The 51,811-nt window shown below is 44.3% G+C and carries 42 protein-coding genes (1 of these 42 running past the window's edge); 20 read left to right on the forward strand and 22 right to left on the reverse strand.

Going from position 1 to position 51,811, the window contains the following annotated elements:
* The 17 genes from rodA to ED312_RS11955 form a co-directional block, all read right to left on the reverse strand.
* Window positions 1–918: the 5' portion of a rod shape-determining protein RodA gene (rodA, locus tag ED312_RS11870; RefSeq protein WP_123216233.1), read on the reverse strand. It extends 387 nt beyond the left edge of the window; only the first 918 of its 1,305 coding nucleotides appear in the window; its start codon is at window positions 916–918; its stop codon lies off the left edge, out of view.
* Window positions 911–2,773: a penicillin-binding protein 2 gene (mrdA, locus tag ED312_RS11875; RefSeq protein ID WP_123216234.1), complete on the reverse strand. Its 1,863-nt coding sequence runs from the start codon at window positions 2,771–2,773 to the stop codon at window positions 911–913. The genes rodA and mrdA overlap by 8 nt, the downstream gene beginning before the upstream one ends.
* The gene (locus tag ED312_RS11880) at window positions 2,770–3,279 is read right to left on the reverse strand and encodes a rod shape-determining protein MreD (RefSeq protein ID WP_123216235.1); all 510 of its coding nucleotides are present in this window, start codon (window positions 3,277–3,279) and stop codon (window positions 2,770–2,772) included. The genes mrdA and ED312_RS11880 overlap by 4 nt, the downstream gene beginning before the upstream one ends.
* Window positions 3,272–4,102 carry a rod shape-determining protein MreC gene (mreC, locus tag ED312_RS11885; protein WP_123216236.1) on the reverse strand — a complete coding sequence of 277 codons (831 nt, stop codon included), beginning with the start codon at window positions 4,100–4,102 and terminating at the stop codon, window positions 3,272–3,274. Before mreC ends, ED312_RS11880 begins: the two co-directional genes overlap by 8 nt.
* 10 nt (window positions 4,103–4,112) lie before the next feature.
* Window positions 4,113–5,141, reverse strand: a complete 1,029-nt coding sequence (locus tag ED312_RS11890; protein ID WP_123216237.1) for a rod shape-determining protein — start codon at window positions 5,139–5,141, stop codon at window positions 4,113–4,115.
* Between the two features lie 184 nt (window positions 5,142–5,325).
* Window positions 5,326–6,852, reverse strand: coding sequence for a bifunctional phosphoribosylaminoimidazolecarboxamide formyltransferase/IMP cyclohydrolase (purH, locus tag ED312_RS11895; protein ID WP_123216238.1), 1,527 nt, complete (start codon window positions 6,850–6,852; stop codon window positions 5,326–5,328).
* 528 nt (window positions 6,853–7,380) lie between these two features.
* Entirely contained in the window at window positions 7,381–8,802 is a 1,422-nt protein-coding gene (locus ED312_RS11900) for a hypothetical protein (protein WP_123216239.1), read from the reverse strand.
* 183 nt (window positions 8,803–8,985) lie between these two features.
* Window positions 8,986–10,383 (reverse strand): hypothetical protein, encoded by a 1,398-nt coding sequence (locus ED312_RS11905; protein ID WP_123216240.1) that lies wholly within the window; start codon window positions 10,381–10,383, stop codon window positions 8,986–8,988.
* Entirely contained in the window at window positions 10,376–10,972 is a 597-nt protein-coding gene (locus ED312_RS11910) for a hypothetical protein (RefSeq protein ID WP_123216241.1), read from the reverse strand. Before ED312_RS11910 ends, ED312_RS11905 begins: the two co-directional genes overlap by 8 nt.
* 12 nt (window positions 10,973–10,984) lie before the next feature.
* A complete protein-coding gene (locus ED312_RS11915) occupies window positions 10,985–11,914 on the reverse strand; it encodes a hypothetical protein (protein ID WP_123216242.1) in 930 nt (309 codons plus the stop codon).
* A 41-nt stretch (window positions 11,915–11,955) separates the two neighbouring features.
* Entirely contained in the window at window positions 11,956–13,191 is a 1,236-nt protein-coding gene (locus ED312_RS11920; protein WP_123216243.1) for a PAAR-like protein, read from the reverse strand.
* A gap of 10 nt (window positions 13,192–13,201) precedes the next feature.
* Window positions 13,202–13,861, reverse strand: a complete 660-nt coding sequence (locus ED312_RS11925; RefSeq protein ID WP_123216244.1) for a hypothetical protein — start codon at window positions 13,859–13,861, stop codon at window positions 13,202–13,204.
* The gene (locus ED312_RS11930; RefSeq protein ID WP_123216245.1) at window positions 13,858–14,772 is read right to left on the reverse strand and encodes a hypothetical protein; all 915 of its coding nucleotides are present in this window, start codon (window positions 14,770–14,772) and stop codon (window positions 13,858–13,860) included. The genes ED312_RS11925 and ED312_RS11930 overlap by 4 nt, the downstream gene beginning before the upstream one ends.
* Window positions 14,773–14,787: 15 nt before the next feature.
* Window positions 14,788–16,620 carry a type VI secretion system Vgr family protein gene (locus ED312_RS11935; protein WP_123216246.1) on the reverse strand — a complete coding sequence of 611 codons (1,833 nt, stop codon included), beginning with the start codon at window positions 16,618–16,620 and terminating at the stop codon, window positions 14,788–14,790.
* 627 nt (window positions 16,621–17,247) lie between these two features.
* Entirely contained in the window at window positions 17,248–18,612 is a 1,365-nt protein-coding gene (locus tag ED312_RS11945; RefSeq protein WP_123216248.1) for a DUF5458 family protein, read from the reverse strand.
* Window positions 18,613–18,620: 8 nt separating this feature from the next.
* Complete coding sequence (locus ED312_RS11950; protein ID WP_123216249.1) at window positions 18,621–19,082, reverse strand: type VI secretion system contractile sheath small subunit; 462 nt, start codon at window positions 19,080–19,082, stop codon at window positions 18,621–18,623.
* Window positions 19,083–19,137: 55 nt separating this feature from the next.
* Window positions 19,138–20,178 carry a PKD domain-containing protein gene (locus ED312_RS11955; protein WP_123216250.1) on the reverse strand — a complete coding sequence of 347 codons (1,041 nt, stop codon included), beginning with the start codon at window positions 20,176–20,178 and terminating at the stop codon, window positions 19,138–19,140.
* A gap of 525 nt (window positions 20,179–20,703) precedes the next feature.
* On the opposite strand from ED312_RS11955, the gene ED312_RS11960 reads away from it, so the two are divergent.
* The 9 genes from ED312_RS11960 to ED312_RS12000 all read left to right on the forward strand — a co-directional run bounded on the left by ED312_RS11960 (window position 20,704) and on the right by ED312_RS12000 (window position 31,197).
* Window positions 20,704–21,360 (forward strand): C40 family peptidase, encoded by a 657-nt coding sequence (locus ED312_RS11960; RefSeq protein WP_123216251.1) that lies wholly within the window; start codon window positions 20,704–20,706, stop codon window positions 21,358–21,360.
* Between the two features lie 411 nt (window positions 21,361–21,771).
* Window positions 21,772–22,719, forward strand: coding sequence for a C40 family peptidase (locus ED312_RS24425; protein WP_123216252.1), 948 nt, complete (start codon window positions 21,772–21,774; stop codon window positions 22,717–22,719).
* A complete protein-coding gene (locus ED312_RS11970) occupies window positions 22,719–23,645 on the forward strand; it encodes a hypothetical protein (protein ID WP_123216253.1) in 927 nt (308 codons plus the stop codon). Before ED312_RS24425 ends, ED312_RS11970 begins: the two co-directional genes overlap by 1 nt.
* 3 nt (window positions 23,646–23,648) lie before the next feature.
* The gene (locus tag ED312_RS11975) at window positions 23,649–24,512 is read left to right on the forward strand and encodes a TssN family type VI secretion system protein (RefSeq protein ID WP_123216254.1); all 864 of its coding nucleotides are present in this window, start codon (window positions 23,649–23,651) and stop codon (window positions 24,510–24,512) included.
* A 44-nt stretch (window positions 24,513–24,556) separates the two neighbouring features.
* A complete protein-coding gene (locus tag ED312_RS11980) occupies window positions 24,557–25,753 on the forward strand; it encodes an SMP-30/gluconolactonase/LRE family protein (protein WP_123216255.1) in 1,197 nt (398 codons plus the stop codon).
* An 18-nt stretch (window positions 25,754–25,771) separates the two neighbouring features.
* The gene (gene tssO / locus ED312_RS11985) at window positions 25,772–26,287 is read left to right on the forward strand and encodes a type VI secretion system TssO (RefSeq protein WP_123216256.1); all 516 of its coding nucleotides are present in this window, start codon (window positions 25,772–25,774) and stop codon (window positions 26,285–26,287) included.
* 31 nt (window positions 26,288–26,318) lie between these two features.
* A complete protein-coding gene (locus ED312_RS11990) occupies window positions 26,319–28,802 on the forward strand; it encodes an AAA family ATPase (protein WP_123216257.1) in 2,484 nt (827 codons plus the stop codon).
* A 25-nt stretch (window positions 28,803–28,827) separates the two neighbouring features.
* Window positions 28,828–29,259, forward strand: coding sequence for a GPW/gp25 family protein (locus ED312_RS11995; RefSeq protein ID WP_123216258.1), 432 nt, complete (start codon window positions 28,828–28,830; stop codon window positions 29,257–29,259).
* Window positions 29,260–29,325: 66 nt separating this feature from the next.
* Window positions 29,326–31,197, forward strand: coding sequence for a type VI secretion system baseplate subunit TssF (locus ED312_RS12000; RefSeq protein WP_148044281.1), 1,872 nt, complete (start codon window positions 29,326–29,328; stop codon window positions 31,195–31,197).
* A 154-nt stretch (window positions 31,198–31,351) separates the two neighbouring features.
* On the opposite strand, the gene ED312_RS12005 is transcribed toward ED312_RS12000, so the two are convergent.
* From ED312_RS12005 to ED312_RS12015, 3 genes are read right to left on the reverse strand one after another with little or no spacing between them, the layout of a single operon-like run.
* Complete coding sequence (locus tag ED312_RS12005; RefSeq protein WP_123216260.1) at window positions 31,352–32,821, reverse strand: SusD/RagB family nutrient-binding outer membrane lipoprotein; 1,470 nt, start codon at window positions 32,819–32,821, stop codon at window positions 31,352–31,354.
* A gap of 10 nt (window positions 32,822–32,831) precedes the next feature.
* Window positions 32,832–35,966, reverse strand: a complete 3,135-nt coding sequence (locus ED312_RS12010; protein WP_123216261.1) for a SusC/RagA family TonB-linked outer membrane protein — start codon at window positions 35,964–35,966, stop codon at window positions 32,832–32,834.
* Window positions 35,967–35,993: 27 nt separating this feature from the next.
* Window positions 35,994–37,274, reverse strand: a complete 1,281-nt coding sequence (locus tag ED312_RS12015) for an alkaline phosphatase family protein (RefSeq protein WP_123216262.1) — start codon at window positions 37,272–37,274, stop codon at window positions 35,994–35,996.
* A 276-nt stretch (window positions 37,275–37,550) separates the two neighbouring features.
* Between ED312_RS12015 and ED312_RS12020 the strand changes: the two genes are divergently transcribed.
* On the forward strand, window positions 37,551–38,150 hold the full coding sequence (locus tag ED312_RS12020; protein ID WP_123216263.1) for a TetR family transcriptional regulator: 600 nt from the start codon (window positions 37,551–37,553) through the stop codon (window positions 38,148–38,150).
* 2 nt (window positions 38,151–38,152) lie between these two features.
* On the opposite strand, the gene ED312_RS12025 is transcribed toward ED312_RS12020, so the two are convergent.
* Complete coding sequence (locus ED312_RS12025) at window positions 38,153–38,398, reverse strand: CBU_0592 family membrane protein (RefSeq protein WP_123216264.1); 246 nt, start codon at window positions 38,396–38,398, stop codon at window positions 38,153–38,155.
* Between the two features lie 287 nt (window positions 38,399–38,685).
* Between ED312_RS12025 and gyrB the strand changes: the two genes are divergently transcribed.
* The 3 genes from gyrB to secDF all read left to right on the forward strand — a co-directional run bounded on the left by gyrB (window position 38,686) and on the right by secDF (window position 45,089).
* The gene (gene gyrB / locus ED312_RS12030) at window positions 38,686–40,626 is read left to right on the forward strand and encodes a DNA topoisomerase (ATP-hydrolyzing) subunit B (RefSeq protein WP_123216265.1); all 1,941 of its coding nucleotides are present in this window, start codon (window positions 38,686–38,688) and stop codon (window positions 40,624–40,626) included.
* A 180-nt stretch (window positions 40,627–40,806) separates the two neighbouring features.
* Entirely contained in the window at window positions 40,807–41,733 is a 927-nt protein-coding gene (gene mdh, locus ED312_RS12035) for a malate dehydrogenase (protein ID WP_123216266.1), read from the forward strand.
* Between the two features lie 356 nt (window positions 41,734–42,089).
* Complete coding sequence (secDF, locus tag ED312_RS12040) at window positions 42,090–45,089, forward strand: protein translocase subunit SecDF (protein WP_123216267.1); 3,000 nt, start codon at window positions 42,090–42,092, stop codon at window positions 45,087–45,089.
* Between the two features lie 119 nt (window positions 45,090–45,208).
* On the opposite strand, the gene ED312_RS12045 is transcribed toward secDF, so the two are convergent.
* Window positions 45,209–46,024 (reverse strand): 2,3,4,5-tetrahydropyridine-2,6-dicarboxylate N-succinyltransferase, encoded by an 816-nt coding sequence (locus tag ED312_RS12045; RefSeq protein ID WP_123216268.1) that lies wholly within the window; start codon window positions 46,022–46,024, stop codon window positions 45,209–45,211.
* 150 nt (window positions 46,025–46,174) lie between these two features.
* On the opposite strand from ED312_RS12045, the gene ruvX reads away from it, so the two are divergent.
* The 7 genes from ruvX (at window position 46,175) to ED312_RS12080 (ending at window position 51,152) form a co-directional block, all read left to right on the forward strand.
* Window positions 46,175–46,585, forward strand: coding sequence for a Holliday junction resolvase RuvX (ruvX, locus tag ED312_RS12050; RefSeq protein ID WP_123216269.1), 411 nt, complete (start codon window positions 46,175–46,177; stop codon window positions 46,583–46,585).
* Window positions 46,586–46,631: 46 nt separating this feature from the next.
* On the forward strand, window positions 46,632–47,222 hold the full coding sequence (gene def, locus ED312_RS12055) for a peptide deformylase (protein ID WP_123216270.1): 591 nt from the start codon (window positions 46,632–46,634) through the stop codon (window positions 47,220–47,222).
* A gap of 42 nt (window positions 47,223–47,264) precedes the next feature.
* Window positions 47,265–47,732 (forward strand): DUF5606 family protein, encoded by a 468-nt coding sequence (locus tag ED312_RS12060; RefSeq protein WP_123216271.1) that lies wholly within the window; start codon window positions 47,265–47,267, stop codon window positions 47,730–47,732.
* Window positions 47,733–47,872: 140 nt separating this feature from the next.
* Window positions 47,873–48,652 (forward strand): nucleoside triphosphate pyrophosphohydrolase, encoded by a 780-nt coding sequence (gene mazG / locus ED312_RS12065; RefSeq protein WP_123216272.1) that lies wholly within the window; start codon window positions 47,873–47,875, stop codon window positions 48,650–48,652.
* Between the two features lie 214 nt (window positions 48,653–48,866).
* On the forward strand, window positions 48,867–50,240 hold the full coding sequence (locus ED312_RS12070) for an MATE family efflux transporter (RefSeq protein WP_123216273.1): 1,374 nt from the start codon (window positions 48,867–48,869) through the stop codon (window positions 50,238–50,240).
* Between the two features lie 72 nt (window positions 50,241–50,312).
* Entirely contained in the window at window positions 50,313–50,537 is a 225-nt protein-coding gene (locus ED312_RS12075; RefSeq protein ID WP_123216274.1) for a hypothetical protein, read from the forward strand.
* A 36-nt stretch (window positions 50,538–50,573) separates the two neighbouring features.
* Window positions 50,574–51,152: a phosphatase PAP2 family protein gene (locus ED312_RS12080; RefSeq protein ID WP_123216275.1), complete on the forward strand. Its 579-nt coding sequence runs from the start codon at window positions 50,574–50,576 to the stop codon at window positions 51,150–51,152.
* Window positions 51,153–51,811: the final 659 nt, after the last annotated feature.

The following is a 51,811-nucleotide window of genomic DNA, read 5'->3' on the forward strand; positions in this document are numbered from 1 at the left end:
GAGGAACCCTTTTCCGGAGAAACCGCCGGAAGATATGGCAGATTCCGACTGGTACGTATTATATCCTATTGATTTTCTGATCTCCCTCAGCTTTTCAGGGTCATGTTCGAGTTTTAGCCACAGGTTTATCCGATCGCGATGATGTTGTTTAAAAACATTATCGAAAGTAAACCTCACGCTGGAGGTTATGACTATGGTAATGAGCAGGAGAGTAATGAACGGGAGGACGGAGACCATCTTCTTTTTTCTCTTTCTCCACAGGTAATACAGGGTGAGAAAAAGAAAAACTGCTACACACACACCTATAGCCCCGAAAACAAGCGTGGTTACAAATAGAGTAACGAGGCCCAGACCGGAAAGGAGGTATATGGATGGAAGTCCTTCACGGTACATTACAGGCAGAAAGGCGAGAAATACCATTGCACTACCCGGGTCAGGCTGCAAAAGGATAAAAAATATAGGGAGGACAATGATGAGGAAAGCCTTTAACTGGTATTTCAGGTATTTGATATTGGTCTGGGAATCACTCAGGTATTCGGCCAATGCCAGGGCGGTCCCCGTTTTGGCAAATTCGGCCGGTTGTATGCTCATGAATCCCAGATCGTACCATGCCGTCTGCCCGGCAATGGTCTTGCCGAAGATAAAAACCCCGGCGAGTGACCCTACGGAAAGCAAATAAATAATTCCGGAGAATTTTTGGTAGAACTTGGCATCTATGGCCAGGATAAGCGTTATGAATATACTGCTAAGCCCTATAAATGTAAGTTGTTTTCCGTAATATGTGGAAAAATCGAACACAGAGGAGCCGGTACCTTCGGTAATACTGCTGGAATAAATGTTGACCCAGCCTATGAACACCAGGAGAAAGTATAAAATTACGGTCAACCAGTCTATTTTACGTATAAAGGAATTATTCATTGATCCTAAAAGGTTTACCGCTGTATGGTTTAGCGTATTCTTCTTGCAAACTTGCTTCGAGCATGCGTTTTTCCAAATCTTTTCTTGTTACTTCTCCCTTGAGGTATTTTTCGATCATGATTGAGGCGATGGGGCCTGCGTATCTGGATCCCCAATATCCGTTTTCTACAAAGACCGCAATAGCTATTTTGGGGTTTTCCACCGGGGCAAAAGCAACAAAGATAGAATGGTCTGTCAGTTGCGTCCTTTTGCCGTCTATACGGGTGAAGTTCTCCGCCGTACCGGTTTTACCCGCTATTTCAATACCTGGTACCTGGAAGGACCTTGCCGTACCGTTTCTGTACACTTCGGCCATTCCTTCTATGACGGGGCCAAAGTATTTTGAATCTATGGTAGCATATTTTTTCTCCGTAAAATTTTTGTCCGATATGGGTTGGTTTTCCACCTTTTTCAGGATATGAGGGGTATAATAATGACCCTTATTGGCAATAACGGCGGTAATATTGGCAAGCTGAATAGGGGTGGTGAGTATTTCTCCCTGTCCGATGGCATTGGACAGGTTGGTGGTGGAATACCACCGGTGTTTGCCATACATACGGTTATAAATGTCGGCATTCGGTATCCGGCCGGCCTTGCCGATGGGCAGGTCATACCCCAGATAATCGCCGAGACCAAAGCTGTTCATGTGTTTTTCCCACGCTGTCATTCCCTCGGCTGAGGTCGGGTATTTGTCTATTATACGACGATATACATTGGCAAAATAACCGTTACAGGAGAGTGCCACCCCACGGACAAGGTCCCTGGAACCGCCTCCGCAATGGCAGCCCATGAGCCTCCTTCCCTTGTAATAATAACCGTTTTGGCAGGTCAACCGTGTAGAAGGATCTATCACACCTTCCTGCAGCGCAGCAAGGGCATTGAGGGCCTTAAAGGGCGAACCGGGGGGGTACATGGCCAGCAGGCTGCGGTCATAAAGCGGATTGGCAATGGAGTCGTAATACAACTGTGTGTAATTTTTGGAGCGCTGCCTTCCTACGAGCAGGGAAGGATCGTAACTCGGTGCGGTTACCAGGGCGAGAATCTCCCCGGTTGCCGGATCAAGCGCAACAATCCCCCCCCGTTTGTTGACCATCAGTTCTTCCCCGTAGGTCTGAAGGTCTATATCAATAGTTAGCTGTATGTCTTTACCCTGCTCCGGAAGGGTGTCGTAAGAGCCGTTTTTGTACGGGCCTATATCCCGGTTAAAACGGTCCTTCTGAATGTATTTTACTCCTTTTTTTCCACGAAGGACATCCTCGTAGTATTCTTCCACACCTTGTATGCCAATGAGTTCTCCCGATTGGTAGTTGGGATTGTTTCTCAGGTCGTATTCGCTTACTTCACGGATATATCCGAAGATATTGGCCCCGTGGTCTGTCTGGTAATGGCGCAGGGAACGCTTTTGAATATAAAATCCCTCGTATTTATGCATTTTTTCCTGGAGGGCGGCATATTCTTCCTTGGAAAGCTGCGGCACAAATACCGATGGAAGTCGGGGAGAATAGACATAGGCCTTATCGTACTTCCGGGTAAAATCTTCCTTGGTAATATTCAGTAAAGAACAGAATTCAAGAGTATCCAGCGGGGTGACTTCCCTGGGGATAATCATAACGTCATATGAGGGCTGGTTTGCGACCAGTAGTTTTCCGTTACGGTCATAGATATATCCGCGCTCGGGATAATCGAAAACCTGTTTTATGGCAGTGTCATTGAGCGGACTGTCCTTATTTCCCCATATTAACTGTAAATAGGAAAGCCTTCCTATGTAGATAAGGGCAACAAAGATAATAATGGATGAAAGTAATAGTTTTCTCATTGATTTTTAGTCCTGAACAACGGGATGAACAAAAAACAAAGTACCAGGGTAAAGGCTCCGGATAATAACGTTTTTTTCAAGGTTGTAAGTATATGTGTAAAGCTAAAAATCTCTAAGGAAAAAAGTATGATATGATGTGTTAAAATCATAATAAACAGGTACATGAACCGCTGTCCGAGATTGGTGTTGTTTATTTTCAGGGTTTGATACTCATAGGCACTTCCGAAAGAAAAGCGTAATACTACCGGCCGTATATAGGCAATGCAAAGCGATGAAGCCGCATGAATCCCGCCACTGTCACTGAAAATATCGACACACAGGCCTATAAGGAACGCGAGGAACAGGAAAAGAGCCCGGTTTTCATTTTTAAGGGGATAGAGCAGAATAAATAATACGTATATATAAGGATTTATATATCCAAGGAAATGGATATGGTTGCATATGAGTACCTGTACCAGTACCAATACTATAAACCTTATGCCGTTTGCCAACGTATTGTTATTCATTTACCGATTGCTCTAATTCAAGTATTTCTTCCTTATTGGTGTTTTCAATGACATACACATGGCCCAGGTTGGTCATATCATTAAAGAGTTGCACATTGATAATATAGTAATTCTCGGAAACATCCAGTGCAAAATCCTTTATGGTCCCTATAGGAATCCCTTTGGGAAATATGGTAGACATGCCTCCCGTGATTATCGTATCTCCCACTTTCAACGGTGCTATACGGGAAATATCAATGAGTTGAACGGTATTTTCCGATGTCCCGTCCCATTGTAGCGTACCGAAATGGTTCGTACTTTTAAGTTGGGCATTGATACGGGTAAGCGTATTTAAAACAGATTGTACCGTTGCGTAATGACGGGAGGTGTTATTGATAATCCCCACAATACCGTCCGAAGTGATAACTCCCATATCCTGTGCAATGCCATCACCTTCACCCTGGTCTATGGTGAGGTAATTTTTAGGGGAGTGGTAACTGTTTTTTATAACGGATGCATCCCGCACGATATAGCGGGGGTTTTCCGGAAGCAATGTGGAGTCGTTCGGAATGGAATCGGGATAGGGATGTGCCTTGTTGAACAGTAAAAGACGAAGTCGTTTGTTCTCTTCTACCAGTTGCCGGTTATACCCTTTTAGTCCGAAGTAACCCGATATGTTGCTTGCGGTCTCATAGATACCACCGGTAATCCAGTTGGCAGAATTGATGAACTTGCTTTTGTGGTAACTGTGCGACTGGATAGTCAGAAACAGGGAAAATGACAGCAAAACAAAGAAAAGAAAGAAGAACCTGTTCTTTAAAAAAAAATTAATTATGTTTTGCATAGCATTCTACCTATCTTACCAGGATACTTTTAAATCTTCCGATATTTTTCAGGGCTATTCCGGTACCTCTTACGACAGCACGAAGCGGGTCTTCGGCAATATATACGGGCAAATCCGTTTTCTGGGAGAGCCTTTTGTCCAGTCCTCTCAGCATAGAACCGCCTCCGGCCAGATATATTCCGGTATTATATATGTCCGCAGCAAGTTCGGGCGGGGTCTGCGATAATGTTTCCATTACGGCATCTTCAATACGAAGAATGGACTTGTCCAGCGCCTTGGCAATTTCCCGGTAAGAAACCTGTACCTGTTTTGGCTTTCCGGTCAGAAGGTCCCGTCCCTGCACGCTCATTTCTTCCGGCGGGGTTTCCAGGTCTTCGGTAGCGGAGCCAATTTGTATCTTGATGTTCTCTGCAGTTGCTTCACCTACATATAGGTTGTGCTGTGTACGCATGTAGTATACAATGTCATTGGTAAATACGTCCCCCGCTATTTTTACGGATTTATCACAGACAATACCACCGAGAGCTATTACTGCAATTTCGGTAGTACCCCCTCCTATATCCACGATCATATTCCCCTTGGGTTCCATAATGTCAATACCGATACCTATAGCGGCAGCCATAGGTTCGTGGATGAGGAAGACTTCTTTGCCGTTTACCCTTTCCGCAGATTCTTTTACCGCCCGCATTTCCACTTCGGTTATACCCGAGGGAATGCAGATAACCATGCGTAAGGCCGGTTGAAATAATTTGCGCTTCAATGCCGGAATGTTCTTAATGAACATGTTTATCATTTTTTCCGAAGCATCGAAGTCGGCAATGACGCCGTCTTTCAGCGGGCGTATGGTTTTGATATTTTCATGGGTTTTTCCCTGCATCAGGTTGGCCTCCTGACCTACAGCTATAATTTTTCCCGATATCCGGTCTCTGGCAACTATAGAGGGGCTGTCCACAACAACTTTGTCATTATGGATAATCAGCGTATTTGCCGTACCGAGGTCCATTGCGATTTCCTCTGTTAAAAAGTCAAAAAATCCCATGTATTCGAATTAATTAGTCAGTTCGTTCGTTTTAAAGCGGTTATTACCAAGCAGACACCATTCAAATGTAACAATACTTTGGCACATTTTGTCCCCTTAGACCTTATAAAGTATTCTGCGGGACCGGAATTGCCCGGAATGCATTCCGGGCAATCTTCGCTTTATAACGAATAACAGGGTGTAATTAGTGTTTAAAATGTCGTGTTCCTGTAAATACCATAGCTATTTCGTGCTCATTGCAATAGTCTATGCTCAGCTGGTCTTTTATAGATCCTCCCGGTTGTATCACAGCTTTTATACCGGCTTTGTCCGCTATTTCCACACAATCGGGAAACGGGAAAAAAGCATCACTGGCCATAACAGCTCCGTGGAGGTCAAATTCAAAAGATCCGGCTTTTTCAATGGCCTGCCTGAGGGCATCTACCCTGCTGGTCTGACCTGTGCCACTGGCACAAAGCTGGCGGTTCTTGGCCAGGACAATGGTGTTGGATTTGGTGTGTTTACATATTTTCGAAGCAAAGAGCAAATCTTCTAACTCTTTATCCGTGGGTTTATTGTTTGTCTGGTAAGTTAAATCTTCAAGCGTATCCGTTTTGGCATTTTTTTCCTGTACCAGGAGTCCGTTCAGGCAGGTTCTGACCTGCTTTTTCGCCAGTTCGGCATCTTTTTGGACGAGAATGATACGATTTTTTTTCTGTTTGAGTATCTCCAGGGCTTCTTCGGAATATGAGGGCGCTATAACCACCTCGCAGAAGAGGCTGCTGATTTCACTGGCAGTCTCCGTGTCTATTTCGGTATTGGCAATAAGAATACCGCCAAAGGCGGAAACAGGGTCTCCTGCAAGAGCATCTCGATAAGCTTCCTTTAATGTATTTCGGGTAGCCACACCACAGGCATTATTGTGTTTTAAAATAGCAAAAGTGGGGGCGTCTCCCTGAAACTCATCCATAAGGTTAACGGCGGCATCCACGTCCAGGAGGTTGTTATATGACAGTTCCTTGCCGTGGAGCTTGTCGAACATGGCATCCAGATCACCGAAGAAATAACCTTTCTGATGCGGGTTCTCTCCGTAACGGAGTTCCTGTCCTTTTGTTTCGCTGGCCTTGAAAACCAATTCTTCTTCATTAAAATAATTAAATATGGCCGTATCGTAGTGCGAAGAAACGTTAAATGCTTTTGCTGCAAAACGTTTACGATCTGCCAATGTGGTATTGCCGTTATCTTCGGAAATGACATTTAAAAAGTCGCCGTAGTCTTCCATAGATGCAACACAGAGCACATCCTTGAAATTTTTTGCGGCAGCCCGTATCAGGGAAATACCGCCTATGTCTATTTTTTCGATAATGTCCTGTTCAGAGGCACCGTTGGCTACGGTCTTTTCGAACGGGTAGAGGTCTACAATAACAATATCTATCTGGGGGATTTCGTAAGATGTCAGCTCTGTCTGGTCCGTTTCATTGTCCTGTCGGTTGAGTATACCGCCAAATACTTTAGGATGTAGTGTTTTAACCCTGCCTCCCAGAATAGAAGGGTAGCCGGTTACATCTTCTACGGGAACAACATTTACACCAAGGTCGCGGATAAATTTTTCCGTACCCCCGGTGGAATAAATGGTAATGCCGAGATCATTTAGTTTTTGAATAATGGGCTCCAGACCTTCTTTACTGAAAACAGAAATTAAAGCGGATGTAGCTTTTTTTGTGGTACTCATACTGCTGTGTTGTTAACTCTTGATGTATTTCGAAAAAATGATAGCCGGAATGTTCCGAATTTTTTATGGAATCCCTCTTTTATACCCGGGGTATGCCCGGTAAAAACCATAAAATAAGCAAAAAACATCCCGACCGGATGCCGGATTAAAACAAAACGGCTTAATTTGACTGCAAAAGTAGTTTTTTTGTGGCAATGATTTGATCGTCACAGGGAAAAATGTTTGAAAAGTACCGGGGAAAATGAATTTATGTAATGGTGGAGCCTGTGATTTATTCTCCTGCCTTTGGAGATAACAGGGCAGGACAGGTTTTGCCGTTCTCCGTTTCAGGCCCGAAACCCAATAGTTTAGTGCAGCATCTTAATGAAGCGAAAAAATCGCTCATTTTATCCGGACGGGGTTGCCGGTCTGTTACAGGGTACCGGGAGCAGTATCCGTTAATATAAGAACTGGTAATATAGTGTGTTACCTTATGCGGCAGGTATGTATGCCAAAACTTTTTTAATCTCCTCGCAAATACGACAGGGATCAATGTTGTTTTGCCATAATACTGATGCCGTTTGCCATGTCTTCCGCAGCTGCCTCAGCGGCTATTTGCAAAGTTCCTTCACTGACAGCGTTGGTGAAAAAGGGAAGAACCAATCCTACGATACTTACGCCGGCCATACCACCATGAGTCATGATATTGGTACGATTAGTGCTGGCACCGGACTGGTATTGCGAAAGCGCATTTTGCCTGTTTTGCATGCTCTGACTTTGCCGAAGGTTTTCCCTGGCGCTTTGATAGTTACTTCCCCGGTTCATTCCACGCCCGTTGCCGCTGTTATTGGTGAAGATACTTCGTACCTCATTTCCGTATTTTCCGCTCCGGGCATTGTCAAACACTTTCGCTGCTGCGGGATTATTATTTCTGGAAAATCCATTTTCCTTTCCTATTTGAATGGCCCGGTCTATTTCGGCAATCTGGGCGTTTAATCCTGCTATCATTCTTTCAGATCCCCTGACTCCCAGCAGGTTTCTTCGTTGTTCCGCCAGGTGTGTGCGGATTTTTTGAATACGGTCATAGGGAGTTTTCAGGTTCCAGCCGGGGGCTGTACCTTGGTCGTTCAGAGGAGTAAATTCTGTCAGTAATTCCTGTGCGGGCCCGGGTAAGGGTGCAGCGGGAGTTATAATATCTGCAAGACCGGGGCTTCCTCCTGTCATGTCATCGTAGTACGGGTTGGTATCATCTTCATATCCCTCGCGTATCATTAATGTCTGTATATCAGTTGCGGGCTGGTATATGGCAGCGGAAAACAGGGATCCCCACATCAGGGATTTTCCTATCCCTATAACACCCGAAGTGCCTCCTGTAAATCCTATGGTCATACCGCCGATGAAGGAGCCTACTCCGATCATGGTAATCTCCTTTTTGTTTTGGGAACTTATTTGTTCTGCAGCAGAAGCGGCCGCGGACTCACTGATGAACGGAAGAAGGAACCCTCCTTCCTTGCATTGTATCATGGATTGCTTGGTCACGGCGGCATGACCGTCGAAAGTAACGGAAGGATGCGGGTTTATCCAGGACGATTCCTGGTAGCCGATCATCTCACTGCAGGTGGGCTTGGGCTTGAACATCTGGAAAAGGCCGTAAGCGAGGCAGCCCAGGGCAATGGCGCCTCCGATGATCCATCCTGCTACAGGTACGGTAGCCACAGTGGCGGCAACAGCCAACCCGGCTACAACACCGGCGCCGAACGCCGCAGTACCCACACCACTGCTCCAGCCTGTTTTGCAGGAGAACTGCCCGTCCAGTTTTTTATCGACTTCGGTGAGCAAAGGTTTGCCCTTAGACTTGAAAAGTACGGTAAATTGCCCTCTTGCATCCGGATTGGTCAATAATTTTCCATAACCGCTTGCCGTATTGTGAGTGCATATGGTAAATACCTTTTCCGGTAAGTAGCTGCTCATGATAAATTTGGAGTTTACAGGATATTTGTCTCTTGGATCTGTTGAAAAGGATAGCTAAATCCTCAGTCACTCCAAATTTAGGTGACTAATGTTAAGTGAAATTTAGGGATGCGATAAGGAATTGTTGTGTAAATGTTAATTCGGAAAATATAACTACGTATATTTTTCTTAGCCGAAAGACTGTTAATGCTGTTGTGCCACGATGCTTATGCCATTGGAAATATCGGACATAGCTGCATCTGCTGCCAGAGATAATGTAGTCTCACTAAATCCGGTCGCGGCAAAGGGAATGACAAGTGAGGCGATATTGGCCCCTTTTAAGGCTTTATTGACACTTATAGTTTTGTTTTGTTGCCGGATATCCCGGTTGTGCTCTTGGATGGCCTGATTGTGCTGTTGGATGTTCTGGTTTTTGGAGTCAATGACTTTATTATAATTAGATTCCCGATTCATTCCCCTGCCATTGTTTGCGCTATTGGTAAAGGCTTGTTGTGCCTGGGGGCCATAATGGCCGTTCCTTGCCTTTTCAAACACTTTTGCAGCGTAGGGATTCTTGCCTTTGGCAAAAGAGCCTGTTTTATTTGCTTCAGCAATGGCTCTGTCTATCTCGGCAATATTGGCAGTAAGTCTGCTTATTTGCTGTTCGGCTCCCCGTATTCCCTGCAGACTGCTCCTTTGTCTTTCTAATTCGGCCCTTATGTCACGGAAATTCTCATAAACGGATACGGGGTTGTAAAAATCGTCCATGCTGTCAAAAGTAGACCCGTTTTCGTCCCCTGTGGGCAACCCCTGTACATTGAGAAGGCCCAACTCTCCCTGTTTAGACTCAACCATGGTTTCGTAGTAAGGATTTGAATCGTCATTATAGGCATCTCTTAATGCCCCTTTTTCCATTTTTTCCAAAGGTTGAAACAAAAGGTATGATCCTGCCACCCCCAATGCGGCCCCTGATAATGCCGTAGTGAAACCGGCAGTACCCAAAGTGAATCCCGCACCAAAACCACCAATGAAAGAGACCACTCCGATCAATCCGATCTCTGTCTTGTTCATATTGCCTATGGTCGAAGCAGCGGAAGCAGCGGCGGATTCACTGATAAAAGGCAATAAAAAACCTCCTTCTTTGCATTGCAGCATGGATTGTTTGGTAAGGGCGGGATGGTCATCAAAAGTCACAGATGGGTGTGGGTTTAACCAAAAGGATTGGTCGTAGCTTATCATTTCGCTGCAGGTGGGCTTGGGCTTGAACATTTGAAAGAGGCCTATCCCGATACATAAAAGGGCAATGGCGCCCCCAACGATCCATCCTGCTACTGGCACAGTGGCCACGGCGGCTGCTACTGCCAACCCGGCGCCAACGCCGACGCCGAAAGCAATAGTGCCCACACCGCTGCTCCAGCCTGTTTTGCAGGAGAACTGCCCGTCTAATTTTTTGTCCGCAAGGGTCAGGAGCGGGCGATCCTGTGATTTAAAGGAAACCGTGATCACTCCTCTGATATCAGGGTTGACCAATAATTTTCCGTACCCGTTAGCGGCATTGTGTGTACATACCGCAAAGACTTTTTCCGGCAAATAGCTACTCATCGTAATTCGGGTTTTTGTATTCTATATATTTTGTTCCCTGCCAGTTATGTGTCCATATAGAGAAGGGAACAGCGCCTTCTACAAACCTCAATTTCTTCTGGCAATGGAGGCAAAACGCATCCCACTGTTCCTTACTCTCCCTATTGACAGCAGATGTCAGGGTTATCTTGTGGTCCCTGAAAATGAGCTCTGCCTGAATATCGCCCTTTTTATTTGAAGGATGAAGGGTCCGGATAGACTTAAGGTCATTTGTAGGCTTTGTATATCCACCGTTATCGTTGTATGTGATCTTTATGATATTGGGGTCAATGGAGATTTGGATGCTCTTTTTCAGGTATTTTTTATGTATCAGTTTAACCCCGGCATAAAATACGGCTATTACAAGGAAGAGGCTATACGGGAATTGCAATATGCGTAATTCATCTCCGAGAATAACCTTAATACCAATGAATGATATGGCGATCAGGAGCCCGCACAATATATACCATTTTCCCACCTGGAGGGTCATTACTTTCTTGAGGATAAAGCTCCGGGTACGGTTGCTGGCCGTATTATTTACCTTGTCAGTGCCTATAGCTGTTGTATTCATGACGGACCGGGATTAAAGCTTACGAAGTGTAAATTGACAAAAACTCTCTACATTATCTTTTATGGATTCTACCCAGATCAGCTTAGCATCGGTCACCAGCCTGGTCACAGTATCGATCTCATAGGTCTGCCTGAATTCCAGTTTGTATTCCGTAAAGCTGTATTTGATTTGCGGTTTGTAATACTGATCGTATTTTTTGATAATATCTTCCAGTAACTCATCATTGGGCTTTGCAGAGCCTACTTTTCGCAGTTTCGTGATATCACTTTCTTCTTTTAAAATATCGCACCGGAAATCCATCGGGACGATGACTTCCGGCAATAAAATGGACCGGAACAAAAAATCTTCCTGTTGAACGGAGGTGTTGTCGTTGGATGTGAGTTGCCAGTCAAAAAGAATGGAGTAGAATAATTCCCTGCGATATTCTTCTTCCGAATCATAGGAGAGAGAAAACTGCCGGTCCCCCGACTTGATGATTTCCTCCAGGGCTTTTTCATTGTTGTCCCTCATACTTTCAATAAATTCGGTCTGGAATTCCCTGGAATTTTTAAAGGCCCTCCATTTTTCTGCCTGCTCTTCCTTGTTGAGGATACGGACGATCTTGCCGTTCTGGCCATAACTAAAGGAAACATCCTGGCGGATGGATTCCGTTTTAGTGATAAAGTCAAAAACCTTGTTCAATACGGGAGGGTTCATATTATAATAATGGTCCTCCAGCTTTACTTTGGCTGTCTTTTGGGCAGGGGAGACCTGAACGTAATATTGAAATTTCTGCTGGGAATTGCTGGTGAGATTACCGTCTATTTTGGTGGTGTTAACCTGTTCGCAGCGGTATTTTGCCAAAATATCCCGGGTGGGCGGTGTCACTTCCGGCCTTTCTTTTTCTGCTACCGGTTTCGGGTATTCTTTATCACCGGGATAGAAACTGTACTTGTCTGTCATGGTATTCTTATAGAGGTTTAATAATAATACATAAAGCAGGATTAAACTTGTGTGGCAATGATATTGCCGCCGCTTTGGGTATCTGCGGTTAAGGCTTCGGCCATAGTAATTCTGGCTTCTTCCGAGAAATATTTAGCGGCAAAGGGAGCAAAATACATAACCCCTGTAACACCACTACGTCCCATATCTTTGAGGTTGTTTGTCATATTTTGACGGTTTGCCGTGTTCATCTGGTTTCGCATGGTAGGATTTATCCGGCGGTTATTAAAATTGGTAATGGCCTGCCGGAGTTGGGGGTGTTTCCCTTCTTTTAATTCCGCCAATAGCTGTTTAGCTTCCGGATCTCTTAGTAATCGTTGCCGGCTCAACCCTTCTATATGGCTCAACCTGTTTTGCATCCGGGCATCCAGACCGGCCAATTGCCCACTTTTTATAGCTTGCTGCAATTCTATTGGGTCCAGAATGTTACTTAGATCACTGGGGTCATCCGGAATGCTGAAGGCATCCGTAAAAGTTCCGGACTCAACTTCGTTCATCCGGTCATATGCTTCATTTTCCGGAAGGGAATGGCTCCTGGTATAGTCGCTTTGAAGCCAGGTGGCACCTTGCATGAAAGCAATACCAAATACAAATCCGCCGGCCATTTTGGCACCACCCAGAAACTTCAGCCCCAGGGTAGAGGCACCGGCAACCCCGGAAACACCAAAAGGTAAAAACAGCCCGGTGACGAAAGAGGCAGCGGCATTGACGCCTATTTCCTTTTTGTTATTCGAAGCAATGGCCTCTGCCGCCTGTTGGGCAACTGCCGGATCGATAATAGGAGAGAGGATGCCTCCTTCGTTGCAGCTCAATATGGAAATTTGTGTAATGGCCGGATGCCCGTCCAGTTTTACACTGTGGTGTGTAAAATTCCATTGCCCCGCTTCCAGTCCGGGGGAACATTTGTGTTTTATTTGTGTAGCGTGGTAAGTTCCCGCAGCCGCGAAGCCGGCAGCTGCCACACCGGCAACTACCCAGCCTACCGGCCCGGATGCGATAAGGGCCGCACCAACTACAATCCCCGCAGCTATGGCAAAAAACGAAGCCATGGCATTTGCCGCATTTTTACAGGCAAACTGTTCATTGATGTTGAGGTCCTTTTCGGTGAGAAGAGGGGTGTCTTCCGATTTTTTTATGACGGAAACCTTGCCCCGGGTTATTATGAGTTCTTTGGGAGAAGAGTCCGTCTGAAGTGTGCAAACCACTTTTGTGTTTTCGGGGATGTAAGGGACACTCATTTTTATGTTTTTATAGTGATGTTATGATATATATGGGGAAGGAGATGCAAAAGACCAGCACAACAAAAAACAATATAACGGGCAGCATATATAATATTCGTATTCCGGTATCTCCAGGTTCCTTCTGTTCTTTACAGCGCGATTTCAAAAATTGTTTTACAATATCGTATTCATTCCGGAAGTTTTCCGGTTTTTGATAGTATTCTCCGATTTTTATTTGCTCTCTTCCCTTTTTTTTGTTTACTATGTCTTTGAATAGCTTAGGGACAATAAAAAATACACGTTTTTTTCCTTCCCGTGTAGCCCTTATGGCATATCCGAACCTTTTTTTATATCCGGATATAATGTTGTAATGGTCTATAGCCTTCGGGTCGAGCAACAGTCGTTTTACCTTGTCGTTTGTTGCCATATCATGGATGATAGCGGGGTTTTCGGTAATTACTAATTCATAAAAAAACAAATGTGGGTACCTGGCAGCAAAGGCGTAACTGACAAAAAATGCGAGAAATGTCCAGAAAAGCAGGACAAAAGGAATAAAAATATTGGTGTGTTCTACACTCCAATTGGCCAATAAAACACACAGGAGTGTGATCAAAGCAACGAATAAGAGCCCTTTTATCCTGTTCGCATGTAGTGTAATAGCTGTATTGGCGTCCCGGTCCGATATCATAGAGGTATTTGTTTAAGGTCGAATTGGGAGATCAATTCATAGTTGTTTTTAACGCTTTCGATCAGAATGGCGCGTGCCGAGGTGATGATCCCGGTTTTTCGGTCGATTTTTCTTCTTATGCGATATTCGTAATCGTATTCTGTAAAATTGTATTTTATGACAGGTTTATAAATTGCATCATATTGGCGTATCATTTCGTTCCGGTTGATCTTTTCTCTGTTCAGTTCCCCCACACTGCGGTATATCAATGCATCTTCTTCTTCCAGTGCTTTGGTATGTACTATGGGTACTTCGAGGCTGATATCATGGAATATCTGGGATAGAAAAAACAATGAGTCATTGGTGTTGGAGGGCCTGTAGTCTTTAAAAAGGACGTGATAAAACAAGTTTTTATCATATGATTTAAGCAATGAAGATTCTTTGGCAAATTCCTTGTCCCCGGCATTCAGAATATCCGCAGCGGCTTTTTCATTGACGTTTTTGATGTCCTGGTAAAAAAAGGTATGGATGAAATCTTCACGGAATGCTTTCCACCGTTGCTGTAATTCCCTGAAATTATTTATGGCGGTAAGGGTACCCATATCACTTATCTGAAAAGAAACATCTTCTTTGGCATATTCCAGGGGTTTCATTTCTTCCAGGGGTAGTTCAAAATCCTTTGGATCGGCCTGGAAAACATAGTCCTGCAGTTTACAGTATGCAGCACTTTCACGTTGTACATAATCGACAATATATTCTTTCCGGATGTCCGAATTAAATGTGGGGACTCCTCCTATTTTGGTGACGTTGACCTGTTTGCAACGATATCTCACGGGAAGATGCCCTTCCGGATATCCGTTGCCGGGTTCTTTCTCCTCAATAGGATCGGAAAATTCCTGATCTCCCGGATAGAAGCTATATTTGTCTGCCATAGCTGATTTGTCCGGTTAATTAATATCTACTTCGGTTCCTTTGATGATGACATTGCCCCCGTCAGGCTGAACGGTTACGTCACCCGTGGGGTCTATAGTAACCGCCGATCCGTCTATTTTTGTCTTCGTTTCTCCCGTAATGGTGTTGGTCTTGCTTTTTATGGTAATGTCATCTACTCCTGTGGCCTCAATGGTCTTGCTGTCTATGGTGATCATGTCTTCCGTGATCTCGATCTTGCTACTGCCAACCTTTAGTTTCACATTGGTATTTCCTTCTATGGTAATGTTCCCGGAACAATCCATAGTCACTTTAGAGCTGCCGCCCCCTACATTGAGCGTGATGTTGGAATTGGCATCTACATAGAGGTTTCCGGCGCCGTCGTAAAGGGAGGATGCCCCTCCGTTATCCGAGAAAAACATAGACCCGCTGTTGTCATCCATAATGATCTTATTGCCGTTGCGGCTTTGGATGGCCTTCAGATTATTACTCGGATCGGCATAACCGCTATTGGCATTTCCGTGTTGTACACACCCGGTTACATAAGGCATTTCCGCATTCCCGCTTTGGAAATCGACCATAACCGTTTCCCCGATCTCCGGAATGAAATGAAACCCTTTGCCCGAACCTCCGTTTGGTGTGGACAGGGGAATCCAGTCGGTGGTCTGTGCATTTTCTTTCTGCCAGGCCATTTGTACTTTGATGCGTCCGAGTCCCCGGGGATCGTTATTGTCCATAACCGTGGCAGGCTGGCTTTCGCACCTGGGGTAATTGCCCGGATCGGAATAGGGGGAAATGTTTACCACTGCGGGAACGCCTTTAAACGAATTCTCGTAGTCTCCGGTATCCGTACAGTGGTGTGTAGTGGCTATTATCCTGAACGAGCCCGTAACATTCCCGTTTTCGTCCAGTACCTTTACCAGTGCGCCCGGGCGTAATGCCGGGTTTTCGCTTCTGCCGTAAATAAACAGCATGTTGGCCACCTTTTTCCGGAAATTCAATTGCGCATAATGGTCCATGTCCGTCTGGCCATTCCCTTCGTTTACCAGAAAATTGTGTTGCACGATGGTCTCTTTGTCAAATACCTTCGCTGACGATTTTATCAGTTCTCCGGTAATACCGTTTACAGAGTTTTCCAGCGACCGGGTGGAGCTGTAATGTGAAGCACCTTCGGAAAGGTCGTTGCCGTGGTATTTGAAGCGCGTGGGCTGAAGGGTCATTTCCAGGTCAAATTCCACCAGGTTATAGCCGTAGTACAACTCGATCTCTTCCTGAGTGTCTTCCCGCCCTATAATAAGCTGCACACCGTTGTAGTAAAACCATTCTCCCTGCCGGGAGCACATGCGTTTTAAGAAATCGTAATCGCTTTCGTTGTATTGTGCGATATAGGGATAGTTCTGGTTTTGGGAAGGCTTTGTACTTATTTTGAGCATATCGCTGTCATAGAGCCTTGTCGTATTGTGTGCAATATGAATAAAGTCTTTTTTCAGATAAGAGAAAGATTCGGGGCCATTGTCCATGAGAATGGTGGGGCTGTATGCTATAAATTGGATGCGTTTTCCATCGTGTTCATCCGAATTTTTTGATTTTACCCTGGTCACTACCCCTTTGAAATAACCGGTGCTGGTAGAGAACATACCGTCAGTGGCCTGCATGGTAACCAGTATTTTTTCCCCGATCAGTTTCTGGTAGTTTCCATACAATTCCGGATTCTGAAGATAAATCTCATCTTCCCGGCATTCTATGGTAAGTTCGTGGTGGTCGTCGATATTCTGTGTAAGTTCCATACGAAGAAAACTGGTCATTCGCAGTTCTCCTATTTTTATACTGAGATCGGTTTGTAATGCCATGATAGTCTGATTTTAAGTTGTGTATTGTTTTTAATCAGTCCCGAACAATGTTCCAGGTGTATTTCCGCCGGGGCATTATTTCCTTCACCGGAGTGTATGTCACCGGAGAAGGAAGTCCCGGGGTTTCCGGGATACCAGGTATGATGTCGCAGATTTCTGACAGGGGCGGAAAGTCCATAGCACATTCAGAGGTTATATTGTTTTTTCTGTTTTCTTTACGGGGAGGGAAAAAAAAGTTGTTTTTATGTCAGATAGGTATGTCTGGATAACAGGTCAGGGCATATTTACCGGGCGTACTTTATTTTGCCGGTAAAGAACAGGCATATCGAAGATGTTGCGATAAAGGTCGTGCCGGATATCAGGGGGATACCCTGTTGTACCGGCCGGGGCGGAAGTTTTTGTTAAAAGTCTCATGTTGCGTAAACAGGTTTAAGGGTAAAAGAAATAAAACACCGAAATTTATAAAAATACGCATTAAAAGTAAGAAAAAGAGACTGTTATTCAAAGAAGAGGATGGAGATATTTGGCAGGAAAGTGTTTTTTTACGTTGAAGTAAAGATTAGGTAATATAAAAACGCCGGCACAAACCGGCGTTTTTACAGATAATATTATACAATCGCAGAAAGATTACTGTTCGGCGTATTCGGTATCCCATTCCGTACCGTCATCGCCTTTTTGTCCGTCCATTTTAATCAGGAAATTTTTGGCGGGAAAGTATGGTTTCAGGCGAATATCCAGGAAAATCCTGTCTTTCTGGTTAGGGTCCTGTTCGAACTTGGTAATGTCGAAATCTTCGATCAGTTTGTCCGGACCGGACACGCTATCCAGGAATTTGATCACCTGGTTGAGTATTTGTTTACGGGTTTTGGCATTGAAGTTCTCAAAAGCCCTTCGGTTAAGGAAATCCATCATTACCTTGGTCACATAATCGAATACGCGTACGACGGAGTATGTCTGCAATCCGAGGTTGTCTCCGTTAAACAGTGTTTTACCGGAGAAAGCCATTACTTTATTGTATTCGTTAACCATGGGAACAAGCCCGAGGTGTTCGAGATCGGCAATTTCACTTTTCTTAAGGTCGAATTTAACGCCGTCCACTTCATTGATGCCACCGAATTTTTTACCCGCAGTGATCTGTGACATCAGGGTGTTGTATATTTTTCCTGCCAAAGCGGTGGAAGGGGGGATATACAGGTGGTCTTCTTCGCCTATTTCCTCGTTTTTACCCCGTCCTACGAGCCAGTTACAGGTCATAATTACGTTAGACCGGTATATATCTCCTCCGGTAAGGTTGGCCATTTCGAACATTTCGATCACATCGTCCGGCTCGTCCAGGTGCTGGAAGTCGGTAACGAGCATTACTTTGTTGTTATGTGCTATTTTTGCCCATTTCTCCAGTACTTTGTTAGAGCCCAGATAACCGGGGACAACCAGAAGGGAATAATTATTTCTCAGGTCGAGACGATCGTAGTTGTTAACCAGTTCCTCTTCGATATGATCGATAAATCTTGTATTGTCCAGGTCCTTGAGCTGATCGAGTTCGGCATTTATAATGGCAACGTTCTTTACTTTGCTCTCTTCGGTATTTTTGAAGAACATGGCCAGGGTACGATAAGATTCTTCGAGCTCTTTGGTTTCGTTTACGGCCGATGCCAGGTTTTTCTTCAGCGTTTTTTCCGCCAGTTCGGCTTTTTCCTGGCAGTCGTTTACGAGGTCTACCAGGTTGTCCGATGATTTCAGGGATTCCGCCCACAATTTTAATACCCTTTTCAGATTCTGTCTCTCCGCCTTCTTTCCCGCTTCGTTGAGGAATATATTTCTTCTTGCTTTTCTGTCGGGGCTTAGATTCTGTACACCTTCAATAGCACTTTCCAGCAGGTCGAAACCTCCGAACTGGATAAACGATTCCAGTTTTTGCTCCAGACTTACTTTTTTACCTTCTTTTGCCTGCTCCTTTACTGCTGAAGGGGTTGTTTCTTTTTGGTTCTTCATGAGTAGATCTATTTATCGGTTTCTTCAATTTCCCGGACCAATGCCTCGATGGTTTCTATAATGGACTTTTTGGCTTCCGGATCCTGGAGTGCAAGCTTCAACACCTTATTGGTCTTCAGCTGTTTTATCATTTTATTGTATTGTTCTTTTTTCGTCTGCAGGTCGGTCAGGAATTCGCTTTGTTCGGTAATTCCCTTTGCAGAAAAATCGGAGACATTTTTAAATTTCAATTCTTCCCGCACGGTCATTCCCTGTTCGTCTTCAAAATTGACGTTCATTTTCGGAGCGAAATGTTCGAAAACGTCATCCATATTTTTAAGACCGGTCACTACTTCCGGGCGTACCGGAGTATTGGGGGTCAGTTTCTGGGCTATCAGGGTTTTGTTCTGAGGAATGTCAACAATGCTCTCTTCTCCTTCCGGCTTTACCTCATTTCCTCCTATTCCGTAACTGTTTGAAAGATTTGCCATAACGTTAATTTTAGTTAAATATAATAAAAATTACTTATCGAGTATATTTTTCTGATCAAAACAGGCCTTTTCGCTTATAATCCACGATGATAAGGCTTATACAGTTGTTTTCTTTGTTGCGCACCATGGATACGCTTTTTATTTTTATTTTTTTACCCCGGATACTGTTGTTCAGGTAATGAAGGGAAACGACCTTTTCATCCATCTGTACGGAGGGAAGGTGATCTTTACAGAAAAACCGGGTAAAGTTGTAGAAAGAAAGCTTGTCCTCGGCAATACCGGCGATCAGCCCTGCGAGTTTATCTTCATCAAGTTCAGGGACTTCTATCGTTTCTTCCGGTTTTTTACTTTTGTTCACAGTCGTGGCCTGTTTTTCGTTCAGTTCCGATGCGGGTGCTTCCGGTATGCGATCCAGGAAGTCATTCACCACACTGGTACTGGTTTCGCGCATGATCTCTGCCCTTGAAATAGGGGTGTTCTCCTTTTTAGCCGGCAACACGGTGACCTTGTGGAAACTCACATATTTGATATCGTCATTTACAAAAAGGGACACTGTCTTTTCCCCGGTCGTTTTATAGGTATATGAAGGATTTTTGTCAATAGCGTCTATTTTTTCTCCTTCGCCGAAGCGCCATTCCCAGGATTTGGCATGGGAAGTACTGTCTATAAATGAAACAGGCTCGTTTACATAAGCAATTTTAGGGGCGTAAAATCTCGGTAGTAAGGTGGAGTCGATAATGTCCTCCGCGGGCTTTATGTCCAGGAGCTTGGTGATATTACAGTTCTTGTTCACCCACAGATTCACCAGGTATTTCCCCGGTTCCTTATATTGATGTACTACTTTGGAACGGAACGAGGCTTCATTTCCATCGCCAAAATCCCATTTCCACTCATGAGCGTTTTCCGTATAATCCGAAAAAGTGATAATTTCCCCTACTTTATAGGCGGAAGCCTGTACTTTAATCTGTTCTACCTGGCAGGGTTCACTTTCATTGACCCGAAAGGCCAGTATGATGCCCGACAGTAAAAGGATGGCTACAAAAGATAGGATTACCCTGGAGTCAAAATGTGTTCGGATATGTGAGTTCCTGTTCATCTTAAAGCAGTTTTTTATTGTAATGGGAGCTGTTGGGAAACAATTGTCAGGGGATTATTTCCCTGCGTTTGTTTTTGTTTTTCAACACTTTCCAAAAATACACAATTTGCGATGGTTAAAAAATCCTTGAAAACAAGTATTTCAAAATAAAACAAAAATATTGTATTTTCGTACGGAAAAATGTGAGTGCAAGCTAATAAAAATAGGTAAAGCCCGTAACCTTGACAGGTTTAAACTATAATTTACTGTCATAAAATAACACATTTTTGATGTTATATTAAAGCGGGCTTAACTTTTGAGAATATTTCTGCCTTAATTTGCCACATAAAAAAACAATGGATTATATTTAAGGACAATATGTAGTTTTTTTCCCGTTTTTGCAGGGATATACCGTATTTTTCGCATCTGAGGGAGCGCAATATGAAATGTGAAAACATTTATCAGGATAATTTGACGTGTAATGAGAAACGGATATAAGTAACGTGAAATGAAAAATAACGATTGTCGGTAATAAAATCTGCCTGAATGAAAAATAGATATATACTTGTCAGCCTTGTATTGTTTTTTATCTGTAGCTGCGGAAGTAAAAAAAGCACGGTAAATATGATCACCGATCCGTATGTGAATGCGGAATTAGGTAAGAATCCGAAGGTGGACCAGATTAAGGTGATACGGGATATGGATATCGTTATAGAGGAAAAAGAAAAGAAACCCGACCTGATCTCTCCCGGAGACCGGGCCTATTTTGCCAAAGTGCTCGGTGTAAAACCATCGGAAATTACAAATCAGAAATTATACGCTTATATAAAGGAGTGGCAGGGAGTGCCTTACCTGTATGGGGGTGAGACCAAAAGAGGTATTGATTGCTCTGCGTTGATGCGCGATCTTTACAGGAAGGTATACGATGTGGAACTGCCTCGAACCGCTTCCGAGATTATGCTTAATGATGACCATGTAGAACGCTTCCGTTCTTTAAAATACCTTAAAGAAGGGGACCTGGTATTTTTCAGGTCCAGTAATGAAAAAATAATGACGCACGTAGGGATATATCTGAAAAACATGAAATTTCTGTCGGCTACGGAATCCCAGGGGGTTCAGATAACCAGCCTGAAAGATCCTTACTGGCGTAATACTTATAAACTGAGTGGCAGAATAAGACCCGGAGAAATTTCCATGCGATAAGCAGGGGAACGGATTTTTACCTGTCGGAATTTTGTTGTGGTGTGGGTTTTTTAAGATACTGTCCGGGTAACAATAGCAAGAATCGTATTCAGATATTTTTCTTTCCCGGTATTCACGGATTTGTTCCCCATTGAGAAGTTAATCTGAAAAACCCCTGTTTTCGGCGATGTCATACCAGGTGTATTTATTGTACTTTGGGTCCCTGAAATCTGTCTTTATCCATATACCGGTTAAAGCATCACAATGAGGCCGAAGTATGGGACAGATGTCATATGGAATCAGGGGCCGGCAGACAGGCCCTGTTCTTGAAATTGCTCCGTACGGAATGATTTCTTGGAATCTTTTAACGAAAGGTATGCCCGGAACTCCGGAAGCCGGAGTTTGTGCAGGTAATTACAAAATAAAGAGAACATGACAAGTGCTAGAATAGTGGTGTGTTTATGGCTGGTTGCACTGGGGGTTTCCTGTAAATCCCAACAGGCGATCATTCCTATTACCGATGAACTGGTAAAGATAGAATTCGGTGAACTGGAAGATATAGATGCCGAAGAGGATGATCCTGAGGAAGAAGAATCCGTAATGGAAATACAGCCTATTACAGACGATGATGTTCAGGCCGAATTGGGTGGGCCCCGGCACAGCCCTCCACCAAAGAAGGAAAGCCCCTCTCCCGTGGTTAATACTTCCGAAGCCGAAGCCGAACCGATCAATGCCGCACTACTTCTGGATAGCGGTCAGGTAGTCCTGTCTGACAGTGAATCTTCTATTATGCTTGACGAAGTGGAAGTCGTAGGGATATTACGAACCGAGCAGTTTGCACTGCCTCCCGTTTTGGCGGCCCCTCTGGGCTATCTGAGGAGTTATCGTCCGAAATCGGCGCCGCTGACAAGGGAAGTCAAGGTTCGCGATTATTCTCCTATTACCATAGAAGATAAAGTTTTTTTCGCCAAAGAATTAAGAATAAAAGCGATTGATGTCGATGATCCGAAGTTGTATTCCTACATAAAGAAGCGGCTTGGAGACCCGTACCAGAAAGACAGGGTGGACCATCTGACCCTGATGCAAAATCTTTACAGCAAGGTATATGAAATAGACTTTCCGCGAACTGCTTCCAAAGCCATTCTTACCAACTATACCGACGGGCAGATCCACTATACGAAAGATATGAAAGAAGGCGATTTGCTGTTCTTCCGGTTTAAGGACCACGGAAAGCCTTATACTCATGTGGGGATCTACCTGAAGAACAAGCGCTTTTTGACGGTAACACCTAAGGAAGGTGTGGAGATAGCCAATCTCAGGGATCGTATGTGGCGTGCCGGATATATCGGCAGGGGCAGAGTGAAAAACCTGAAACACTGATGAGCAGAGAAGATATTGTTTTTGAAGAACTGCAGGATATACCTTCATTTGATCTGAGGGCTGAGCTCCTGTTTGAGGTGCTCATGCACCGCAAAATACAGGAGAAAGACATAACCATAATACCGCAGGGTAATTTTTTTCGTAAGTTCAGTAAAGATGTTATGCAGGTGGAACTGGATATGAACCACGCGGACATGTGGCACTTTAAGGTTAGCCGCGACGGATTCTATGACATACTGCCAGAAGGAATAACGCACAATTACAGAACGCGTAACCGTAGCGAAGACCCCGTAGAAGAGTATAAGAAACGAAAGCGGGAGGAAAAGGAGGCACGGCATTTCTTTAATCCGCTGGAAAATGAATTTTTCCGCTTCCGGCATGAGATCGAAAAATACGAATCCGACTTTTTTCGCGATATTAATGCCTATGGCTTGGCCGATGTCATTCGTATGATCCTTGGCATATCTGAAAAAGTACCCGATGAACTTCTCGTGAAAATGTTTTTTCTGCTGATGCGGCAAAAGAATTTTGTGAGCCGGAATACGGAAGATGTGCGGAAGGGCCTGGAATCCATTATCGGAGAAAAAGTAAAAGTTATTACGAAAAATGTTAAATTGGAGCAGGTTTTTGACCCTTATGAGAAAACAGGTGACATGTTGCTGGGTATTAATACCACCCTGGAGAGCAAGGAAGAAATATATTTGAAGAAGTATCATTTTGTCATAGGTCCGCTTAAAGATTCGAAAAAACTGCTGGAATATGTCAATAAAGGGCAGATGGAAAGTTTTTTAGAGGCCTTTTTTCATTTATTTTTACCCTGCCAGGTACAGTTTTCATATCAGTTAATGTTAAATGAGGATGACCGGCTTTTCCGGCTGAATGAGACCTTGTACCAATCCCGCCTGGGAATATCAACTGTTATTTAGACCATGAGAAAGATTTTAGATTATATAGTCACCGGGGAGACCCTTACCGTACTTTTGATCACGCTTGCCGTTGCTTTTATACTGAGTATGATCTTCAGTGCCAAGGCGCCCAAATTCCGAAAGAAAAAATGGAAGTACTTTTTGTATGTACTTTGTATGGGAGTTGTTGTTATAGGCTTCGGAGCCGTTTTGTACAACCTGAAGTCCACAACACTTACTTCCCGTTTTGTTTCCTTTCAGGTATTGATGCTGTTGCTCGGAACGGGACACCTGATATTTTTTCACAAGGTATTTCAGCGGTTTGAGACCAGAAAGATATACCAGGAAATATTTTTTGCGTTTATAACCGCATTGTATATGGCCGTATTTATGATACTGGTGGTTTCCTATTTTGCAGAGTTCCAGTTTATCTATTATATGTCCGGCAGCCTGTTGCTCTTTATGGTACCTACCCTGGTGCTCATACTCTTTGAAACGTCCATTACCATTCCGGCAAGGCTTTATAAGCGCTGGTTTTATCCGCTTAATAACCGTTATCCCAACCCTCAGATCACCGAAATGCGCAATGTTATTTTGCTCAACCTGGTGTTTCACAAGAAGCCGAATGACCGGCATATCATCAATTTTAAGGTAAAAGCACCGAGAGCAATGGAGTTTGGCCGGTTGTTTTATTATTTTATCAACGATTATAATGACAAACATCCCAATAGCCAGATACTCTTTACGGATAATAAGAACGAACCCTACGGATGGTATTTTCATTCCAAACCCAAATGGTTCAGTTCTACGAACCACATAGACCCGGACGAATCCGTGGACAGTAATGATATGAAAGACGGTGATACCATAATTTGCCAGCGCATATAAAAAAGCATACAAAACAACCAGATAATTGTAAACGACAACTAATCATGGCAGAAAATATACGATACTTTCCGGTAAACTGGATCGATGGAATGAAGATCAATAAAAATCATTTTATCGAATTACAGGACAATGTGGAAGATTTGGTGCGCGATGCGCGGAACATGGGAGTTAACCAGCTGAAATACGGTTTGCTGTCTACCAGGTTCAAAGCGCCTTTCGAGTATTCGGTAATTATCGATGAACACAACGAACTCAATGTGTCCATCAAATTTTTGAAGGCCATCACCCCGGGGGGCGGCCGTATAGAGATTACCGATTATACCGGGGAGTTCTCGGAGAAGATTTCCCTGGAAAATTATGACTTTAAGGAGAACAACCGTTTTCTGCTGCTCAACGTAGACCCTTATAACCGGGTGCCTACAGGTACACAGAATATGGACGAAATACCACCGCGGTTCCCTCATGCCATGCCCAAGTATTACCTGACAACCGTTGCGGAGGCTGAGGTTACCCAGAATAATATTGGCCCGCTTCAGTTTCCCATAGGTAAATTTTCTTCCAGGGGAAGCGTTTTTGAAACGGTGGATACCTACATCCCGCCGTGTATTACGGTAAACAGCCATCCTTCCCTGGTGAAACTTTTCGAAGCATACGATGCCTTTTTCAAGCAAATGGAATTCTATGCGGTGCAGATATCGCAGAAAATACGGTTCCGGAGGCTTAGCGGAGATGAAAACCTGATTGCCGATATTGTATTTGCAACGCTCGAAAAAATACTGGGATATGTCGGTCAAAGCATAAACCAGAACCGGTGGAACGGATTTTATTCGTCCCCGATGGAAGTCCTTGACAAGGTAGTCAGTCTCGCCCGTATTATGAAGAACAGTTTCGATTCCTTCTCGGGAGACGGGAAGGAGATGGTCTTCAATTACTTTTCCGAATGGACTACCGAATTGGGCAGCGGAGATTACGAAAAACTGTTCTCGGAAACAATCAATCTCAAATACAAAGGGTATGATATGGAGCCCTGTGTAAAGGGCGTTATGGAATTTATAGAAAAAACCGACCACCTGTTTTCCATACTCAATCAGTTGGATTACATCGGAAGGAAGAAAGATTCCGGTATATTTGTGAACGAGAATATTGTAAAGACCGAAAGGACATCCGGTATTTTCTTTAAACAGGAAGACGATAAGAATGCGGATAATCAGGACGGTTCCACATCATTTCTGGCAGATTGATTTAATTTATTTTAAACTATGGAAGTACTCAATAAGAAAGAGCGGGTCTCCGCATTTTTATTATTTCTCCTCATGCTGATCGTTACGGTTGGGATACTGGTTTTTGCCGTATTTTTCAACTATAAGTTACCCTGGAGGGAAAACGAAGCTTTAAAGCAGGAAAACGACAAGATAATGAATGAATTTCGTTATCAGGATACATTTTCCGCCAGGATAAACGGACTCACCGCAAGTATAGACTCCCTGGATCGTTCCGGAGATGGTTTTCAGTTCCTGGAACAGACTATCGGCCTTGAGTTGGCCAAACTTAAAGAAAGCGTCCCGGCCGATAAGGAGGCGTATAAACAGACCCTGTTATACAACAATGTAATCCTCAACCTTAAGGATTTGGTGACCACCAAGAGGCGGTTGCAGTTACTTCGCAAATCGGAAGATCAGATCGATGACCTGCAAAAACAGGTTGGGGAATACGAGGAGATCATCAACGATCTGAAAAAGGAGCTGGAGCTCTGTAAACAGTTGAACAGAAACTAAATATTCACATAGTCACAAATCCATATACCCGATGTTTACAGCAAACGGCACCGAGGCCATCCGTATAGCAAAACAACTGGCAAAGGAAAACCTCCATCCTGTATATGCTCCTGCCCATTTCCTTAAGGCGATGCTCAACCGCCGGTTTTCATTTATACGGGAACTGGATGCTGTGGGGGTCGATGTTTTTTACATGGATGAATGGGCGGATATCCGAATGGAAGAATATGCCAAAACCACCCGGCCGGGAGAAGACCCGGCTCCTGATGCTGCTATGGAAACCGTTTTTACAGAGGCGGAAGAGATTGCTAAAAACGCGGGGAGGGAAGAGGTAGGTTTTATTGCCATTCTCATGGCACTTATAACACCCGGAGTAGGTTTTTCCCATGATGAACTCAAATCTATGCCGGTAACTTCTGCTGAGATCGCTGTAAAGATGGGATACGGGAATCAGGCTAAGAATAAAGCCGCGAAAGATGAGGCATCCGCATCTCCGTTGTCGGCCTCTTACGGACTGGAAAGTGCTATGCCATCCGTACAGGGAGCCCTGGAAAAGTATTGTACGGATAAGATACATGCCTATCGCAAAGGAGAAGAAATTCCTGTAGTAGGCCGGGACGAAGAATTGAAGGCCATAACCGAAATTCTGAACCGGAAATTAAAGCCGCATGTGATTGTTACCGGTGAGGCCGGAGTGGGGAAAACCGCTTTAATAGAAGGTTTTTGCGGAAAGATAGCGGATAATCATATTATAACGCCGCTTCAGGAGGCTACCGTAATGGAAGTGAACACAGGCGTGCTTTTTGCCGGGGCTTCATATAAAGGTGAAGTGGAAGACCGGTTACAGAAAATATTCGGAGAGCTAAAAAGGCATCAGAAACCTATACTGTTTATAGATGATATCCACGAATTATTTGATGTCAATCAGGGAAACGGGATAGCCAGCATTATCAAATCCGAACTTGCCAAAGGGGAGATTACTTTTATAGGTGCTACAACCACCGAAAAATACCGCAAATCTCTCGGGAAAGACGATGCCCTTAACAGGCGGTTCGAGACCCTGGAAATACTGGAACCTACAGAAGACCTGGCATTGCGTATGGTAAAGAATGTGGCTCCGCATTATGAAGAACATCATCAGTTTAAAATAGATGAAGACTGCCTGAAAGAGGCTATACGATTGTCTAAAAGATACTTAAAAGAGAAATCTCTTCCCGATTCCGCGCTGGACCTCATAGACCGCACCATGTCTTCCCTGAGGGTAGCAAAGGAAGTCTTGCTGGGAGAGCTCCCGGAATTAGAGGATAGACTGGAGGGGCTAAAAAAATCCCGTAAAAAGGACAGGGGAGAAGAACTGAACTGGCTGTATACCGATATCCTGGACAAAGCAGGGGAGTTACTTAGTGAAGAGGAAGAGAATTCCGGTTTTTACAGGCTTAAAGGACCGGCTAAAAAAATTGAATACCTGGAAAAGCTGCTCCGGAAACTGGTGAAACTCACCGGTGCGGAAAATGTGGTGACCCCGGATCATCTCTCGGCTGTAGTATCCGGAATTACCGGTATTCCTGCCGGAAAAGTAAAAAGCGAAGAACGGGAGCGCCTGCTGGAAATTGAAGAAACATTAAAAAAACGGGTGGTGGGCCAGGATCACGCCATAAAAGTGGTTTCGGATGCCATACTTGAATCCCGTTCGGGACTTACCAAGCCCGGGCAACCTATAGGGTCGTTCTTTTTCCTCGGTCCTACGGGAACCGGAAAAACGGAACTGGCAAAGTCTCTGGCAGATTTTCTTTTCGGAGATGAAAACGCGATTATCCGGCTCGATATGTCCGAATTTAAGGAAGAACATTCCGCTGCTCTTTTATACGGGGCTCCTCCCGGATATGTAGGATATGAAGAAGGCGGACTGTTGGTCAATAAAATCCGGCAAAACCCTTATTCCATAGTGCTCTTCGATGAGATTGAAAAAGCGCACCGTTCCGTGTTCGATGTTTTCCTGCAGATACTGGACGAAGGAAAATTACACGACCGCCTGGGTAAAGAAGGAGATTTTTCCAATGCGGTCGTCCTGTTTACCTCTAATATCGGTTCGGATTATGTGGTAAAATCCTTTTCGGAAGGCAAAGTACCTCCTTCTAATGACCTGCTGGATATCATGTCCGGGTATTTCCGTCCCGAATTTCTGGGGCGTTTGACGGAGATCGTGCCTTTTGCACCGATTAGCAGGGAAAGTGTGGTGAAGATATTTGATATCCACCTGAAAAAAGAACTTACCAGCTTGCTCTCCAAACTGGATATTACACTGAAAATGACAGACAAGACCAGGGGAGAGGTCGCGCTTATGGGCTTCAGTCCGGAATATGGGGCCAGGCCCATCAAGGGAACGATACGCAACAAGCTGAAACGGCCGCTTGCCCGGAAACTTATTTCAGGGGATGTTAAGGATGGGGATACCCTTACCCTTACCCTTACCAAAAACGGAGAGGTGAAGTTTTCTGTTAAAAAGACAAAATAGAGTTTAACCCCAAAAACCCAAAGCTGTGAAAGACCTGTACTACAAGATACCTATAGATTACAAGAGGATCACCGAAGGGCAGGACCTGCGCAAGGTTACCCTGGAAGAATCCCTGGCACAGTATATTTCACTGGTTATTACCACGATCTTCGGGGAGTACAAATACGATACGGAATTCGGTACGATTATCTGGGACACGGATTTTAACCTGTTGTCCAACATCAACCAGTTGAAAGATAAGATAAAAGAATCGGTTTATGCGAAGGTGAAGAAGTATGAAAAACGTATGGCCATAACAGATGTAAGTCTCGCCATCGGTGAGGACACTATAGAATATAATCCGAATATACGTATTAAAAAAAGGCTGGACATAGTCGTATACGGGGTCATTAAAAAGACGAACGAACCTTATTATTATAAAAGTTCTTATTACCTAGCACCTTTTTCCTATAAATAAAGAGACATATGAAGATTGCCGGAAAATATACCGGTACGCCGGTTTTCCGGTTTAAAAAGCAAACGAATGAAGCAATTATCCAAAAATCAGATAAAAGACCGGCTCCTGAAACGGGCTGCCAAACACTGGGGATATTCTGATGTGGAGCTGGAAAATATATTTGACCCTATTGTCAATCTCCTTTTTGATGTATGTGCCAAGGAACTGGAAAATATTTCCAACGAGATTTTTTCGAGCCGGAGGAGAATTACCGAAAGGCTTGTGGATATACTCACCCCGATTACTTCTTCCAAAGCCACACCGGCAAGGGCTATCATGCAGGTCTTTCCGGCAGAAGAAGAGGTTACCCTGAACGATCATCACCAGTTTTTTTTCCAGAAAAGACAGCATAACCCTTATAATCCCGGGGAGAAAATAGTGCGGGAATATTTTTTCGGACCTACAAAACCCATAAAGGTCACACGCAATTTTCTGCAGTATGCAGTGTTGCCTAATGGTATACAAGATGCTTCACACGGGCAGTTTCAGGAATACCTGTCAGGCGAAGATTACCTGAAGCCAATGCCGTATCGCACCATATGGCTTGGGCTGTCTCACCTCGGGAACGGTATTGTGAAAAACCTGATGTTCTATTTCTATATGAAGAACATACACGACAGAAATACGTTTTTTCATTTTCTTCCGAGGGCAAAATGGTATTTTAACGGACATAAATTAACGGTGTCACAGGGCTATAACAGTAAAGGAACAACAACTGCCGGAGACCGCTATATGGTACATGAGGACTTTCATCATTTGCAAAGGGTTGAAGAACATGTGAATGAGTATTATGAAAAGAATTTTATAACGATCAAGGACGTACTTAATATAGGAAATTCGGAAAGTACACTTCCGGAGGAATTTAAGGAATTCATCCCGGCCAAGACGCTTGAGGCGATGGAGGAAGAGAAATTATTGTGGCTTAAGGTCGAATTTCCCAATGTTATCGGAAAAAACATATTATCCGAAATATTTTGTGCTAATAACTGTTTCCCCGTCATCAATAAAAAAATGAACGAAACCCAGGGAAATATAAAAAAGCTCCTCAATATATACCCGTTGAGCATCGGTGAAGATTTTTTCCTGGAACTGTACTCGGTGCTGGACGACAGGAGCAGGCAATTTGATGTCATTGCCAAGAACCAGGAAGAATTTACCGAAGATTATGCATATCTCCGCTTTGGCGGTGTAGCGCGGTTCGATGAGCGTAACGCCACGGAAATGATCGATTATATGATAGACCTTATCAGGGATGAGGCTGCAGCCTTTTCCAGGCTGGAAACGGATTTTATGGAAACCAACCTGCACGAGATAAACCAGATCATTTCCAGGTTCCGGAATAAGATGGCCCAGACCGGAATGCATGAAAAAAATACACCTTACCTTATACTGAACACAAAAGGAGAGGAGAGTAAAGGAACGCTGTTCGTAAAATACTGGACCACTAACGGGGAAGATGCCAATAAGATCAATGCTTTTTCGAGGTTACAGGCGCATAAAGGCGCAGATTTCGAGAAGGATTCCATTATGCTGCTTTCCACGACTCAGGGAGGAAGAAATGAACTGACCAATTCGGATAAGATCTATGCCTACCGGGAAAATATAGTGTCTAACCAAAGGGTGGTGACCAGGCAGGACATTATTATTTTATGTAAAAATCATTTCGGTAATGCCATAGAAAATGTAGAAGTAAAAAATGGTATCCAGACCAGCCTTGATGACCATGTGGGATATACGCCTACCATCGATATTTTTCTGGAAAAGAACGGGGAAGTGAACTATTCCGAAGAGGAATGGGGATTTCTCAGCGACGATCTCATGTTGTTATTGAAAAACAGGGCAGTTAATATTGTCCCCTTCCGGGTGATGTACAGGGAAAAGGAGCCCCGGACCAGCTAAATTCTCTCCCTGCCGTACATAAACGGAGGACCTGAAAAAGTTTTTAAGCAATTGTAAAGTGTTTTATTACCGTCCGGTTTTATTTTTCAGGTCCTCCGTATCTAACCATAAATTTTTCCGGTTGTGCCCCGGTCTTTTCTAAAAGGAGAATAGTTTACTCTTTCTTGACCAGCCACATTTCCGCATTGATATCATCACCTTCCGGGAACTGGCGTTCTATGGCAGCATCCACATTAGCCCGGTTCTGGGTCAGTTCTTTGGCAGGGTACATCCAGCGTTTCGGTATTCTTCCATTATTAAGAACGCCACCTCCGGAAACGTCAAATTCCGGGTACCCCGTGCGGCGTTGTTCAAAGAATATCTGCCAGCCGGTATTCATGAACATAGCAATGTGTTTTTGTGTAAGGATGTTTTCTATCGCATTCTCCCCGAGTTGTACTGCCGGGTTTTCCAGATAGGTGTTTATATCTTCTTCGGCAATATTGTAAAATTCCATGGAAGCCTTTATGCCGTTTTTGTAAAAGGTGTCGGCATCTTTGCTGATCCATCCGCGGTAAGCGGCTTCGGCCAGGATAAATTGTAATTCAGCATAGCTTATCAGAATACCGGGTTCGTTCGCTGCTTCTTTGTAATATCTTTCGTTAATCATGGAAGCGTCACCGTTTCCGGCAATATCTACATTTTCATCGAGGGGAGCGCTTCCGCTGAGACCGTTATAGGCTTCGAAATCTGTGACTTCCATGTTCTGCTGAACAGCCTTTGGCGTCCTTTGTGCGAAAGAGAACAGGCGCGGGTCCTGTAATGTTTTGAGCCTGTCCACAAAGGTTTTTTCCATGTAGTATGCTGTCTGTAAACCGTTGTTTTGGAACAACGGATAGCGGTTCCCTTCTATATTGTGGAAAGGGAGGACGCCGTTGTCTTCGGCAGAAGCTAAAACCGGATAAGTCCCGGGGTTGTTAACAACTTCGCGGAAACGTTGAACGATATTGAGGTCCGCATCTCCTGTTTTATTGGAAAGACTGAGCAGGACCCTCAGGTAGTAGGAGTTGATAAGTTTTCTCCACAAAAGCGCGTCCCCGGTGTAAATAACATCACCCCGGATGTTATCACCGTTTTCTGCCAGTTCTTCTGAAGCGGTTTTCAGTTCATTGAGTACGCTGAGGTAGATATCTTTTTGTGTGTCATAGGCCGGGGCAAAGTTACCTTCGGTAGCCAATATGGCTTCGGTATAAGGGACATCGCCGAAAGTCCTGGTGAGCCCGGTGATAAAATAAGATCTGAAGAAGCGTGCCAGGCTTTTATAGGCAGGCATTTCCGTTCTCTCTGCTTCCAGGACCATTTGTTGTACCTGTTTCAGGTCTTCATAAGCATTAAACCCGGATCTCTGCCAGTTGTAATACTGATCTGAGTTGACCCCGTCGGTAAAAACCAATTGCCGGGTGGCCAGTGCGGCAGAAAGGGATATGGTATTAAAAGCCCGTGTTTCCAGTTGTGTAAGTAATAATTCCGGAGGGACTTCCAGTGCCCGGTTGGGATCGTCCTGCAGGTCGTCTATTCCTGTGCAGCTGCCCAGGGAGAGTGAGGAGAACAGGGTGATGAATAAGGTTTTATATATATTTTTCATAAGGCTTATATTAAAATTTAAGGTTGAAGTTAAATCCTAAGCTACGGGTAGAAGGGGCTTGGAGATTATCTTTACCGGGGTCTGGGTCTACATTGGGTATTTTGGAGGATAACCAGAGATTCCGGCCAACGAAAGAGACGCTCATGGCGTTGAAAGGAGTTTTCGCCACCAGTGTCTCGGGAACGTTATAAGTCAGGGATAGTTCGCGGAGTTTTATGAAAGTCTGGCTATAATAATGGTAATTTTCGTTGTGTGCATTGCTGGTAGTTTTCATGAAGGAAATATAATTTACCGGTATATCATTAGGGGCATATTGTCTGGTATCGCCGGTGATGTTCCCGTTGGAATCGTAAGTGACATCGCCGCTGACTACTTTGACTCCCTGGCCTGTATAGGTGCTTTCACCGTTATTGGCATCGTCTCGATACTGGTTTACCGTTCCCGGGGAAATACCGCCCCACCACATTTTCTGATTGGTAGACGAATACATGAGCCCGCCAATACGTCCGTCAAAAAGCACGGATAAGGTGAAATTTTTGTAATTGAAAGTGTTGGAGAAGCCATAAGTCCAGTCAGGTTCCGTATAACCGACATAACGCCCGTAAGGGTCAGTTACCGGAAAACCGTTTTCGTAAATAATATTTCCGAGCCCGTCCGTTTGATAAACGGAAACATTATTTAGTTTATCCGTACGATCACCTGCCTTCAAACGGTCTTCCGTATATTCTTTATCACCGTATATCTCATCGATGTAGCGACGGTACTGGCTGAAGTTCACCTGGGTGTCCCAACGAAAGTTTTCATTACGGACAGGGGTGGCGTTGACGGTAAATTCTATACCTTTTCGCTTGTATACATTGCCATTGAGCAGGTAACCCTGGTAGCCGGAAGCATCGGAAATAGGAATATTCTCGAGATTGTTATAATCTTTGGCCTGGTAATAGGCTATGTCAATACCGAGGCGGTTCCGGAAGAAACGGATATCGGTACCTATTTCCCAGCTGTCGGAAGTTTTTGGTTTAAGTGCGTCGCTTATAAGCAGCCTGCCGTATTGGGAGGAAGGATAGCGAATCCCTTCGGCATTACTCCAGGGTTGCCCTTTGTCATAGGCCTGTATGTAGTTGTACGGGTTGTTTGCATTCAGACCATCGATATCTTCGATTTTACCGTCAGATACCCTGGACCAGGAACCTCTTATTTTGGCAAAGGAGATCCAGTCCGGCATTTCGGTAAGATTGGATACTACAACCGATCCGGATACGGAAGGATAGAAGAAGGAGTTGTAGCCTTTGGCAAGTGTAGAAACCTTGTCGTTCCTGGCGGTTATGGACAAATAGAAGGCATCGTAGAATCCCAGGTCTACGAAACCGTAAATACTGTGTATTGCTTCCTTTTCTTCCCTGTTCTCACCGATAAGTGTAGTTCCCGCATTATTGTCCAGGTTGTAGAAACCCGGTACGTTAAGTCCGTCTGTAGAAGTAGAGTGAAAGTTTTGTATGCGGTAATAGCCGGAATAAGCTGCTTCGCCGGAAAGGGAAATATTTTCTGTAAGGTCTTTTTCGAACCGGATCCCGAAATCTGTGGTGATATCAAAATAATTAGTGTTCTGTACCGTGAAATTACCCAGAGATTTTTCGTTGTAACCCACATAGCTTTTTGGCTCTTTATAAGTTCTTTGCAATCCGTAAACATTGGCACCGGCTCTTGCTTTCAGGGTTATTTCGGGTAATAAACGGTATTCGGCTGCCAGGTTACCGAAAAGATTGTCCTTGTCATATCCTTGCAGGTATTCGTATGCCTGGAAATAAGGGTTATTGTACCATGAAGTGTTGTAATGCCTTTGCTGGTACCCTTCCTGTTCTTCTTTCCAGTAATTGCGAAGGTCTCTCACATCCACATCCGTTCCGGTCCACAGTACCAGGTTGTACAGGTAGTTGGTAGGGCCGTATCCCACGGCAGGGAAATTATTTGTGTATTGCTTGTTGTAGGTAAGGGTGGAAGCTACTTTGAATTTGTCCGAAGGCGTGATAGTCCCTCCTATACTGAAAGAAGTATTGTTCAGGTCGGTGTTGGGAACAATACCTTTCTGATATACGTTGGAAAGGGATATCCTGTAATTGGCCTTGTCATTGCCCCAGTCTATGCTCAAGTTGTTGGTTTGTACCAGCCCCGTGCGGAAAAAGTTCTCAATATTATTTTTTCCGCGGGAAATATAGGGAATGGGAATGCGCTCTCCTGTTTCCGGGTTTATGGGACTGTTGTATTGCGGGGTTTCCATGTAACCGCTGGGTGTGGAGGGATCGGGCTGGTCCAGTTTCGGCCCCCATATCCATCCTCCGCCTTCGGAACCGCCGCCGCCACCGTTTACATAGGCATAATTCCCATTGTCCCCGTTACCATAAGTAGTCTGTACTTTCGGAACCCGGATGAAGGAAGGCTGAAACATGGTAGAGTTGTTAAAGTTGACCGTTATTTTACCTTCTTTCCCTTTTTTGGTGGTGATCATAATGGCACCGTTACGTCCTACCGATCCGTACAGGGCAGAAGCAGTGGCTCCTTTGAGGACACTTATGCTCTCTATGTCATCGGCATTGACTTTCCAGAGGTCAGTGGTGCGGTCGGGAATACCGTCAATGACCAGCAACGGACTTTCTCCCCTTAGACTGATCTCCGGATTCTGAAATAGGTCCGTAGAGTTTTTTATGTTGAGGCCTGCCACTTTTCCGCTGAGGGCGCTTATGAAATTCGGCTCCTTTGCTTTTTCAAGGGAAGCACCCTGTACTTCCTGTACGGCGTATCCGAGTGCTTTGGTTTCTTTTTTGATGCCCAGCGCGGTGACCACCACCTCTTTCAGTTGTTCAGTGTCTTCCGAAAGTACCACGTTCAGCTGGTTTTTTCCGGCAATAGGTATGGTTTGTGTTTTAAACCCGATATAGGAAAAAGTAAGGCTGTCCTGTGCGGAGGTTGCCTGAATGGTATAAAATCCGTCAAAATCGGTTACACTTCCCAGAGAAGTCCGGGGGACCGATATGTTGACCCCTCCAAGGGGAATACCATCGGCATCGGTAACTTTCCCGGAAACTTCATGCTGGGCAAAAAGTCTGGGTGTTATCGATAACAGTAAAACAATAAAGTAATATTTCATCACTGTAGTTAATTTGTGGTTCTTTATTTAGTTTGTGGTTTTAACCCAGGTATTTAATGTGTTTTCCGGGGTTTCGAGAACTATTTTATAGAAAGTGCCGGGCCTGTCGGGGGTGTATTTAAAAATTTCATCTTTTATCCGGACCTTTCCCATAAGGCGATAGGAATCCTTTCCGCCGGTTCGGTAGTTGTTGGTCCCGCTGATCCAGAGAGAAGCGGAGCCGTTGCTGTTTTTACCGGTATTTTTCCAGCGTATGACAAGCTGTCCCTCCCGGATCTCACCTTCGAGATGAATGGCACTTAAATTACCTGTCAGGGAAACACCGTCCATTTCATAAGCCTGTTCTTTAGTAAGGTTTATACCGAGAAAATCTGTCATGGTAGTAAGTATATCGACAATGGCGGGGGTTTCTTCCCGGAAATAGTCGTTGGTATCCGGGCTGTTGGTGATGATCCATGTACTTCTTTCCCTTTCCGATTGCCCACCGTGATGATGTCCGGTTTCTTCGGTTCTCCCGTGATCGGTGGTGATAATGAATAGCCATTCCTCACCATTATTTTTTCCCCTGTCTTTTATAGCCTCCCAAATGTTGCCGATTAACCGGTCTTCAAATGCAATGGCTTCGGTGAGCTGCGGACTGTCTCCGTATTTATGTCCGACATCATCCGTATATTCGAGATAGACCCAGGAAAGGTCCGGCCCTTCCTTTGCGATATACCTGGCAGCCTCAAGAGCGACTTTCTCGTCTATGTTGCGGATGTATTGTTTGTCGGCATCATGGGGGAAGTTAACGGTATCCAGCTCAAAACCGTCGTAGGCATAATCTACTTTGATATGACCTGTTTCCGGAAGGCCTTCACCTATTAGTTTTGTCCGGTTGTCCAACCAGGTGGAGAATATGGCGGTCTTTTTATCGGGATGGTGGTCTTTCAAAAGCCGATAGATGGTAGGATAGTGATAATTAGGGGCTTTTATGCTGTTGCCCCATACATTGTGTTTGTTTACCCAGGTCCCGGTGAGAAGACTGTTATATCCTACCGCCGAAATGGTTGGTGTTTCGGAATATCCTCCCTTTTTTCCGCCTACATATGCCCTGGTGTACCCTCCGCTTTTGGCGATCGCGTCCAGATGAGGAGTAGGGTTATTTTCTATCATATCTGCCGAGAGCCCGTCTACGATGATAAAGACAACTTTTCTCGGTTTTTTACCCTGAGGGTAAAGATCGTCGGGGGATAAGCTTCCGGCGGTTACCGGAAAGCAGAGTGTGCATGCGAGTATTACTGCAAGTAAATGCTTTCTTGGTTTCATGTTGTTTTGGCTAATGGTTTTTTCAAAAATAATAAATTTATTGAATGTTCATTCAAAATAAAATAAATTTGTTTCATGGATTAATTGTGTTTTACAGTTTTATTTCAGTTATTTAGGCTTATGAAAAGGACGATGAGGCAAAGTTAAATCCATGATGTTTTAAATTGAATGAATGTTCAGTTAAAAAAACATTATACAAATGTTTTGTTTTTGTTATGGGTGCCGCAATCCGCTTTTGTGTGGTGCAAAATGTTATTTTTGTTGAAAACTATTTACATGGGCAGAAAGAGTTTAACCGGTGTACGTCAGAAAGAAATTATAAAGTCCTTTTACAAGGTGGCCAAAAAGATAGGCCTTGAAAACACATCCATTGCCAAGGTGGCTGATGAAATGGGAATAAGCAATGGCCTGGTCATGCATTATTTTAAAACAAGGGACGAACTGCTCATCGGGTTGAACGAATATATTCTGGAGCGTCATCTCAATATTATCACTTCCCGGGAAAACGGAAGCATAGACAGCTGGAGCCAGTTACAGGGGCTTGTTGAAAATCTCTTTTCAAGAAAATGGAACCGTTATTTCGATGATGGTGTTTTTTACAGCTGTTATGCGCTTATTTACAGGAAAAGGGATTTTAACGAGAGTTTCCGGAGGTACCTGGAGGCCTTGCATGCGGTTTTACATGAGAAATTGCTGGAGGCAAAAGCCAACGGGGTTATCCGTAACGATGACCTGGAAGAAATCACTGAAATCATTTTTGCGCTTGTGGATGGGGCTTATTATTACCTGGGAATGTTTGCCACACAAAGTGACGCATATGAAAAGCAGGTAAAGGTTTATATAAAGCACGCCATGTCGCTTTTCCTGAAAGCATAATTTTATGTGGAAATACTTCGGTATATACGATATACGGCGAGCAGGGCGATGGAAGTCCATACGATATTGACCGCTACATTGGGCAGGTCACTGAGATGGAGGGCATTAACCACCAGGCAAATGCCTCCAATGGCATTCAGGTAGTGATAAAGCGGTTTTTCTGCGGATATCAGTTTCATGCTCAGTAAAAAATAAGCGATAATGAACACTACGGCGCCTATCCATCCTATTACGGTATATACAAACATACGGATGTTCTTTTGCGGAAAGATAAAAAAGTTGTGCCAACCATGGTGCGATTTCCTTATTAAAAATATTAAAATCGGAAGGGAACCCGTTTCTTTGTTGGAGTATGGGGCGGTCCGGTCCGCAAGTTGATAAAATGTGTATAACTTAAGGTGTAACAGGGCAGGGGTCTGCTTTGATTATCTCCGTATTTTACTATATTTGTCCGTTCGTCCCCGCGTATGTGATAAATATCGTGTAAAAGCAAGTATCAGGCGGGTTCGGCGAATGTTTAAAACAGATTTGATTTATGAGTGAAGAAATTAATAAGAAGCAATATTCTGCAGATAGCATTCAGGCTCTGGAAGGAATGGAGCATGTACGTATGCGTCCTTCCATGTATATCGGGGACGTAGGGACAAGAGGTCTGCATCACCTGGTTTACGAAGTGGTGGATAATTCGATTGATGAGGCCCTTGCGGGACATTGTGATACGATTTCCGTATGTATCAATGAAGACGATTCCATCACCGTAGAGGACAACGGCCGGGGTATTCCGGTAGACATACATAAAAAAGAAGGTGTCTCTGCACTGGAGGTCGTAATGACCAAGATCGGTGCCGGAGGTAAATTTGATAAAGACTCCTATAAAGTTTCGGGGGGGCTGCACGGTGTCGGGGTTTCCGTAGTGAACGCCCTTTCCGATCATCTGAAAGCAACCGTATTCCGCGATGGAAAAATATGGGAGCAGGAGTATGAAAAAGGAAAAACCATGTATCCGGTCAAAGCGGTCGGTGAAACGGATAAGAACGGTACTATCGTTACTTTCAAGCCGGATGCTACCATTTTTCAGCAGACCACGGAGTACAGTTACGATACCCTGGCAAGCCGGATGCGCGAACTGGCATTCCTTAACAAAGGAATAACCATTACACTTACCGACAAGAGGGTAACGGATGAGAAAGGAGAGTTCGAAAGCGAAACCTTTCATTCCGAAGAGGGGCTGAAGGAATTTATTAAGTTCCTGGATGGTAACAGAGAGCCCATCATAGCCGAAGTTATTTCCATGGAAGGAGAGAAGAACGATATCCCCGTGGAAGTGGCTATGGTGTATAACACTTCATTTAACGAAAACCTTCATTCTTACGTAAACAATATTAATACGCATGAAGGAGGAACGCATCTCGCAGGGTTCAGAAGAGGATTGACCACTACCCTGAAGAAATATGCCGATGCTTCCGGCATGCTGGATAAACTGAAATTCGAGATTGCAGGAGATGACTTCCGTGAAGGACTTACGGCTATCGTTTCCGTAAAGGTCGCCGAGCCTCAGTTTGAAGGTCAGACCAAAACCAAACTCGGTAACAGGGAAGTGACCGCTGCGGTTTCACAGGCGGTTTCGGAAATGCTGGAGAATTACCTGGAAGAACATCCTAACGATGCCAAAACTATAGTACAAAAGGTTATTCTTGCCGCACAGGCACGCCATGCTGCCCGGAAGGCAAGAGAAATGGTGCAGCGAAAAACCCCTATGGGCGGAAGCGGGCTTCCCGGAAAACTTTCGGACTGCTCCGAACAGGATCCGGAAAAATGCGAAGTATTTCTCGTAGAGGGAGACTCTGCGGGAGGTACGGCCAAGCAGGGAAGGGACCGGAATTTCCAGGCTATCCTGCCATTGCGGGGTAAGATCCTCAATGTAGAAAAAGCAATGCACCACAAGGTATTCGAAAATGAAGAGATAAGGAACATATTTACGGCTCTGGGGGTTACCATCGGGACCGAAGAAGACAGCAAAGCGCTGAATCTTGAAAAACTTCGCTATCACAAGGTAGTGATCATGTGTGATGCCGATGTTGACGGAAGTCACATTGCTACCCTTATCCTTACGTTCTTCTTCCGCTATATGAGGGAATTAATAGAAAACGGTCATGTATATATAGCTACTCCTCCGTTGTACCTGGTGAAGAAAGGAAGTAAGAAAAGCTATGCCTGGAACGATAAAGAAAGGGATGCTCTGATTCAGGAATACGGAGCGGGTGCCGGTGTACAACGCTATAAAGGTCTCGGTGAAATGAACGCAGAGCAATTGTGGGATACCACGATGAACCCGGAATTCCGTACCTTACGCCAGGTGACCATAGATAACGGCAGTGAAGCAGACCGGATATTCTCCATGCTCATGGGGGACGAAGTGCCGCCGCGAAGAGAATTTATAGAAAAAAATGCAGTCTACGCCAATATAGACGCTTAAAGCTTACATTCGTAATAAAAGGCATCCTCTTTCGGGATGCCTTTATTTTTTACGAGGAAATGCTATTGTGTGAAAAAAGATGTTTTTCCCTTAAGAAGCTCTTTCTTAATGCCCTCATTTCGTGCTAAAATGACTAAATTTGTCAGACTGTAAAAAATCATTCAATAAATAAATTATCATATGAAAGTTACAATAGTTGGCGCCGGAGCGGTTGGTGCCAGTTGCGCAGAGTACATTGCTATTAAGAATTTTGCCTCCGAAGTGGTCCTGCTGGATATTAAAGAAGGGGTTGCCGAAGGAAAGGCGATGGATTTACTGCAGACAGCATCGCTGAACGGATTCGATACCAAGATCGTAGGTTCTACCAATGACTATTCCAAAACAGCCGACAGCCACATAGCAGTGGTTACCAGCGGTATTCCGAGAAAACCCGGAATGACAAGGGAAGAACTCATCGGGATTAATGCGGGTATTGTTAAAGATGTGGTGTCTAACCTTATAAAACACTCTCCGGATGTTATCGTTATTGTGGTAAGTAACCCTATGGATACGATGACATATCTGACACACAAAGCTACCGGGTTGCCTAAAAACCGTATTATAGGTATGGGCGGTGCGCTGGACAGTGCCCGGTTCAAATACAGGCTCAGCGAAGCCCTCGGATGTCCTGCTTCCGATGTGGATGGCATGGTGATAGGCGGGCACAGCGATACCGGAATGGTGCCGTTGACACGACTGGCTGTCAGAAACAGTGTCCCGGTAACCAAATTTTTAAGTGAAGAAAGATTGACACAGGTAGCCGAAGATACAAAAGTGGGCGGGGCAACCCTTACCAAACTTCTGGGTACCAGTGCATGGTATGCTCCCGGAGCAGCCGTATCTGCACTGGTGCAGGCCATAGCCTGTGACCAGAAAAAAATGTTCCCCTGTTCCGCATTGCTGGACGGAGAATACGGCCTGAGCGATATCTGTATAGGGGTCCCTGTTATCCTGGGTAAGGACGGGATCGAAAAAATCGTGGAAATAGAGCTCAGTGATGCTGAAAAAGCAAAATTAAAAGAGAGTGCAGAAGGTGTTAAGAAGGTTAATGCCCTGCTCCAGGCCTAAAACAATATCATAAAATAAAAAGCTGCGTAGAAACCCGGCCGGAAGGGCGGAATTTTTACGCAGCTTCTTTTTTTCTTCTGTTTTGCCGGAAATACCTCGGTAGAGGCTTTGATTTACAATGAGATATGTGTAATTTGCCGGTCCCGAAAACATGAAAGGGTAAAATGACGAGATGCTTGTTATCCCGTATTGCGGAGATAACGGAGTGTAATTGTACAGGTGTCCTGTTCCGGTTTATTGCCGGTGCAGACCTCGAAAAAGCAAATAAATATAAACAGATGAAATAAATTGTTTAATCTTATTGTAAATTATATATTTGCTCGTTTCAAAAAAAGGATTAATTAATAAGAATAAGAATGCAAAACAAGGGACTTATCAAGCTTTTTGCTATTTTATTTGGAATTGTAAGTATTTACCAGTTGTCCTTCACTTTTATTACAAACAAAGTGGAGAGCAGTGCGGAAACATTTGCAATTAACAAAATTTCTGAGAATACGGAAGATTATGTAGCAAAAAGAGAGACGGAAGAAGCCAGGTATTTAGATTCTATAGGTAACGAAACGGTTTTCGATATCGGAGTTACGAGTTTTACCTATAACGAAGCGAAGGATAAAGAGCTCAATAAGGGTCTGGACCTGAAAGGGGGGATAAATGTTATCCTGGAAATATCCGTAAAAGATATTTTAAAAGGTCTGGCAAACGACTCTAAAAATGCGGTATTTAACAAAGCCCTGGCTAATGCGGACAAAGCAGCAAAGAATAGTGATAAGCCCTATATAGATCTTTTCTTCCAGGAATTTGATGCTATAAAAGGAGATACTAAACTTGCTTCCCCGGACATTTTTGCCAACAAAATACTGAGTGAAGACATAAACTTCCAGATGTCCGATAACGAGGTAAAACCCGTTATCAGGAGAAAAGTGGATGAATCGATCGTATCTGCTTTCGAGGTGCTTCGCAAGCGTATAGACCGTTTTGGGGTCACACAACCCAATATTCAGCGTCTGGGGACTACCGGAAGGATCCTTGTGGAACTTCCGGGGGCCAAAGATATAAACCGGGTTAAGAATTTGCTTCAAAGCACGGCGCAACTGGAATTCTGGGAGACATATAAAAATGAGGAAGTAATACAGTACCTGATGCAGGTTAACCAGAGGCTGAAAGACCTGGTAGATACCGGTGAGAAAAAAGAACAGCCCGGAGAAGATGAAGCTTCCGAGATAGATTCGCTGCTGGCAGATGCGGAGAAAGATTCTTTGGATGCCGTGAGCCAGGCCAATCCCTTATTTGACCTTGCAGTAGCGCCGGGAACCCAGGGAGGCCCAGTATTGATGAGCTTTGCTACCAAAGATACGGCCAAGGTGAATTCTTACCTGAGAATGCGGGAGATAAAGCAATTACTTCCTGCTGAATTGCAGAATGCGCATTTTGTCTGGGGAAAACCGGGCATAAACCAGGAGGTGATAGACCTTTATGCCCTGCGGTCTAACAGGGAAAACCAACCTCCTTTAAGCGGTGGTGTTGTAGTAGATGCACAGCAGACGTACGACCAGAGAGGAAATCCTGCAGTTTCCATGCAAATGGACAGCAAAGGAGCGAAAGTCTGGGAAGAGCTTACCGGCAAGGCTTATCGCCAGGGAAGTTTTATAGCCATTGTTCTGGATGAAATCGTATATTCGGCACCAGGAGTGACAAGCGGCCCTATTTCCGGAGGAAGTTCGGAAATTACCGGTCAGTTTTCGCTCAATGAAGCCATTGACCTGGCCAATGTACTCCGTGCGGGTAAATTACCGGCATCAGCAGATATTATTCAAAGTGAAGTAGTAGGGCCTTCTTTGGGCCAGGAGGCGATAGACAGCGGAATGATGTCCTTCGTTATTGCCATGATACTGGTACTGCTCTGGATGCTGTTCTACTATGGCCGTGCCGGATGGTTTGCCGATGTGGCACTTATATTTAACATCGTATTGATATTCGGTGTGCTTGCCGGCCTTGGAGCCGTACTTACGCTTCCCGGTATTGCAGGTATAGTGCTTACTATAGGTATGTCTGTGGATGCTAACGTACTTATCTTTGAAAGGGCCAAGGAAGAGCTTGCAAAAGGTAAAGGGCAAAAACAGGCCGTCGCCGATGGTTTCGGAAACGCATTGTCTTCTATTCTCGATGCTAACGTTACTACAGGACTTACGGCGATCATATTATTTGTGTTCGGTACGGGGCCGATCCGCGGATTTGCGACTACCCTGATGATAGGTATAGCAACGTCCCTGTTCACGGCCATCTTTATAACTAGACTTTTGGTTGACTGGTATATCGGAAGGAAAAAATCACTTTTATTCTTTACTCCGATCACTAAAAACCTGTTCAAGAACATTAATGTGGATTTCCTTGCAAAAAGGAAAATGTCCTATACTATTTCCGGTATAATACTGATTGTGGCTTTGGGCTCTCTCTTTACCCAGGGACTTAACCAGGGGGTGGATTTTGTAGGAGGACGTTCTTACCAGATACGATTTGAACATCCGGTAAACCCTACGGAACTTGCTTCCGAACTTACCGGTGCCCTGGGGAGTGTGGAAGTAAAAACTTTCGGAGCGCCTAATCAGGTCAAAGTAACCACAAAGTATAAAGTGGAAGAAGACGGTACCGGAGTGGATGAAGAAATTCAGGAAATCCTCTATACGTCATTGCAGAAACATCTTCCGGAAGGTTTATCGGAAGCCGAATTCGTAGGGGGCGGGGATTCCAAACAATATGGGATTGTTCAGTCTATTAAAGTAGGGCCTACCATAGCGGATGATATTAAACGAAATGCGGTTTGGGCCATTATTGGGTCACTTATTGTAGTATTCCTGTATATCCTGATACGTTTCCGGAAATGGCAGTTCTCTGCCGGTGCGGTGGCAGCGCTTTTCCACGATGTATTTATTGTACTGGGTATATTTTCCCTTACCTATAAGTTCATGCCGTTTAACCTGGAGATAGACCAGGCATTCATAGCGGCAATACTTACGGTCATCGGGTACTCTATTAACGATACGGTGGTAGTATTCGACCGTATCCGGGAGATTACTTCCGAACGGGGCTGGAAAGCAGGTGAAAATATCAACCTGGCAGTAAACAGTACATTAAGCCGTACCTTAAATACCTCACTTACAACATTGGTGGTGCTCCTGGCAATATTCATATTCGGGGGAGAGTCCATCCGAGGGTTTATGTTTGCCCTTATTGTCGGTGTGATCGTGGGTACATACTCTTCCGTGTTCATTGCAACACCGATAATGTTTGATACCTTGAAGAACAAAGGAACAAACGTATTGAAAAAGAAAGAGGAAGAAGTAAATACAGAAACATAAGGGGGAAGCCCGAAATGTTTTTATATAAAAAAACCCGCCTGTGGTATTCCGCAGGCGGGGTTTTTGTTTTATGGAAATTTCCGGAATATTTCCGGCGTAATAATAATTACATACCCGCTTTAAACAGCGACATTATATTCGCGAAGGGCATCGTTGAGTGATGTCTTCAGATCGGTGGAAGCCTTGCGTTTACCGATAATAAGAGCGCAGGGGACCTGGTATTCGCCAGCAGCGAATTTTTTGGTATAACTTCCCGGAATAACTACCGATCTCGCAGGAACAAGCCCTTTGCTTTCCACAGGCTCACTACCCGTTACGTCGATGATCTTGGTAGAGGCCGTAAGAACAACATTAGCCCCCAGTACGGCCTCTTTTTCCACGCGTACACCTTCTACCACGATACATCTCGATCCTATAAAGGCATGATCTTCAATAATAACCGGCGCAGCCTGCAAAGGCTCCAGTACTCCGCCTATACCTACCCCGCCGCTGAGGTGTACATTTTTACCTATCTGGGCACAGCTGCCTACTGTAGCCCAGGTGTCTACCATAGTACCCTCGTCTACATACGCCCCGATGTTAACATAGCTGGGCATCATAACTACGCCACGGGAAACATAAGCCCCGTGACGGGCAATGGCATGCGGTACTACACGGATGCCCTTGGCGGCATAACCTTTTTTCAGTGGTATTTTATCGTGGAATTCGAGAGGGCCCGCCTCAATGGTCTCCATTTTCTGAATAGGAAAATAGAGCACAACCGCTTTCTTTACCCATTCGTTTACCTGCCAGCCGTTATCCGTTGGTTGGGCTACCCGTAGTTCACCCTCATCCAGAAGGCGAATGACTTCGCGTATGGTGCTTTGCGTGTTTTCTTCTTTTAGCAAATCCCTGTCGTTCCAGGCACTTTCTATGATCTCTCGTATCTTTTCCATATGTCAATTATGTTATGTAGTGATTTTAATACAGAAGGACGGATGGTTGCGAAAACCTGTGTCCGCAGGCAAATATAAAGGCTTAAATTTAATATGCCGGGCTATTTTATAGTTATAACAATTTAAATCTTAAATTTGCCAAAAAGTCGAATGGGGAGAATATTAGCCATAGATTACGGAACAAAACGCACCGGTATAGCGGTTACGGACGAACTGAAGATCATAGCGTCCGGATTGACAACCGTAGCTACAACCGAACTCATGGCCTTTCTGAAAACGTATCTGGCAGAGGAGGATGTGGAACGGATTATAGTCGGTGAACCTAAAAGGCACAGCAATGAAGCTTCGGATAGCGAGAAGTACATACAGGTATTTCTGGAAGCACTCAATAAGGAATTTCCAGACTTGCCGGTAGAAAGGATAGATGAGAGGTTCACCTCCAAAATGGCTTTCCGGACCATGATTGACAGTGGACTTAAAAAAAAACAGCGACAAAATAAGGCCCTTATTGACGAGATAAGTGCGACGATTATTTTACAGTCGTACCTGTATAACGGGTGAAACCGCGATACAATAATATAATTTGTAAAAACAATTAGAAAATAATATGATATTACCTATCGTTGCCTACGGCGACCCTGTACTGAGAAAAGAAACCAGGGATATAGACGAGAACTATCCGGAGCTGGGAACGTTGATAGACAATATGTTCGAAACCATGTATAATGCATATGGTGTGGGACTTGCCGCTCCCCAGATAGGGTTGCCCGTCCGGCTTTTTGTCATTGATGCAAGCCCTTTTGCCGAAGATGAAGAACTGGAAGATGAAGAACGTGAACAGCTGAAGGGATTTAAAAAAGTGTTTATCAATGCCAGGATACTGGAAGAAACAGGAGAAGAATGGGCATTTAATGAAGGTTGCCTTAGTATTCCCAATATCCGGGAAGATGTTTCGAGAGAAGAAAAGATAAAGATCGAATATTTCGATGAGAATTTTGTGAAGCATACGGATGAATATGACGGGCTTGTGGCAAGAGTTATACAGCACGAGTACGACCACATTGAAGGTATATTGTTTACTGATAAACTTTCGGCCCTGAAAAAGCGTCTCCTGAAAGGCAAACTGGCCAATATTTCCAAAGGGAAAGTGAGCGTGGACTACAAGATGCGCTTTCCCGAAGCAAAAAAGGGACGTTGATTTTGAGGAAAAACAAAGCAATTAAATTTTAACTTTTTCTATATGAGTTTAGACAAGATACTGGCTATTTCCGGAAAACCCGGATTATATGAATTGAAAGCGCAGACCAGGAGCGGTTTTGTAGCGGAATCTCTTATCGATGGTAAACGGATAACAGTGGGGTTGCGGAATAATGTAAGCCTGCTTTCCGAAATTGCCATCTATACCCTTAAAGAAGAAGTGCCTCTCCGGGAAGTATTCGGTAAGATAAAAGAAAAAGAAGATGGAGGGCAGACTTCCATAAGCCATAAAGAAAGTAAAGTAAAGCTGGAAGAATATTTCTTTGAAGTACTTCCCGACTATGATGAAGACAAGGTATACCCGGGAGATATTAAAAAAATAATCCAGTGGTATAACCTGCTGCATTCCAAAGGGCTTACCGATTTTGAAGCGGAAACCTCAGAAGAAGCCGATAATGCAGGTGAGACCACACAAGAGGAAGAAAACAGAGCCGCGGCCGCGGACGAATAAACCGATTGTGTGATAAATAATATGGTGAAAACTCCCCGACGGGAGTTTTCTGTTTTTTAGCAGTGATATTTTTAATATTCGATTTATATTGCTAATATCGCAGGTACGAGCATGCTTCTTGAAATATAAACGCAAAACAAATGAATTCCAGGGAACAGAACCTTAAAGCATTGGACAGGCTCCTTACTATTATGGATGAACTCCGGGAGCAATGTCCTTGGGACAGAAAACAGACCATGCAGAGTTTGCGCCACCTCACTATAGAGGAAGTGTACGAACTCGGTGATGCCATTCTGGACAATGACCCGGAAGAAGTAAAAAAAGAACTGGGCGACGTATTGCTGCACATTGTTTTTTACTCCAAGATAGGAAGTGAAACAGACAATTTTGACATCGGTGATGTAGCCAATGCCATCTGCGAAAAGCTCGTAGTAAGGCACCCTCATATCTATGGTGATGTAGAAGTGAATGGCGAACAGGATGTAAAAAGGAACTGGGAAAACCTGAAGCTTAAGGAGGGAAAAAAAAGTGTTTTGGAAGGAGTACCGCGGAGTCTTCCTGCCCTGGTAAAGGCCAACAGGATACAGGATAAGGTAGCGGGAGTTGGTTTTGATTGGGAAGAACCCTCCCAGGTATGGGGAAAACTACAGGAAGAGCTCGGCGAATTTCAGGAAGAAGTAAAGAAAGGCGATACGGATAAGATGGAAGCGGAATTCGGGGATGTACTTTTCAGTATGATAAACTACGCACGTTTTCTGGGAATAAACCCGGAAAATGCGCTGGAAAGAACAAATAAGAAATTTATAAAGCGCTTTCAATACCTGGAAGAAAAAGTCGCTGCTTCACAAAAAAGCCTGAACGATATGTCGCTGGACGAAATGGATATCCACTGGAATAAATCCAAAGAGTTTTTTAAATAAATACCGTCCGGTGTATAATGCTTCCCGTTTGAAGGAAATATGCCCTCTCAATGTTTCTTATGCCGTTTCCGGGCAGCCGGGGGCTCTCCTCCCGTGACCTCGGTGACAGGAAAATCTTCCCGGATTTTTCTTTTTTGAAAAGTGTATTAATTGTCGCCGTAAGGAGCTTTTACCGGGGGCAAATTTCTATCTTTGCCCATTCAATGAATAGCAGATGTTAGCACAATATACCAGGGAATTTTCCTATAATATGAAGCTGTCCTTCCCTGTTATGCTGGGAATGCTCGGGCATACTTTTGTAGCTTTTGCCGATAATATCATGGTAGGGCAGCTGGGTACCGCCGAACTTGCTGCAGTGTCTTTGGGTAACAGTTTTGTATTTATAGCCATGTCTCTCGGAATAGGCTTTTCCACAGCCATTACCCCTCTTGTGGCAGAAGCCGACGGAGAAGGGAATACAGACCGCGGTAAAGCATCTTTAAAACACGGCCTCATATTGTGTACGAGCCTCGGGCTGGCATTGTTTACCATTCTCCTTTTTGCAAAACCTTTGATGTATATCATGGACCAGCCGGCGGAAGTAGTGGAATACGCTATGCCGTACCTGGACCTGGTGGCATTTTCGCTGGTTCCGCTTATTATGTTCCAGGCGCTGAAACAATTCTCCGACGGGCTTTCCGAGACCAAATACCCGATGTATGCCACGGTGCTGGCCAATATTATAAACATTACCCTTAATTACCTGCTGATCTTCGGTAATTTAGGTTTTCCCAGGATGGGGATCATCGGGGCTGCAATAGGTACATTGGTATCCAGGGTGGTTATGGTCATTTTTCTTTGGTATATGTTCCGGCAAAATAAAAAGTTCGATGCGTATATCACCGGTTTTAAATTCGGGGAATACAGTAAAGCGATGTTTCTGAAGATCATCAATCTTGGTTTCCCTTCCGCCCTGCAAATGCTTTTTGAAGTAGCCATATTTACCGCAGCGATATGGCTTAGCGGTGTACTGGGCAAAAATCCCCAGGCAGCCAATCAGATAGCGCTGAACCTTTCCAGTATGACCTTTATGGTAGCTACCGGATTGAGTGTCGCCGCCATGATACGGGTGGGAAACCAGAAAGGACTGCGGAATTTTCACGAATTGCGCAGAATTGCCTTTTCCGTATTTCTGCTGACCATTATTCTCGATGTGATATTTGCCCTGTGTTTCTGGATATTTCGCGACTGGCTTCCTACGATGTACCTGGATCAGCACGATATAGCCAACCAGGCGGATAATTTTGAAGTAATGACCACAGCTTCCGGATTATTAATGGTAGCTGCCGTTTTTCAGATATCAGACGGTGTTCAGGTGGCGGTACTCGGTGCGTTGAGAGGTTTACAGGATGTGAAAATCCCCACTTTTATTACCTTTGTGGCCTATTGGATAATAGGTTTTCCGATTTCTTATTACCTGGGGCTACATACCGAATGGCGCAGTACGGGGATATGGGTAGGGTTGCTTGCCGGCCTTTCCGTTTCGGCAGTACTGTTGTTTGCGAGATTTAATTACCTCACAAGACGGCTCATACGAAATAATGCTTAGCAAAAAGAAACCTGCCTAAAAGGGCAGGAGATATAGGAAAATAAAGATCAAAATAACTGAGACTGTAATATCATGGAACTTCCGAAATTTTTACTGGGGGATAATACCGATTATCCCGATGCGATTTTTATCATTCATACGGATTACCCCCGTTTTATAATCAACCTGGAGAACGATGAAGTAGAGTGGCTGGAAGATTTTGATTCTGCCGATGAAAAAGAACTGGAGACAGAAGCAGGAAATCTTATCCAGCAGGCTAATGATTTCTATGACCGGGAGGTCAGCCGGTATGAATAACCGTTTTGCCATTGTTTAAAAAACGAACTCTTAAAAATGCTGGATAAACTCATAGAATACGACCGAGATCTCTTTCTCTTTCTTAATAATCTTGGGGTAACTGGCTGGGATGGTTTCTGGCTATTTATTACAGACAAGTATGCCTCCATTCCCCTGTACCTGGTTTTATTGGTTATGTGTGTGCGGAAATTTGGCTGGAAACCTACCGTATTGGTTCTGCTGGTTACGGCCCTGATGATTGCCTTTACGGACCAGTTGGCCAATGTATTCAAATACGGATTCGAACGCCTGCGCCCATGTCATGACCCTTTGCTGGAGGGAAAAATGCGTGTTGTAAAGTGCGGCGGTAAATTCGGGTATTTTTCAGCACATGCCGCCAGTACTTTTGCCGTGGCTACTTTGTTTTCCCTGCTATTCCGGAAGCATTACCGTTTTATGCCCGTAATATTGCTTATTTGGGCATTGGTGGTATCCTACAGCAGGATATATCTCGGGGTTCATTATCCCCTGGACATAGCTACAGGGATCATTTTTGGTCTGCTGGGAGGGTATTTGTTCTTCCTTTTGCTGCGGTTCGCATGGCGAATGTTTTTTAAGGAAGATTATTCCGGTTAGCTTCCGGGGCTGTTGCTATCCCCGATCCGGCTATTTGTTTTTGTTATTAACGGGAATAATGGATAAGACAAAAGGCACGCTCTCTTTAGAAGGGGGTATTCCGCAAGCGGAACAGGGAGTTTGGCGGGGACCAAACCCCCGGGTATACCCTTGACTTTTGTATTTCCCAGGGGCTTAGACTGTTAATTTTCTACACTTAAACATTATTCACGTTCAGAAAAACAACGACCTCAAAACAACTATTTACACAAAAACAATTCACTTCATACTCCGTCTTCACAGGAGCCGATGTGGCGATCTCGTGAGGCCGGCACCATATCCGCAATTACAGGCACATACCTGCTGCCGGACCACTACATTTCACTGCCAATGACGCATTGATTTTGGCCAGGTATTTTTCCATTGAAAGCTGTAAAACGGCCATTAACACAATCCCTTTGACACCGGAAGTAGTTCGGTTAGCCGCTAACCGGGTTATGTTGACGGCTAAAGGAAATGGGTTAGCCGTTAAAGGGATTCGGTTAGCAGCATACACAGTTACGTTGACCGCTAACCGGGTTGCTTTTACCGCATAAGTAATTGCTTAAGCGGCTAACCAGGTTATGTTGACGGCTAAAGGGAATGGGTTAGCCGTTAAAGGGATTCGGTTAGCAGCATAC

This window comes from Sinomicrobium pectinilyticum, from assembly GCF_003725735.1.
GTDB lineage: Bacteria > Bacteroidota > Bacteroidia > Flavobacteriales > Flavobacteriaceae > Sinomicrobium > Sinomicrobium pectinilyticum.

Bases quoted from the DNA above. Each gene is read 5' to 3' on its own strand.
- ED312_RS11980 (WP_123216255.1), top strand. From the start codon at position 24,557: ATGGCAGAAAATATACGATACTTTCCGGTAAACTGGATCGATGGAATG.
- ED312_RS11890 (WP_123216237.1), bottom strand. From the start codon at position 5,141: ATGGGATTTTTTGACTTTTTAACAGAGGAAATCGCAATGGACCTCGGT.
- secDF (WP_123216267.1), top strand. From the start codon at position 42,090: ATGCAAAACAAGGGACTTATCAAGCTTTTTGCTATTTTATTTGGAATT.
- ED312_RS12070 (WP_123216273.1), top strand. From the start codon at position 48,867: ATGTTAGCACAATATACCAGGGAATTTTCCTATAATATGAAGCTGTCC.
- ED312_RS11960 (WP_123216251.1), top strand. From the start codon at position 20,704: ATGAAAAATAGATATATACTTGTCAGCCTTGTATTGTTTTTTATCTGT.
- ED312_RS12015 (WP_123216262.1), bottom strand. From the start codon at position 37,274: ATGAAACCAAGAAAGCATTTACTTGCAGTAATACTCGCATGCACACTC.
- ED312_RS11935 (WP_123216246.1), bottom strand. From the start codon at position 16,620: ATGGCATTACAAACCGATCTCAGTATAAAAATAGGAGAACTGCGAATG.
- ED312_RS11905 (WP_123216240.1), bottom strand. From the start codon at position 10,383: ATGAGTAGCTATTTGCCGGAAAAAGTCTTTGCGGTATGTACACACAAT.
- ED312_RS12025 (WP_123216264.1), bottom strand. From the start codon at position 38,398: ATGTTTGTATATACCGTAATAGGATGGATAGGCGCCGTAGTGTTCATT.
- ED312_RS11920 (WP_123216243.1), bottom strand. From the start codon at position 13,191: ATGAGTGTCCCTTACATCCCCGAAAACACAAAAGTGGTTTGCACACTT.
- ED312_RS24425 (WP_123216252.1), top strand. From the start codon at position 21,772: ATGACAAGTGCTAGAATAGTGGTGTGTTTATGGCTGGTTGCACTGGGG.
- def (WP_123216270.1), top strand. From the start codon at position 46,632: ATGATATTACCTATCGTTGCCTACGGCGACCCTGTACTGAGAAAAGAA.
- ED312_RS11950 (WP_123216249.1), bottom strand. From the start codon at position 19,082: ATGGCAAATCTTTCAAACAGTTACGGAATAGGAGGAAATGAGGTAAAG.
- ED312_RS11955 (WP_123216250.1), bottom strand. From the start codon at position 20,178: ATGAACAGGAACTCACATATCCGAACACATTTTGACTCCAGGGTAATC.
- ruvX (WP_123216269.1), top strand. From the start codon at position 46,175: ATGGGGAGAATATTAGCCATAGATTACGGAACAAAACGCACCGGTATA.
- ED312_RS11880 (WP_123216235.1), bottom strand. From the start codon at position 3,279: ATGAATAACAATACGTTGGCAAACGGCATAAGGTTTATAGTATTGGTA.
- ED312_RS11925 (WP_123216244.1), bottom strand. From the start codon at position 13,861: ATGATATCGGACCGGGACGCCAATACAGCTATTACACTACATGCGAAC.
- ED312_RS12060 (WP_123216271.1), top strand. From the start codon at position 47,265: ATGAGTTTAGACAAGATACTGGCTATTTCCGGAAAACCCGGATTATAT.
- ED312_RS12000 (WP_148044281.1), top strand. From the start codon at position 29,326: ATGAAGCAATTATCCAAAAATCAGATAAAAGACCGGCTCCTGAAACGG.
- ED312_RS11945 (WP_123216248.1), bottom strand. From the start codon at position 18,612: ATGAAGAACCAAAAAGAAACAACCCCTTCAGCAGTAAAGGAGCAGGCA.
- ED312_RS11975 (WP_123216254.1), top strand. From the start codon at position 23,649: ATGAGAAAGATTTTAGATTATATAGTCACCGGGGAGACCCTTACCGTA.
- mazG (WP_123216272.1), top strand. From the start codon at position 47,873: ATGAATTCCAGGGAACAGAACCTTAAAGCATTGGACAGGCTCCTTACT.
- ED312_RS12045 (WP_123216268.1), bottom strand. From the start codon at position 46,024: ATGGAAAAGATACGAGAGATCATAGAAAGTGCCTGGAACGACAGGGAT.
- ED312_RS11990 (WP_123216257.1), top strand. From the start codon at position 26,319: ATGTTTACAGCAAACGGCACCGAGGCCATCCGTATAGCAAAACAACTG.
- ED312_RS12020 (WP_123216263.1), top strand. From the start codon at position 37,551: ATGGGCAGAAAGAGTTTAACCGGTGTACGTCAGAAAGAAATTATAAAG.
- ED312_RS12080 (WP_123216275.1), top strand. From the start codon at position 50,574: ATGCTGGATAAACTCATAGAATACGACCGAGATCTCTTTCTCTTTCTT.
- ED312_RS12075 (WP_123216274.1), top strand. From the start codon at position 50,313: ATGGAACTTCCGAAATTTTTACTGGGGGATAATACCGATTATCCCGAT.
- ED312_RS11910 (WP_123216241.1), bottom strand. From the start codon at position 10,972: ATGAATACAACAGCTATAGGCACTGACAAGGTAAATAATACGGCCAGC.
- mdh (WP_123216266.1), top strand. From the start codon at position 40,807: ATGAAAGTTACAATAGTTGGCGCCGGAGCGGTTGGTGCCAGTTGCGCA.
- ED312_RS12010 (WP_123216261.1), bottom strand. From the start codon at position 35,966: ATGAAATATTACTTTATTGTTTTACTGTTATCGATAACACCCAGACTT.
- ED312_RS11970 (WP_123216253.1), top strand. From the start codon at position 22,719: ATGAGCAGAGAAGATATTGTTTTTGAAGAACTGCAGGATATACCTTCA.
- ED312_RS12005 (WP_123216260.1), bottom strand. From the start codon at position 32,821: ATGAAAAATATATATAAAACCTTATTCATCACCCTGTTCTCCTCACTC.
- mreC (WP_123216236.1), bottom strand. From the start codon at position 4,102: ATGCAAAACATAATTAATTTTTTTTTAAAGAACAGGTTCTTCTTTCTT.
- purH (WP_123216238.1), bottom strand. From the start codon at position 6,852: ATGAGTACCACAAAAAAAGCTACATCCGCTTTAATTTCTGTTTTCAGT.
- mrdA (WP_123216234.1), bottom strand. From the start codon at position 2,773: ATGAGAAAACTATTACTTTCATCCATTATTATCTTTGTTGCCCTTATC.
- tssO (WP_123216256.1), top strand. From the start codon at position 25,772: ATGGAAGTACTCAATAAGAAAGAGCGGGTCTCCGCATTTTTATTATTT.
- gyrB (WP_123216265.1), top strand. From the start codon at position 38,686: ATGAGTGAAGAAATTAATAAGAAGCAATATTCTGCAGATAGCATTCAG.
- ED312_RS11930 (WP_123216245.1), bottom strand. From the start codon at position 14,772: ATGGCAGACAAATATAGCTTCTATCCGGGAGATCAGGAATTTTCCGAT.
- ED312_RS11900 (WP_123216239.1), bottom strand. From the start codon at position 8,802: ATGAGCAGCTACTTACCGGAAAAGGTATTTACCATATGCACTCACAAT.
- ED312_RS11915 (WP_123216242.1), bottom strand. From the start codon at position 11,914: ATGACAGACAAGTACAGTTTCTATCCCGGTGATAAAGAATACCCGAAA.